This window comes from Calditrichota bacterium, assembly GCA_013112635.1.
In the GTDB taxonomy this organism is placed as follows: Bacteria; Calditrichota; Calditrichia; order Calditrichales; family J004; genus JABFGF01.
The window spans coordinates 749,729-807,399 of sequence record JABFGF010000001.1 but is presented as its reverse complement, the minus strand read 5'-3'; the positions used below and the strand labels follow the sequence as shown (position 1 = coordinate 807,399).

The window sequence follows — 57,671 nt, the reverse complement described above, 5'->3', positions numbered from 1 at the left end:
TTTAAGAAATCCACCGTGCCTGCTAACCATTTTTCCTATCGTATCAGGATTTGGATCATAAAGCTCGTCAATATCCCAACGTTCTTTTGGAACTTCGATTACAGAGTCAATACCATTTTTAAGATTGTCCCAAAACTGCTCAGGGTTATCAGCACCAGGAAAACGGCAACCCATTCCGATTACAGCAATAGGCTCATCTTTTTCATCTTTCGAAAGTTTTTTGCTTACAACCGGGGCAGGTACAACACCTTCACCGGCAAGATAAGCTGATAGGGTTGTGATTGAAGGGTAATCCCAGATAATAGTTGGGGAGAGCGGTTGTTCAATCCATTCTTCCAGATCACCAACCATGCCTATCGCCTGAGCAGAATCAAGTCCAAAACTGACAAAAGGCTTGTTGATATCAATCTCTAGTTTATCAACCCCAACTGATTCTGATAAATGATTTATTATCCAGTCTTCAATTTCTCGGGCATTTTGTTTTTGGGTTTCCGGTATTATATCTGATACAGGCTGTGGAGGTTTAATTTCTTCATCATGATCCAAATCCTGCTCGTAAGAAGAATCTGAAATGGTTGACGCCCCGTGCCATTCATGTAAAATTTTGAGTTCATTGTTTAAATAAGCATTTTTAACGGCATGGCGTTGTATTTTACCACTGGATGTTTTAGAAATTGATTTTGCCTTAATTAGTATTACACCATAAACGCGGATATCATTTGTTTCTGTAATAATGTGCCTTATTGCCGAGACAACCTCATCCATTTTAATGTTTTTCTTTTGACGTAGTTCGCAAACTACAACAAGATGCTCTTCGGAATCTTCTGTAATAGAAAATGCAGCGCTGCAGCCGGGTTTTACATCTTCATGTCCGGATTCAATCAAGAACTCAATATCCTGCGGATAATAGTTTCTACCACGGATGATGATTAAGTCTTTTACACGCCCCGTTATATAAAGCTCATTGTCACTAAGATATCCGAGATCTCCGGTGCTTAGATAAGGCCCGTCGTTCGTATTTTTGATGAAATTATTAAAAGTCTCATTTGATAATTCTTTTTTACCCCAATATCCCTGAGAAATATTTGGACCTTTAATCCATACTTCACCGGCCATATTATCAGAAACCTTTTCACCGGTTTTGGGATCAATAATTGCAATTGCCTGCTCAGGTTGAGCATATCCGCAACTTGTCATAATGGTTGCATCACTATGCGATGTTGGAACTTCTGCAATCTGATTTTTTTGGAGAGCTTTGCTGTCCAGGCTTAGTGTTTGTGGAGATTTTTCCGGGTGGACTCCGGTAACATATAAAGTTGCTTCAGCAAGGCCATAACAGGAAAGAAAGCTTTCTTTTTTAAACCCATTCTTATTGAATGTATCGTAAAATCTTTCAATAGTTTCCTGACGAACAGGTTCGGCGCCACTAAAAGCAACTTTCCAGTTACTAAGTTCCAGCGATTGAAGATGTTTTTCCGTTGCTTTTCGGGCACATAAATCATAACCAAAGTTTGGCCCACCACTGGCAATTCTGTATTCTTTCAAATCTGAGATTGTTTCAAGCCATCTTAATGGCCGTTGCAAAAAATGGATGGGTGATAAAACTGTAGTAGGTATACCTCTGTAAATAGGTTGAATGATTCCGCCAATTAAACCCATGTCATGGTACATTGGCAGCCACGAAACAACCCGGTCGATATCCTGCATACCAAATCCATTATATATATGCCCGGAATTTGTAATTAGGTTATCATGTGTTAGCATTACACCTTTAGGTGAACCGGTGGAGCCTGAGGTATACTGCAAAAAAGCGATTGAATCTTTATCAATCTCCGGCTTTTTCCATGAGTCAGCATAATGGTCTACAACATCATCAGAAGAAATCCATTGTAAATTTCCAAGTTCATTCGCACTAGCCAGGCCTGTTTGCTGAACAGAGAAATGGTTCATTGTTGTTTTAAATTTTCTCAAAAACGGAACTTTTGACATTGAATCAGAAAACTTAGAACCCAGCTTTAAAATTTTTATCATATACATGATCGAATCATTTGTCAGAGCCATTGTGGCTTGTGCATCTGAAACGATTGCCTGCAAACGAGGCAATGTACGGTTTAATCTATTTGGATCGGGTGGGTAAGCCGGAACGGCAATAACGCCAGCATACAAACATCCAAAAAAGGCAATTAAATAATCCAGTCCGGGTGGGTAAAGTAGTAAGGCTCTTTCTCCGGTCAACCCCTTTTTTTGGAGAACAGAGGCAAACGCACGTACTTTCCTATCCAAATCAGCATAAGTAAGTACAGTTTTCTTTTTATTGCCATCTGCCAAAAAAGAAAATGCTTCTTTATCTCCATATAATTCTGCGCGTGATCTTAAAAGGTCAACTAATGTATCAGGATTAATATTTGGTATATCATTTTTGGGGGACATTTTTATACCCTTTACAGACTTAGATTATTGTTACGGGTTAATACCTGCCAGGATTTTCCATGACGTGTTTTAAAAGATCGACTGAATGCTGATAAATTTTTATAATCTAACACCTGAAATACATTCCTTGGTTTCAGGTTTCTCTCAAACAGTAATATATCTTCATAGTGACATAGCAAGGTTTGTTTAAATTGCCTAAAATTGACTCCAAAATAGCTTTTGAATTCTTTACGAAAATGACTCTGAGACATCCGCAAATACTTAGCAATATGTTCTGTTGTAAAAAGCTTGATTGGCGTATTTTCTATATATCGTAAAATTCTTTTTCCGCGGGATGGAAGTAGTTCATAATCATAATCAAACAGTTCTTCCGGGATTTTTTTCCAACGTTCTGCAAATAGCTTTTTTAAAGCAATATTAAGATTGTTTTGTCTCTGTTCGCCAACAAAACAATATTTAATTCCAGCTTTATAAAGCTCAGCAAATTCTCCGTCTTTCAAAACAGGATTAAAGTAAATAATTGTTAATAATGGAAAGCGTTCATATAGCTGACATAAATCCATAACGATTTTTGAAGAAAAGACCTTGGTACAGATAAGAAAGTTGATTTCTTCATCAATTAGCTGAGTCGTTATGTCATTAACAGAGAATTGCCCGGAATCAAAATACTGAAAATCCCATCCATTTTGCCCACGAAGAACCATACTTAAATCATCGAGCTCTTCCTGATGCTCGTAATACACGATTAAAGCCGACAAATCTTCCTCCTTGATTTTGATGTCAGCATAATTGTTAAAAATGATAACATAAGATTACAAGAGTGAAAATTATGTAAGATATTTTTAACAAAAGCGATTTTTATGGACTGCTTAACCCCCATTTGGAAAAGCATGACAAATTTGATTTAAAACAGCTTTTGTCATTGTGATTTAAGTCACCTGAATTTTTTTAAAAATTTCTTTTTTCAAATTAAGAATTAATAAATAAAATTTTGTATATTAAAGACTGATTATTCAAAAGTACTATTTGAAATCATTTAAAACAGGTTTACATAGACTTTTTTATAAGAAAAATAATTTATGTTTAATAGAAAATTTTGGAGGCATTAAATGTCTGAAAAATATGTTTATTCATTTGGCGCAGGGAGCGCTGAAGGACAAGCGAATATGAAGTTATTGCTCGGTGGTAAGGGAGCAAATTTAGCTGAAATGTCCAATATTGGTGTTCCGGTTCCGGCAGGGTTTACAATATCAACAGAAGTTTGCAGTGATTATTATGAAAATGATGGCCAGTATTCTGAGCTTGTAAAAAAACAAGTACAAGAAGGTGTGAAAAAAGTTGAAGGTGTTATGGGAGCTGTTTTTGGAGATAAGCACAATCCTTTGCTCCTTTCTGTACGTTCAGGGGCACCAGCCTCCATGCCTGGTATGATGGATACTGTTTTGAATCTTGGATTAAATGATGAAACTGTACACGGTATTATTGAACAATCTGGCAATGAGCGTTTTGGATGGGATTCATATCGCCGGTTTGTGCAAATGTATGGTGATGTTGTTTTAGATTTGAAACCAAAAACAAAAGAAGAAGAAGATCCTTTTGAAGTAATTATTCATGAAATGAAAGAACGTAAAGGCGTTAAGCTGGATACCGATTTAACTGCAGAGGATTTGAAAGAACTCGTAAGTCTTTTTAAAGCAGAGATTAAAAAAGATACAGGTCACGATTTTCCAACAGATCCATGGACTCAGTTATGGGGTGCGGTAAGTGCTGTATTTGGATCATGGAATAATCAGAGAGCAGTTACATATAGAAAACTAAATAATATTCCTGCCGAATGGGGTACAGCAGTAAACGTGCAAGCCATGGTTTATGGAAACATGGGTGATGATTGTGCTACTGGCGTTGCTTTTACACGCGACCCGGCCACTGGCGAAAGAAAATTTTATGGTGAATATCTTGTAAATGCACAAGGTGAAGATGTTGTTGCCGGTGTAAGAACTCCAGAACCTGTTGATGATTCTACAAGAAGTGACGAATCTCAGGTTACTTTAGAAAAATTAATGCCTGGTCCATATTCTGAATTGGTTGCTACTTACAAAAAATTGGAAAACCATTATTCCGATATGCAAGATCTGGAATTTACAATTCAAAAAGGTAAACTTTGGATGCTGCAAACTCGCAATGGTAAAAGAACAGCAGCAGCAGCTGTAAGAATTGCTGTTGAGATGGTTGAAGAAGGCATGATCGATAAAGAAACAGCTGTCTTACGCGTTGAACCAGATCAGTTGGACCAGTTATTACATCCTACTTTTGATCCGGGTGCAGAAAAAGTTGTTATAACAAAAGGTTTACCTGCTTCTCCTGGCGCTGCAACAGGTAAAATAGTTTTCCATGCCGATGATGCGGAAGAATGGGTTGAACGTGGTGAAGATGTAATTCTTGTACGTATAGAAACCTCTCCGGAAGACATTGGTGGTATGAATGTGGCTAAAGGTATTCTGACAGCAAGAGGTGGAATGACTTCTCATGCAGCTGTTGTTGCCCGTGGAATGGGTACTTGTTGTGTAGCTGGTTGTGGAGAAATTAAAATCGATTACAAAGCCAAAGTAATGATTGTTGATGGCAAAGAATACAAAGAAGGCGATTGGCTTTCTCTTGATGGTTCCGAGGGTCTTGTTATTGCTGGTAAAGTAGCAACTGTAACTCCGGAACTCTCTGGAAATTTTGGTACTTTAATGTCTTGGGCCGATGAAATTCGCCGTTTAAAAGTTCGTACAAATTCTGATACACCGCATGATTCTGAAGTTGCCAGAAACTTTGGTGCGGAAGGTATTGGTTTATGCCGGACCGAGCACATGTTTTTTGAAGGCGATCGTATTAAGGCCGTCCGTGAAATGATTCTTGCAGAAGATGAAGCAGGCCGTAGAAGTGCACTAGATAAATTGCTTCCTTACCAACGGGATGATTTTTATGGTATCTTTAAAGCTATGCACGATTTGCCTGTAACAATCCGAACACTTGATCCTCCATTGCATGAGTTCTTGCCGCATGAAGAAGAAAATCAGCAGGAAATGGCAAAGGAAATGGGAATAACCCTTGAAGAGGTTAAAGAAAAAGTTGACTCATTACATGAGTTTAACCCAATGCTTGGCCACCGTGGATGCCGCTTAGGCGTTACGTATCCGGAGATTACCGAGATGCAAGCCAGGGCAATAATGGAAGCTGCCTGCCAGTTAAAATCTGAAGGTGTAAATGTACTACCAGAAATAATGATTCCATTAATTGGAACTAAGGCCGAACTTGCAAATCAGAAAGCTGTTGTTGTAGAAGTGGCAGAAAAAGTACAGGAAGAAAAAGGTATTAAAGTCGATTATCTTGTGGGAACAATGATTGAGATTCCAAGAGCTGCATTAACCGCAAACGAAGTTGCTGACGAAGCGCAGTTTTTCTCATTTGGAACAAATGATTTAACCCAGATGGCTTTTGGTTATAGCCGTGATGATGCAGGGAAATTCTTGAAAGAATATGATGAAAAAGGAATTTTACCCGATGATCCGTTTCAGACGCTGGACCAAACAGGCGTAGGTCAATTGGTTGAAATGGCAGTTCAAAAAGGGCGTAGTGTTAAACCTGATTTAAAAACTGGAATTTGTGGTGAACATGGTGGTGATCCCAGATCAGTTGAGTTTTGTCATAAAGTCGGTTTAAATTACGTAAGTTGTTCACCATTCAGAGTTCCAATTGCTCGCTTAGCAGCAGCGCATGCGGTTCTTAAAAACAAGTAATAAATGTTAATAAAACAAAAAAGCCGCTAAAAGCGGCTTTTTTTATATGGGGGACGTTCCAATGGCCTTTGGTACTTTTTTTATCCCCTCATAAATAGCATAACCCCGAATGAAAAAGAAAGATCAAATATAAATAACAAATTTTAAAAAAGTGTGACGATTTCCTCGAAAAAAGTATGAAAAAAATTCTTGTCTTACATACTGGTGGTACTTTTGGTATGATGCCAATGGAACCTGATCAAACTTTGACGCCGGGTAACTTACAACATGAGCTTCTGGAACGGGTGCCGGAAATAGCACAAATTGCTGAAATTAATGTACAAATCCCTTTTAATGAAGATAGCTCAGATCTTTCTATTAAAGAATGGGATGTTCTTGCAGAGATAATTAACAGCAATATGAATACTTATGATGGATTTGTAATAATCCATGGTACTGACACTATGGTCTTTACTGCCGCGGCTTTATCGTATAGCTTGCTTAACCTGAATAAACCTGTAATCTTAACAGGCGCGCAACGTCCCTTGTCAAAACTTCGTTCTGATGCCAGGCTGAACCTGATTGACGCCATTGAGGTTGCGACATATGATATCGGTGAAGTTGTGATTGTTTTTGGACAACATATATTACGGGGAAACAGATCACGAAAAACGAGCATTACAAGCTATGATGCTTTTTACAGCCCTAATTATCCTCCACTTGGGGAAATTGGTCTAAATGTAGAACCGAAAAAAAGTTTAATCAGGCAAAGTTCTAACAATTACCAGTTCAGCCCAGGTTTTGATTCATCTGTAATAAGCATCCATATTTTTCCAAATTGTGATCCAGGCTTTTACAGACATACAATTCTTGATAAAAATATTCGGGCCATTATGCTAATTGGGTTTGGAGCAGGTAATATTCCGATGAAGGAATCTGAATGGCTTGTGTTTATCAAAGATGCTGTTTCTGCTGGAAAAGCTGTTTTTATTAATAGTAGTTCATCACATGGCAAAGTAAATCTTCAAATATATGAAAGCGGGCAAAAAGTTATGGATGCCGGAGCAATTGGGTGTGTTGATATGACTATTGAAGCTTCTGTTGTAAAGATTATGAAATCATTAGCTTTATCATCTGATACTAAGGGTGTTAAAAACTATTTCTTAAAAAATATTGCCGGTGAGATTGAAGATTGATACGATATTTCAAAAAGCCAAAAGCGTATGTTGTTTTTTCTTCAGAATATTTAATTGGAGTATCAACCTATGGTTCGCATCATACATTTGATATCTTTAAATATAAAAGAATACGTGATAAGCTAATCGCACAGAAATTGTTAAAAGCTAAAAATATCTTGTACCCCAAACCATGTGAATATAGCGATATCAAAAAAATTCATAGCGCCATTTATATTCGCAAAATTCAAGATCCTATTTATGTAAACCAGGCCTTAAAAATTGAAATAAATACAATCTGGGATAATTCAGTTCTCGAGTATTATAAAGCTGTGTGTGGTGGTACAATCCATGCTGCATTTAAGGCCATTGAATTAAATAAGCCGATTTTTAATTTGGGTGGAGGGTTTCATCATGCCCAACCTGAAAAGGCAGAAGGCTTTTGTTTATTAAATGACATAGCAATTGCAGTTAAAAGGGTTCAGGAAGAAACAAAGATTAAGAGGGTCTTGATCGTTGACCTTGATTATCACCAAGGCAATGGCAATACTCTTATATTTAAGAATGATGCAAACGTATTTACCTTTTCAATCCATGCAGATAAATGGATAGAAGAAGAAGCTGTCTCAAATTTGGATTTATTGGTTGAATCGGGAATTTCAGAAAAAAAATATATGAAAACTGTTGAAGAAAAATTAGATTTAATACTTGAGCAGTTTAAACCGGAGTTTATTTTTTATGTAGCAGGATCGGATCCTTATGAACTTGATGAATTGGCTGACATGAATATCAGCCGTGAAATGATGTTAAAAAGAAACGTTTATATCTTGCAAATTGCCAGTAAATTGAATGTACCTGTAGTTATTTTGCCCGGCGGTGGATATGGTGAAAAAAGCTGGAAAATTTATTATGATTTTATCAGTACCGCTATGAAAGGGAATAAGCAGTATGTTTAAACTAAGTATCCACCTAAAAGAGCTGGCCAATAGAATGAGTAAGATAGAGTGGCCAACTCAAAACTTTGATTTTGATCTTAATGAAGACGATTTATTCAATGTAAATATTGGTAACCGTGGTGAAAATCTTTTTTTAGGTTATTACTCCCTTACAGGTTTAAAAATAATTCTTGAAAAATATAAAATAATTAAAAAGCTAAATAAATTAGGGTTTACCGATTTAAGTATCTCCATCGATACTTCTGATCCTTTTAAACACAAAGTAATCATTCAAAATAAAACAGATAAACTTGTTGAAACGCTAATAGAATTAGTTGTTCGCCGAGATTTTGTCAAGATAGATTTACCTTTTAAAACTGCATTGAATGGCAAAAAATATGAATGCCTTATTGTCGAATGGTTGAAGATGCAAAATCCACGTAAAGATTTTACTGATAACAGGCCGCAATTACCTGGCCAGGATAATCCTGGGCTTGGCATTGGCTCATTGGCCCTGGAACTTTTAGTAATGGCATCAAAAAGGCTTGGTTTACAGGGGATCATAAATATTCCTGATCATTTCCATAATGCTTTTTTCTACTCAAAAATTTTCTATTATGAAAATCCATTGGATCAAGCTAAATTATTAGCCATTATTAAAGAGAAGAAAAATAAAAAACTGCATGAAATGGCTTGGGCGATTGAAAATGGAAAACTAATTGATGTAGATGATGGGAAAATATTTAAATGGGATGGTAAAAGACAAGTTTTGCCACTCACAAAAGAATGGGCTCAATTATATCATTCCAGACCATACAAAAAATCTGTAGAAAATTATCTTAAGAAAAGAAAATATAAATTAATATGAACAAAGTGGAGAAGTAATGAAGATTAAGGCAACACAAATTCGCAAAGGTATGATTTTAATTTATAATAATGAACTACATGTTGTAACCGGCATGCAGCACTTTACACCAGGCAAAGGGCAAGCCGGTGTTCAAACAAAAATGAAAAATATTAAAACGGGTAATAATGCCGAAAACAGATTTCGGTCAGATGAAAATGTTGAAAAAGCTAATCTTGATACAAGGAAGATGGAATTTTTATATGATGATGGAGATAATTTCTATTTTATGGATCAGGAAACGTATGATCAAATTCCAATAAATAGTGAAATGATCGGAGATGCAAAGTATTATTTATTACCTAACACACAATGCGATATAAGTTTTTTTGAAGAAAACCCTTTAAGTGTAGAATTACCTGCAACAATGGATTTGAAAATAGTAGAAACAGCCCCACATTTAAAGACAGCAACCGTCACATCATCTTATAAGCCGGCCAAACTTGAAACAGGTCTCACTGTCCAGGTTCCTCAGTTTATCGGGGAAGATGAAGTAATTAGAATTGATACAAGAGATGGCAAATATCTGGAACGCGCAAAGTAGCCTATAGTTTTAGTAATCTGATAATTTGAATGAAATTACTTTTCTTTATAAAGCACTCTTCAATAAGGACAAAATTTTTCCTTTTCACACTTAGTATATTTGTCGCAGCAAATATTTTTGTGACATTGTACTATCCTATGTCTGTGCATGATAAAGAGTTAGCAGAACATAAACTATTATTCGAATATAAAATAAACAGCCTTCTATATAATATTTTAAGCAAAACAGATAACGATATACCTAAAGAAGATTTTATCAATTCGATCGTGTCCAGTATTGAAGGTTTGGATGAGGTTGAATATATAGGTACAAGCTATTTGGGGAATGATTATTATTTCCCTGGAGATAAATATAGTTTTGCTGAAATTGATTCATTCCCTGTAAATGAAGTGATCTTTAAGAATGATAAAAATATCTTAGCGTTATCAATCCCGGTAAAGGATAAAAAATGGGTTGGCGAAATAAACATAAAAGTTGGAATTGATGCCACGAAAATTGTTTTGTCAGAAAAAGCGGCCCGATACCAATCGTTTGTTTTACTTTTAATTTCTGCAATCTTAATCTACCTTTTTGTCTTTTTCTTTGACCGCGTTGTCTATATTCCATTTAAAAAGCTCATACATTTATCAAAACTTGTTTCAATTGGCCAGGAAAGCCTGGAAGAGCATTCCGGGATGTCAACAGAGTTTAACAGGGTTGTTGGATACCTGGAAGTTGCTGCAAAACGAATGGCAGAGCTGCGCCAGGATAATAAAATGATTCCGCTTAACCTGAGAAAATCTCAGCAGAAAGCAGAACAAATTCAGAAAAACCTTGATAAAGAACTTGAAGCAATGTCTAACCTGGTTATTTATATGCTGGAGCTTAGAAAGGAGAAAACTAAAAAAGGTATTTTTGATAATTTAGTAAAAGAGATTACTTCAAGTTTGGGTTATTCGGTTTCATTTCTCTTTAAATATGAAAATTCCAAATTGATATTCGATAGTTCCAGCTTGAAAGGACTTAGTGTTCTTGATGAAAAAATTAAGTTCGATTTAAAAAATTTTATTATTGCTGACCAAAATTATATTGTTCAAAAAATGCAAAGTCATTATCCCTTAATTCGCGAAGAATTACCTTTTAATGATATTATGTTAAAATATAATTTAGCCGGAAAATTTGCTTTAATACCAATTAATACGGCTTTCCATTTTTATGGAATGGTAATTATCGGGAACCTTGGCGAGAAAAAATCCATTGAACATAAAGATCTTGAAAAGTTAATGCTGCTTGCAAATACGGTGGCTTTACATCTTGAAAATATTGACAATGTTCAAAATCTGGAGCGAAGTGTAAAACAGCGTACGGAAGAGTTGGAAATAACAAATAAACTTCTTAGCGATTCGATAATTGAAAAAGATATTATGTTAAAACTGGTCTCACATGATTTAAATGCTCCTTTACGTAATGTGATTGGTTTGGTTGAATCAATTGAAAGAAAATACAAAGATGATTTAGATGGTGATTTAAATGACAGGTTGCTGAGAATACGCAAAAATGTTGAGAAAGAACTCAACATGATCGAGGAAATTCTTACTAATTTTAAATCCAGCAAAAATATCGGATTAAAAGAACCCGTAAATATTTCAGTGCTTATCTCTTCAATTCTTGATGAACTGACTTATGAGCTAAAAAGGAAAAATGTAAAGGTAGAAATCGATAAAAATTTACCAGTGTTACTTTCTAATGAAGCAGTTTTAAAACATATTTTTTTGAACCTGATTGACAATGCCTGTAAATATATGCCAATAAAAAAACGCAGTAATAAAATAAAGATACTATCAAATATTGAAGAGGAATTTTTGGTGTTCCAAGTAACTGATAATGGTCCGGGAATTCCACCAGAAAAACAGGTGAATGTTTTTGATTCTTACCAGAGAGGCAATAATTCTCCCGATCAAAGCGGAGGAAAAGGTCTTGGATTAGCTCTTGTCAAAAATATGGTCGGTAAAATTGGTGGAGAAATACATCTCCAAAGTAAAGTTGGCAAAGGTACTTCTTTCTTTATAAAGTTTAATAACTATCAGATTAATTAAAAGGCCCACATGGAAACCTTAAGAATTTTAATTGTCGAAGATGACGAAGACCATGCATTTTTGGAAGCGGATATCCTTAATGATGAGTTGGATTGCCTTGTAACTGTGGCAATTTCCAAGGCAGATTTGGAAAATGTTGATCTTTCAAAACAAGACATTGTTTTATTGGATTTTAATCTACCGGATGCAACGGGCAGTGAAATATTAGATTTAATCAGGGAAGAAACTGATATTCCCGTGATAATTATTACAGCACAAAAAGAGATGCAAATTGCCATTAATACACTAAAAGGCGGCGCAAATGATTTTCTTGAAAAATCTCCGCAGAACATTGCTATACTTCCAAAAACAGTAAAAAAAGTCTACAAAGATTATATCGAAAATAAAAAAACTCAGTCAAAAGAGTTAGAAGAAGAAATGCTGCAGATTCGGGTGGAAACTTTGCGGCAAATATTAACAACCCTCGCACATTATATAAATAATTCAACAACAACAATATCGGGTTATGCACAACTGGCAACTCAAAATCCTGAAGATATTCGCAGGGCTGTAAAACTTTCGCAGGTAAGTTTAAAAGAAACTCAGAAAATAACTTTGGTACTAAAAGAACTGGAAAGTTTTGTAAATAATATGGAAATAAAAACTACAAATTATGTTGATATTCCCAACGCCATGTTTGCCATTGAAGAGAATTTAAAGAAAAAAATGAAAGAAGTTGAGGAACCTGAAAGCGATCAGTGAATATAAATCCTTAACAAACAGCCATAATTGTGATGTAAAATATATACGCGTTTACGCTTCAATAATATTTTTACACCAATTAAATAAGTATACTTGCCCTAAGTAGGTTATACTTTTATATTTACCGCTCTTTTTTTATTAAAAATTTATGACCAGGAGGTATTGATGTTTAAGAAAATGATTCTATTAGCATTTATTACACTTTTAAGTAGTGGAATTGTTTTTGCTCAGAATGAAGATGTAAGAAGCCAGGCAGCCGGACAAGCTTATAACTCAGGAATGGATTTGTCCCGTCAAAAGAAATTTGATAAAGCGATACCAAAGTTTTTAGAAGCAATTAAGGAAGACAGCAATTTTCCAAAAGCAAATTATATGCTTGCATATGCTTATCAGAAAACCACAAAATATTCTGAAGCTGAAAATGCCTATAAAAATGCAATCAAATTGGATAGCAAATTTGAAAAAGCATACATTTCTCTTGCTAAGTTACAATCTAAAATAGACAAAACAAGTGAAGCAATTAATACTTATAAGGCAGTGTTGGCTTTTAATCCAACATCTTCGAAAGCCAATTTTGGTCTTGGGAAAATATACTACCAGCAAAAAGTCTGGGAAAAAGCCTTAAAGTTTTCTAATGCTTCTATTGAATCAAATGGCAAATATGCCCCTGCACATAATATACTTGGTCTAACATATGCAGGATTAAAGCGACATTCTAAAGCAGCTGAAGCATTTGAAAATGCCATAGCAAATACAAGCGCAAAGCAAAAACAGCTTAAAGGCACATACTATTATCGTTTGGGTGAGGCTTATGTTAATGCTAAGAATTATACAAAAGCAGAAGATGCATTAAAAAAGGCAATTAGCAGTACCCGTAGAAGCAATGTAAAAGCAGCATGTAACTTTAATTTGGGCATTGTTTATAAAAACAAAGGTCAGAGCCAAAAAGCATTGAAACATTTTCGTGAAGCTGCAAAAAACAGAAGCTGGAAACAATCTGCAGAATATGAGATCGATATTATTTTAAACCCAGATAAATATTCATATTAGTACTAGGAACAATTGTTCGATGAACCTTGAATCGCAAATTAAGAATGATATGACCGAGGCCTTAAAATCGGGTCAAAAAGAAAAATTAAACACCTTAAGAACAACATACTCACAAATTAAAGATGAACGTATTAAGCATAGAAAAGAACTCACGGATGAAGATGTAATATCTGTGCTTATGCGCGGTGTTAAAAGCCGAAAAGATTCAATTGAGATGTATAAAAAAGGCAGCCGGCAGGATCTGGTGGATAAAGAAACTGCCGAGCTTGAAATACTGCAAAGCTATTTGCCTGCCCAGATGTCTGAAGATGATGTAAAACAAATTGTCGCCGAAATAATTAAAACAAGTGGAGCCGCGGATTTAAAAGATATTGGAAAAGTAATGGGACCTGCCATGGCGAAGCTAAAAGGTAAAACGGACGGCAAACTCGTTCAACAAATTGTCCGTTCGCTTCTCTCGTAATTACCTTCAATGAACTATTTAGATTTATCCTTTCTTACTCTGATTGCATTTATTACTGTTCGTGGTCTCTTTAGAGGGCTAATTACAGAGCTGATGGTTCTGGTGGCCCTTTCTTTAGGTGTGATTACGGCAACAGTTCTTCATCCGCCATTGCAATTAAAAATTTTAGAATTTTTCCCAGATATTCCAATTGCAGTAGCGAAGGTAAGTGCCTTTGTTGTTATTTTCCTGGCCGTTAATATTTTTATACGGCTGTTATCAAAAACCCTAAATAAAATTGCAACATTCACATTTTTACAACCTGTCAATAAATTGGCAGGTGCATTGTTTGCATTTACAAAAATCACCTTAATTATCAGTATTGTCTTAAATGGAATTATTCTGTTTCCCGGCTCAGACTATTTTTTACAAAAAATGGGAAAAGATGATAGTTTGGTTTACGAACCAGTTCAAAAATTCGCACCTGTGTTAAAAAATCTATTCTTCCCGGGCGATGAGAGTTCAATTAAAGATATGATCCCATTCGATGAAATAAATCCTGATTCAACAGCATCTGATATTCTAAAACACCTTAAATAAAAATTATGTACGGATTTGAACAATCAAAAACAGCGCTCGGTTTAAACAATATTTTATCAATTATTGGCAATAAGTGTATTTCAGAACTTGGCCGGCAAAACATTTTAAACCTTGCTCCGCTCACTGAAAAAAACAAGCTGGTTGATAAATTAAAAAATGTTGAGGAAACCGGCCGGATTATAGAAAAAGAAGGACGTTTGCCTTTAGGGTCTTTCTTTGATATCAGGATTCTATTAAACAAAATTGAACCCCAAAACAGTTATCTGGAAACAAAAGAATGTCTTGAAATTCAAAATATTCTCGAAATTTGTCAGGAAATTAATACATTTTTTAAAATACAATCTTTGGCTGAAAGTCCGTTAAAACGCCTTACAAAAGATCTGTCCAATCAAAAAACATTATTAAGTCAGTTACAATTTACGATCGATCCCGCTGGTAATATTTTTGATAATGCCAGCAAAGAGTTAAAAACGATTCGTAAGAAAATTTACCAGCTTAGGGATGATGTCAACCGTAAGCTTGAGAATATTAGTTCAAAAAATTCTGAGCATTTACAGGAAGAATATGTAACGCTCCGAGATGGGCGTCTTGTGTTACCGGTCAGGGAATTCTCGGTTTCAAAAATATCTGGGATTGTACACGGGCAATCATCATCCGGTGCAACAAAATTTGTGGAACCAATGGCGGTTGTGCAAACCAACAATGAAATCCAGGAACTGCTCATTTCGGAAAAGCGGGAAGTAATAAAAATATTAACTCGTTTGTCCGTAATGATCCGCGAAGCTGGCGAAGAGTTGAGAAACGACTTGTCTGTTCTTGTTGAACTGGATAGCCTTCAGGCACGTGCCAGGTACGGATTACAGGTAGAAGCAGTTTTTCCTGAAATTGTTGATGACCATTATTGGCTGATAAACAATGGCCGGCATCCCGTTTTATTGGATCTGATAAAAAAGGAAACCGTTCCTTTAACGCTGGAAATTGGAGATCCATTTAATACGTTGGTTATATCCGGTCCTAACGCCGGCGGTAAAACGGTTGCGATGAAAACGGTTGGATTATTACAACTGATGCTTCAATGTTCAATACCTATTCCCGTGAGTGAAGGAAGCAAGTTTCCTATTTGTGATCGGATGTTTGTTTTGATTGGTGATAAACAATCCATAGAGAATGATTTAAGCACATTTTCATCACACATTACCGGGCTAAATGAGATTGTTGAAAATGTCAAAGAAAAATCCCTTGTTTTGATTGATGAAATTGGAATTGGAACAGAACCATCCGGTGGTGCTGCTTTGGCGATTGCAGTTTTGGAGCAACTGAACAGACCCGATGTTGTCTCCCTGGTTTCTACTCACCAAAATCAATTGAAACTATATGCTTCAGAAACCACCGGGGTCGAAAACGCCGCAATGCAATTTGATATTGAACATTTAAAGCCTCTTTTTATATTAGAAACGGGCATTCCCGGCAGCAGTTTTACCTTTGATATCTGCAAACGTTTCGGTATGTCCCAGGAGATTATTGACCGATCTCGGCAGCTTGAAGGTAACTCAAATCAGGATATGGCCAATCTGCTAAACGACATTTCGGAAAAGAGCAATTTTTATCAAAATGAAGTAAGGGAATTAAGTCTAAAACAAAGCAAGCTGGATGCATTGATAAAGTTGTATGAAAGTAATAGTACAGATCTGAAGAAAAATAAAAGAAAGCTTGAGAAAGAAGCCAAACAGCAGGCAAAAGATATAATTGAACACGCCAATAAAAAAATTGAGGCTACAATTCGTAGTATCAAAGAATCTTCTGCAGACAAAAATACTGTAAAAAATGCGCGGCGTGAGCTTAATAATTTTAAGACAAGTCTTGAGGAGCCTTCTGTTGATAATATCAAAAGTGATTTAACAATTGACCAGGTAAAAATCGGCCAAAAAGTTAGATCATTGGTTTACAATGTGGTTGGCAACATTAGCAAAATTTTTAAGAATAAAAATGCGATTGAGCTTGAACGGGAAGGCCTGAAGCTCACAGTGAATATTTCTGAAGTGGAACTGTTAAATAATGATGGGCAGGTAGTTGAAACTAAACCTGCTAAATCTGCAAGTACGGCCCATATTCCATCTACTGTTGCACACGAAGTTGATGTCCGTGGATGTGAAACACATGAAGCTTTGGAACGAGTTGATGCATATCTGGACAGCGCGGTACACAGCGAATGGAATGAAGTTACCATTATTCATGGCAAAGGCACCGGAGCTTTAAGAACAGCCGTTCAACAATTTTTAGCCAAGAATAAATCGATAAAAGAGTATCGTACCGGCCGCTATGGTGAAGGTGAAACCGGGGTTACCATTGTAAGCTTGAAATGAGTAGATTATGGAAACATGTCTGAATTGTGGGAAGAAATTTGAAGATTCTTTTTGCAATCACTGCGGCCAAAAGAAAATCACTGACAGAATCACGTTAAAATCAATCTATCTTGAATTCCTTCAAACAGTTTTCTTATTCGAATCCCATCTCTTTAGAACCGTTAAGGAACTGGTGATAAGTCCTGGAAACTATGTTAAAACTTATCTTAAAGGAAAACGCCGTCCTTTCATGGCCCCGATCCAGTTTTTTTTATTGCTGCTTACCCTTTATGTATTGGTTTTTAATTTATTTGGTGATAAATACTTCGAGTATATCACCCAAGTTACAAGGGTTGAAAATTCAGAAAAAATACAGAAATTTGACCTCAATATTCAAAATATTCAAACCCATGTAAAAAAGAATCTGGATATTTTTAATTTTATGATGCCCCCAATAATGGCATTATTCTTTTGGGCCCTTTTCAGAAAACAGGGTTTTAATTATGCAGAAAGTTTGGTTTTCTCATTTTACATCATTTCCATTGGATTTCTATTATCGATAATAATCATATTCTTTTCTTTGGTAGATATTAGGGTTGCCTTCCTAAAAAATATTTTGTTAATCATATATTTTTCATTCGCTATAATTCAGTTTTCTGGCATGAAAAAAACACCAGCCCTCTTCAAGAGTATTTTGACCATAATTTTTACCTATATGCTTTATGGTGTTGTTGTGGCTGGATTTACTATAATTTTTATTTTGCTTAAACCATAGATTTTCTCCATTGAGATTTATTCATAAATTGATGTTTACATCATTAGAACTAATTACATAGATTAGCCTCCCAGCTACTTATTAATCCGTAACGTACATTTTTATTTAATCCAAGGCCTGTCCATGTCTGAAAAACTATTTTTAATTGATGGCTCCGCATTGTATTACCGCAGCTATTTTGCTTTCATCCGAAATCCGCTTATTAACTCAAAAGGCGAAAATACATCTGCAACCTTTGGCTTCTTAAACACCATGATTAAGATTTTGGATGAAGAACGCCCGGAATATGTGGCCATCATTTTTGATACGAGTAAACCAACTTTCCGCCATGAAATTTATTCTGAGTACAAAGCCACCCGGGAGAAAATGCCCGATGATATGCGTGCCCAATATCCTCGAATGGTCGATACCTTAAAAAAATTAAATTTCATCCTAATTGATAAAGATGGTTATGAAGCGGATGATATAATCGGTATGCTCTCACATAAATATGGCAATAAGGACTTGGATGTTTTTATCGTTTCCGGTGATAAGGATATGGCCCAACTTGTAAATGATCATGTTTTCCTTTATGCCGTAGGTAAGGCAGGCGCGGCACCTGATATTATGAATGCTCAAAAGGTAATTGACAAATATGGTGTTAATCCAAGCCAGATTGTTGATTGGCTGGCTTTGATGGGTGATACATCAGATAATATTCCGGGTGTGCCAAAAGTGGGCGGTAAAACAGCCGCAAAATTATTAGGAGAATACGGCAGCATTCCTGGTATTTATGAAAATCTGGAAGGTATGAAGAAAAGTGCGTTGAAGGATAACCTTGCCAATAATAAGGAACAGGCTTTTATGTCGCAAAACCTTACAACCATTGATCTAAAAGTTCCGATGGATGTGATGTTGGATGATATAAAATTTAATGTTTGGGATATGGATGTTGTATCTAAGATTCTAAAGGAGTTGGAATTCCCCAGTTTGTTTAACCGCATGTTGGCCTTAACCGAAGCTGATTCTGATTTTATTCCAACAGACACTTCTCAATATGAAAAGGAAGCCGTCAATTATAAACTTGTTGATACAAAAGAGTCTTTTGATGGCTTTCTTAAAGAACTTAAAAGACAGAAAAAATTTGTTTTTGATTTGGAAACCGATTCGCTGGATAGTTTGACGGCAAATATTGCCGGGATCGCTTTTAGCTGGAAGGAACACCAAGGCTGGTATGTGCCAATCAACCATTTTGATATTAAGCTTTCTGAGAAAGAAATCCTAAGATCTTTAACTCCGGTTTTTACAAACCCCAAAATAAAAAAGTATGGCCAGAATCTGAAATATGATCATGCTGTTTTAAAGCAACATGGTGTAAATGTTCAAGGTATTTACTTTGATACAATGATTGCCTCCTATGTACTTGATCCTTCAAATCGGCAACATAATCTCGATAACCTGGCTGAAAAATATCTGGCTTATAAAATGATTCCGATTTCTGATTTAATTGGTAAAGGAAAAGATGAAAAGTTGATGACCGATTTGGCAGCAAATGAAGTTTTACCGTACGCTGCTGAAGACGCTGATATCAGTTTACGAGTTGCCAATATTCTGGAAGACAAATTAAAGGAACACGGTCTGGATGATTTGTTTTTTAACCTTGAAATGCCTTTGCTGGAAGTCCTGGAAATTACTGAAACGAATGGTATTAAGATTAATTTGGATTTACTTAGCAAACTGTCTGAAGATATTGCAAAAGAGCTGGCAAAGTTAGAAAAAGAGATATATGATTTTGCCGGTCAGGAATTTAATATCAGTTCGCCACAACAACTTGGTACAATTATGTTTGAAGAAAAGAAGATTCATGAAGAGCTGGATCTGAGAAAGCCAAAGAAAACAAAAACGGGGCAGTTCTCAACCTCAGAACAGACTTTGGAGCGCTTTTCTGAACATCCGGTGATTGATAAGATTTTAAATTTTAGAAAGTTGGCAAAACTTAAGAATACTTATGTAGATGCATTACCGGAAATGGTAAATTCCAAAACGGGTAAAATTCACACGTCATACAATCAAACAGTGGCTGCGACCGGACGGCTTTCCAGCATGAATCCCAATTTGCAGAATATCCCAATCCGAACCGAATTAGGTAAAGAAATCCGCCGGGCATTTATCCCCAGCAGGGAAGGCTACAGCATTTTGAGTGCGGATTATTCACAGATTGAATTGCGTGTTATGGCACACCTATCTGGCGATGAAACACTTATTAAGGGCTTTCAACAGGATAACACGGATATCCACGCAGTAACAGCGTCTCTAATTTTTGATATCAGCTTGGAAGAGGTTACAGCGGATCACAGACGAAAAGCCAAGGAAATCAATTTTGGCATAATGTATGGTATGAACAAATGGGGGCTTTCTAACCGGCTACATATATCACCGGACGAAGCTGAGTTGTTTATTGCCAACTATTTTGCGACATACCCGAACATCCAGTTGTTTATGCGTAAAGCGATAGAACAGGCCAATGAGCAAGGTTATGTTGAAACTATGATGAATCGCCGGCGATATCTTCCTGAAATTAAAAGCAAAAATCGTAATATCCGGGAATTTGCAGAGCGTATGGCTATTAACACTCCCATTCAGGGCTCTGCTGCTGATTTGATAAAAAAGGCGATGATCGACATGCAAAGATTTATAGATACGCAGGAAGACTGTCCGGCCTATATGTTGATGCAGGTGCATGATGAGTTGGTTTTTGAAGTGAAGGATAGCTACATAAAAGAATTCGCCGGGCATGTTGAAAGAATTATGGCCAACGCGATGCCGTTATCTGTGCCGGTCGTTGTAGAAAGTGCTTCAGGAGCAAATTGGTTGGAAGCACACGAATAACTCGGGTTTTCCTAAGATATCTCAATAGGTTTTTTGAGTATTTTCTCTATCTCATTTTGTGGCCAATTCTTCAGCTTGATGATTTTCGATATTTGCAAACCCTTCTGTTCGGATTGCCTTAAATACTTCATTTAATGTAACCATTTTTGTATTCTTCTTTGGTAGTATTTTTACTTTTGAAGATTTATCAAAATCTTTCAAACGCTTTGCTAAGTCGACAATCAAAACCGGTTTATCATTTAATATTACAGTCTCTGTATCAGTGATTGAAATAGTAATATCCACTATATTTGTTGTTGAAGTTTTTTCAACACATTGAATAGAAAACAGTCCAATAGCTAAAATAAGTAATAAGCTATATTGTCTTTTCTTCATGATTTTCTCCAGATAAATGAATATTTTATTGTTTATGTTATTTTCCTTACGATAATATATAAACCTAAAAAGGTCAAGAATTTTTATATCTTTTTTTGAATCCAACATTGGTTAAAAAAGGAGTTTGAAGCTACAAGTTATTAAGATTTCTGGTTGACCTCCGATAAATTCTAAATATATAGAAAAATATCTAGGACAGGCGAAATGGAAATACAAGGACGTATCCATAGTATTGCTGATTTACATTCTTCAAGTCAAACCCAGCATATCGAAACTCAAAACAATCAAAATCAATTATCCCCCGAAGAACAAGAAAAGGTTGCTGATTTAAAACAACGCGATCAGGAAGTACGACGCCATGAGCAAGCACACGTTAGTGCAGGTGGTGGCTTGACTAGCAGCCCGAAATATGAGTTTGAAACGGGTCCGGATGGCAGGCAATATGCTGTGGAAGGCTCTGTTGAAATTGATACCTCAAAAGAAGCTGATCCTGAAAAAACAGTAAAAAAAGCAAAGCAAATTCAGGAGGCTGCCTTAGCACCTGCAGATCCTTCAAGCGAAGACAGGTCAGTAGCTTCTAAAGCCCGTCAAATGGAACAGGATGCTCAAAGAGAAATCCAGGAGACAAAACAAAAAGAAAACCGCATTTACAACCAATCCGGTACAGGTGATAACTTAGCAGATATCCAATCTACAATTTCCCTAATCGCTTAAATCTTTTGATTTAATTTTCTGGCATGGAATAATTAAAATAGTTCAATTCAAATGAATATGCAGACTTCACTAATTGGATTGATTCCTCATCATAAAATTTGTTTATAGGAATAGTCTTTTTGCGGTAACCTGTTTTAAGTTTTGGAATTGTAGATGGTTCAAAAGGTAGCTCTAATTTCTTGCAAACATGGTTTATTCCTTCTTCAAGATTTTCATATTTGATAAAATAATCCATACAAATATTATCGCCGATAACATACCTGTCTCGATCCATAACCCGCCCACCATTTTTAAGCCAATTTCGGAACTGAAGAATTGTATCTTGATCTTCATTTTTTTCTTTATTAAAAAAGAAACCGGATAGAAGTTTATCAAACGGATTTCTGACAACACAGAATTTGAAATAATTATCCCAAATTGAGGCCCCGATTTTGTTCTTTATTTCTGCCGCCGATAAATGATTCCGCCATTCTTTGCTTGCTGCATTAGTACCACGAAAACCAATGATCCCGGTTGCGCTAATATATTCTTCTCTTCCATGTGAAAACTCCCATTCGCCTTCCGGCATACAAAATTTCTCAAAATAAGATTCAACAGATGTCCCCGCGGTTTTGGATGTCTTTGTATAAATGAACTTCTTTCTGTGGCTAATCAGCATGGGAAATTAAACTCCTTGTTATAACTTTTTTTTTGGATTAGCAGAAATACTCGTTCTTAATAGGTGGGTTTTTTAGTTTTTATTTCATTATTTAAAAAGCTCTTTTAGTTTGCTTTCTAAAGCTTTAGCACTAAAACTTTTGTCAATAATAATTCCTTCCGGATCTATTAAAAAAGTAGTGGGGTAGGCTTTAACATTATACAAATTTATAATTTCATGCGATTCATCCTGGAGAATTTGAGGCCAAAGAATATCTTCATCGCGAATATATTTATTTAAAGCCTCTAAATTATCCAGGGCTATTCCAAGCATTACAAAATTGTTGTTTTTATATTTGTCATATATTTCTTTTAACTTTGGAATTTCTTGGCGGCACGGGCCACACCAGGTTCCCCAAAAATCTAAAAAAACATATTTTCCTCTTAGATCATTTAGATTAACCCTTTCACCATTTATTGCGGTTGCTTCGAAGTTGATTGCCTTAAACCCAACCTGGCTTCCTCCTTTGACGTAAACATCGCTGTCTTTAATCAAAGTTAAATACTTTCCGTCCAAACTAACATTCGCAAATTTAAAATATTTAGCTCCAAGCTTTAGTAATTCCCCTAATCTAATGTTAGAACTTGTGTCGAACGGCCTTAGTCCTTGATTATTCTCTGTAATAAGTTTAAGAGTAGTGTATTTTCTATAAACAGCACGATCGTTTTGAATACCAACTTTATAACTTTCGCCATCTATTTTAAACTCAGCAATGCGGTGCTCAGCAATACCAATTGTTAATTCAACCGGCAAAGAATTTGATAATGAATCTGGAAGCATATATTGATTTACAGAATAATCGATATATAGCCATGTTTTAGATTTTTTAATTGATGATCCATCAAAATATTCAAATTCAACTTCAATCGGAACATCATCATTATATCGACCCCAGAATTTTTGCCCGGGTAATTTGGGAGGTAATATTAATTGGTAATCATCTCCTAAGTCGTAGTTATTATTTCTATCAACGTAAACAATTACATTGCCTTCTTTGTTTATACCGGCAGCTATTGCAACATTTACCTCAACAAAATTTTTTGTGTACTTGAGAGTATCCGGATCCCAATCCCATGATTTTTTTAAGTAATTGAACCGTTTATCTGAAATATTTCCTAGGTGATAATTTTGATAAGTGTGTTGTAAAAAGTCCATTTCTTCGGTGGCAAACATGAACCGATCCAAACTATCTGGAATATTTTTGATTTTGGGAATACATGAATACCAAATATTATCTTTTGCCAATGTTTTGAGTGAAGAAAAGCTAAGCCCCATTGGGCCAAAACCTTTAACTCTTTTTGTTTTAATGATGAGTGTGTCTAGAGTAGAGGCAAGTATAAAATTAAATAGGAAAACAAACAGTGCTAGTAGTTTGAATTTTTGCATTAAAGTTCTCAGATTAATTTTTGAAGTAGAAAATGTCTTACATTGTCCTAACTATAATAGTTATATCTCGAAAAATCAACTGATTAATTTCCCACCCTTATATCCACAATAAAAACTCTAGTAACCTGCCGTAATTGATGCTGTTTCCATGCAGGCATTAAACTGTGCTTCGCTTCTTTCGGACATGCAGTAAACAAGGTGTTCCGTTTTCATAAATTTGCCAATTTGTTCATCATCACCGGCGGAAATTGAATTTATTAACTGCTCTCGCATAAATCGGCTGAAAACGTCTTCAACTTTTCTGCGTTCAGGATTGTCTTTTAAATCTGAATCAAGACCGATATAATCAATTTTATATTCTGGGCCTAAAACCCAATCAAAGCAAAGTTTGCTGCGCTCCAAATGGAAATCGGAAGTGATTATTATGCACTCTTTTATATTGTTAGGAATCAAGCATTCCTGTTTAGAAAACCAGGCATTGCCAATGGTATCCAGAGATTTTTTCTCAAATAGGATTTTTGCAGCAAACTGGTTTTTAATAGTTTTAGAATTGGTCACAAAGTTTTGCAGTAAGTATTCTTTGCCAACTTCTGCTTCATTTTTTGGTCCGATGACGGAAGAATCAATGCCGACTCGTTTGGAGTAATTTCCTGTCGTGATAATAAAACCCACCTGGCCATCCAGATATAATTGCAGGGCTTTGCCCAGTCTGTCTTTTACCTGGTTTTCCGGCTCGTAGACACGTTTATGTTCAGGGTCTTTTGTAATTTTAATCCCGCCTCCCAAAACGATGGCAGCTTTTTTGTACTTTATTTTATTGATTCTCATATTATGATTCTTAGTTTTTTCCAACTTCCTACTTTTCCCGTCGGATATCTGCTCCAAGATTTTTTAATCTATCCACAATATTTTGATAACCCCTGTCAACGAGTTCGGCATTGGCAATTTCACTTTCTCCACGAGCTGATAGGGCAGCAATAACCAGCGCAATCCCTGCGCGAATATCCGGGCTACTTAAGTTTTGGCCACGAAGTTGTGTTGGACCCGAGACCAAAGCACGGTGCGGGTCGCATAAAGTAATATCCGCTCCCATGGCAATAAGTTTATCAACAAAAAACATTCGCGATTCAAACATCCAATCATGGCAAAGTGTTGTGCCTTCTGCCTGGGTTGCTAAAACTATCATCGGGCTCATCAGATCGGTTGGGAAGTTGGGCCATAATCCAACCTGTATTTTTTTCCCGGGGCTTTTTAACGGATTGGGTTTTACTGTCATACTTTTTTGGTCTGCCAAAAAATCAAGTTCAATGCCCATTTTATTGAACAAAAAACCGGTCATTTGCATGTGTTCCGGTTCAATATTATTTAAAGTTAAAACGCTATTTGTGCTTGCTGCCAAAATCGCAAAAGTTCCTGTTTCAATATAATCTGATGAAATACGATGCCTGACTCCTTTTAACTTTTTTACTCCCTGGATTTCCATCCGGTTAGATCCAATGCCATTTATAGAGACACCCATTTTTTGCAGCATCTTTGCCAAATCAGCAACATGCGGTTCACAAGCAGCATTTTCTATAATAGTTTTATTTGGAGATGTTGATGCAGCAAGCATTGCATTTTCCGTTGCAGTAACAGATGTTTCGTGTAAAAAAGTTGTGCTATCTTTTTGCTCAATTCTTTTACCAAAGTATGCATGTTCGCCAATTTCTATTTCCATGCCAAGATCTGTTAATGCCTCAAAATGTGGAGCAATGTGGCGTCGGCCAATCACACATCCTCCCGGTGGGGCAATTGATGCTTTCCCGGTTTTGGCCAGCAAGGCGCCTAAAAATAAAATCGATGCACGTAATTTCTGCACAAGTTCCGGGTTGGGGTGCGGATTTGAGGCAGTTCCGCTGATTTTATAAACTGAAGAATCTATTTGCTCAACATTTTTTCCGATATCCATGGCTATATCAAATATGGCTTGTACATCACGAATATCGGGTACATTTTCAAGAATGCAATCTTCATCGGTTAAGATGGTTGCTGCAATAATTGGTAAAGCAGCGTTTTTATTTCCGGCAACGGTTATTTCACCGGATAGTTTTTTACCGCCATTAATAACAAATTTTGACATAGTATTCCTATTTATATATTTCCATAGAGGCGCAATTAATCGTGCCTCTACCTAATGTGTTATCTGTTCTAAATTAATCGCGCCTCAACCAAATATAATTAGTTACGATCAACCACATTTTTATAATTAAAAGTCCCCGATAAATTCAATCTCAGGAATGAGTTTTAGTCCAATTTGTGACTCTGCTTTTTCTAAAATCATATTGTATAAAAAATAAACATCGTCTGAGCTGGCTAACCCTGTGTTTTCAATAAATGCCGCATGTTTTGCTGAAATAGTTGCTCCACCTTTTTGCATTCCTTTTAATCCTAAAACTTTATCTATTAAATAACCGATTGAGGATGTTGGCAGATTGAACTTTTCTTGCTCCATTTCTGTCAGGTTTCGAAAAACACACCCAACAGATTTTTGCGGTTGCAAAGATTTTCGCCGGGCCCAGTTTGTTGAGAGATCTTTGGCTTGATCAACATCACCCATAAACAAATTTAATTCAGCTTCAAGAATAATCTCATTTGTCTCGTGCAAAATGCTCCAGTCATAATCAAATTTAAAATATTCACGGTCAACCTGTTTTAGTTGCCTGCCATCAAACAATAGAGCAGAGTGGACAAAATCACCAAAAAAGTAATTGCCTCCGTGGATGTTCATGTAAATTGCGCCGCCAATGCTTGCGGGAATTCCGGAAAACCATTGCAACCCGGTAATTTTGTTTTGAAATAAAGTTTTAATAAATGGAATAAGCCGCATTCCTGAAGAAGTTTTTATTCTTATTTGGTCAGCCTTCTCGTCTGAATACTCCAATCCATCAGTTGAATAAAACTGGTCGCCAACCGTTGTAAGACGCGCTTTCGTTTTTGGACGTTTTTCATCAAACAGATCGTTTTTTAACACCGACCATTCAGAAAACCTATTGATGATTATTACTCCTCGATATCCTGAATCTGAAATTAAAACATTGCTCCCTCCACCCAGAATTTTTACTGGTATTTTAAATTCAGAGCATGTTTTGATTGTCTCGGTTATTTGCTGAATTGAAGAAGCAACCATTACAAAATCTGCCGGCCCGCCAATATTAAATGTGGTAAATTCTTTTAAAGGATAATTGGTTAGAAGGTCTTTATTAATTTCAAATAATCTGCTTTTTAATTTGTTGTCCATAGTGCACTTTTTTTATATCTGGGGTTTTGGATTGAATTAATTGTGTTAATTCAGAATATTTTTAATACACAAAATCCCTTTTTAAAGCTATTAATTTGGTACATCAACACAGTTTGACGCGCTCCAAAATAAAACTAATCGTCATCAGATCTGTAAGTTTTCAGATCCTCTAAATAATCTTTATTAAGTTTTTGTTTCTCTTTGTTCAGCTTTGCCAATTCAAATGTGTAATGCATGGCCGATTCTTCAGAGTCATCCATTTTTATATGTTGCTGTATATCGCGTTCTTGTTTTTCAAGGCTCCATTTTTTTAACTGAAAAATACACCCAACCGCATGTTTCATTTCATTGCTTAATGGATTTATGGTTAAGCGTGTTAAAATCAAATGCTGGTTTTTGTTCAATTCCTGATTTTCAAAAAGCTTCTGTACATCAACTGAGCCGTGCTCTTCAATATCGTGTATGATGTGATCATACAAACCAGAATAATCTTCATTTTCAAAAAGGTTAATGGAAACATGCTCAATTACATAGTTTTGGGTATCTGCCCCGGCGTTTAGCAGTAGTTCCAAAAGTCCCTCTTCTGCCTTGTGCGCACCTCGCTTTATCGATTGTTTTTCTTCCGGGATTTCATCAGTCGGCTCATCCGTTTTTTGCCTACCTTTATTAAAGCGGGCCTGTCGTTGTTTTAAACGATTTACTTCTGTAACAAGCATTGCTTCGCTTACCTGCATTCTGTCTGCTAAGTGGTGAATGTAGAGCCCGGCTTTGCTGGCGCTTTTAAATGAAACGAGCTCACCTAAAACCTGAGAAATAAAATTGTCTTTTTCTTCAAGCGAGGGATTAGGATTTAATTTTACATAATTATTCAGCTGAAATTCTATTGGTAAAGTTTTTTGTTTTAGCAGCTCATGAAATTTTTTTAGACCATGTTGCAAAACAAAATCATCCGGATCTTCGCCTTCGGGCATCGGTACAATGTAGGCATTTAATTCCTGGTTTTCTATGATCTGTGCATTGCGGATTGCGGCTTTTATCCCAGCAGCGTCACCATCGTAGGCGATATAAATATTTTTGGAGTAGCGTGCCATTAAGCGGGCTTGTTGGTCCGTAAGCGCCGTTCCACTACTGGCCACAACATTTTTTTGACCAGCTTCAACCAATCTTAAAAGATCAAAATATCCCTCTACTAAAATAATAAAATCTTGTTCACGGATACTTTGAATTGCATGATGCAGGCCGTAAAGGGTCAAACCTTTTTTATATATTTCACTCTCGGGAGAGTTTAAATATTTTGGCTGCTGCTCTTCATTTAACTTGCGTCCGCCAAATCCAATTATTTTTCCGGCAATATTAAAAAACGGAAACATCATACGATGCCGAAATTTTACATAGAATTCTTCACTATTTTGTTTTTTCTGTATCAGACCCAATTCTTCAGCAAGTTTCAGGTTTGCAGAATTCTCTTTGAAATATTTCAATAGTAAATCAAACGAATCCGGAGCATAGGAAAGCCTGAATTTTTTAATGGTTTTTTCAGATAGTTTTCGACCTAAAAAATATTCCAGCCGGGCTTTGTTTTGCGGGAGATGTAATTGATTTTCAAAAAAAGTACAGGTAAGGTGATTGATATCGTACAGGGCCTGGGTACGACTTATTTGTTCCGGACTTTTTTGCTCGGGTTTGGGTAAAACGATTCCTGCAAAGTCGGCGGCTTTAGTAATAGCATCAACAAAAGGCAGCTTTTCATAATCCATGATAAAGCTGAACAGATTGCCACCTTTGCCACACCCAAAACAATGGTAAAATTGTTTCTCCGGACTTACCACAAAAGAGGGTGTTTTTTCATGATGAAAAGGGCATAATCCTTTAAAGTTGCGTCCTTCTTTTTTCAGATTTATAAACTGCGTAATGTAGTGAACAATATTGATTGACGAACGGACTTCTTCTATTTTTTCTTGCGGGATTTTGTACATTTAAAGCGTTGCCTATTGTTGACTTAAAATAGCTGGTTGTCTAACTTCAACTCTAAAAACAAATGCCTGATACTCGATACCGGACGCTGGAAAATAGAGGTTTGAAGACACTCATTTAATTATAAGAGTCAAATTTCAATTTTCAATTTTTATTAGTTACAATATTATCCAGAATCAAGAGTCCTGTATCCAAAAGCAAGTATCAAGTCTCAAAATAAGGAGTAATATAAAAAAGATGGACGAAGGAATGAACCAAAAAAAAGATAAACAGATAAATATTGAACTTGGAGAAAAAGAGGCAGAAGGAACTTACAGCAATCTGGTCTTAATCAGTCATTCTCCTGCAGAATTTGTATTCGATTTTATTCGTGTGGTACCCGGCAGACCAAAAGCTAAAGTTTACTCCCGCATCATTATGGCACCTCAGCATGCCAAATCCCTTTTAGGCGCATTGCAGGATAATCTTGTTAAATATGAAAAACAATTCGGCGAGATAAAGTTACTTGGCGGACCGCCTCAAACTCCTCAGGGACCACAGTTTAAAAACTAAAAACATCACCATTATGAACCGAAAAGAAAATCTGGACTCAGTTCTCGAGAAAATTTCCCGGGCGGCTAATCGTTGTGGGAGAAATCCTCTGGAAATAAAACTGCTGGCTGTTAGCAAAGTTTTTCCTGTTGAAGATATTTTGGATGTATATAATCTCGGAATTCGAAGTTTTGGTGAAAGCAGAGCCCAGGAGTTAAGAGACAAAGCGCCTCAAATGCCCGAAAACATTGAATGGCATTTTATCGGTCCATTACAAATTAACAAAATAAAGTATGTTGTGCCCAATGCCGGGTTGATTCATGCCGTGGATTCACTTAAACTTGCGCAGGCTATAGCATCGTTTGGCGCCCGCAAAGAAATCGTGCCAAAAATTCTTGTTGAAATTAATACTAGTGATGAAGAAGCAAAACATGGGTTTAGCCAAAACAAGGCAATTGAAGCAGCACTTGAAATTAATGAGATAGAAAACTTGGATGTTCAAGGATTAATGACCATGGCAGCCAGAACAGAAGATCAAAAAGAAATACGTAGTTCATTTGCCAAACTAAAAAAAATTCAATTAGCTTTACAAAATCAATCGGAAAATTCTTTTAATGAGCTTTCGATGGGAATGTCTGGCGATTTTGAAATTGCAATTGAAGAAGGAAGCACGATTGTCCGTGTAGGAACAGGGATTTTTGGCCCCAGAAGGAGGCAGTAGTGAAATTAACACCGGTTGAGATAAAGAATCAGGAATTTAAAAAGACAATGCGCGGCTATGATACCGTAGAAGTGGACACTTTTATAGAGCTTGTTGCCGACAAATATCAACAACTGCTGGAAGAGAATGAGAAAATTGTAAAGCAAAATCTGGTTCTCGAAACTGAAATGGCAAATTTTAAAGATGTTGAAAAAACTTTAAAACAAACTTTAAAAAATGTCCAGGAAAACTCACAGATTTCAAAAGAGAATTCTGCTAAAGAGGCCAATTTGATCAAAAAAGAGGCTGAACTTGCTTCTGCTCAAATGTTGGAAAAAACAAGATTAAAAGTGCATCAGATGCGCGAAGAGCTTGTAAATCTGCAAAACCAGAAACACAGTTTAATTTCAAGATTGAAACATTTGCTTTCATCTCAAATGGAATTGCTGGAAGTTTTGGAAATAGATGATGTTGATTTGAAAAAGATTAAAAAACGGACAGTTCCTGCTGCTGCAGAGAGTGCTAAGCCGGTTGTACAAAAGAGGGAGCCGTTGAAAATGGACCCTAAAGTGGTAGAAAAACAAAAGCCGCAAAGTCCAGAAATCAAAGAAAACAAAGAAAAAACTCATGGTAAAGACCTATTTAACGATATCTTTGGAGAAAACCTGGATGTCGATGATTTTAATAAATAAGGAGTACTAAATGAGTTTGACCAAATTATCTGTTTCATTACTTATCTTTTCTTTGATAATGATTAGCTGTTCTGCCCAACAGGCTTTAATTACCGAAAAGCCTTATTCCCAGGCTTCGGTTGTTGTTCACTTAAAAAATGGTGAGCGAAAAGAGGGCATAGTTTTAAAAAGAGTTGGCAATGATCTGGTATATATCGATGCAAAATCTCACAAAAAAGAAAAAATTGATTACGCTCAAATTCGGAAACTAACCAAGGCAGATGTTGTTTATGACTTTGAAGCCAACCCAATCCCAAATTATGTTATTAAAGAAGAAAAAGGAAAGGGCAACACTTTGCTATACGGCTCTGGCGGGTTGGTTTTAGGCGCCGCTGTAGGGACTGGGGTTTCTGTAGCAATAATCTCGGCTAAAAGTGGTGATGTTGAACCATTTGTCAGTTTATCTCCTATTATTCTTGGCGCAATTTGCGGGGCATGGTATTTTGGAATGCTTGGTTCCGATTATGATTATGAAGATGCTGTTTTTAAAGTTAGGAAAAAACGCGCTGAAGCCAGCAAAGGCAAAAGAGACCGTGAGATTGAATTGGAAAAAGCAAAATTAGAAGAGCAAAAAAAGAAAAAAGAAGAACTATTAAAGAAGATCGATAAGAAAAAAAAGAAATAGATGAGTTTTGATTTAGACACCTACCGAAACAAAATTGCAGAAACAAAACGCTTTCTTAAAGAGCATCTGAAAACGTCTCCACAAGTTGGAATAATTTTAGGGTCCGGTCTCGGAGGTTTAGTTCAGGAAATTGATATAATCCAGGAGTTGAACTACGAGGATATTCCAAATTTTCCTGTGTCAACTGTTGAAAGCCACGATGGAAAACTAATTTTAGGTACTCTTAGCGGAAAAACAGTTTTGGCCATGCAGGGACGCTTTCATATATACGAAGGCTATTCCATGCAGGAAATAGTTTTTCCTATCCGTTTAATGCATGATCTGGGTATCAAAACTTTGATTATTTCTAACGCTGCCGGCGGTATGAATCCACAATTTAGTACCGGTGATATTATGGTAATCGAGGATCATATAAATCTTTTTGGTGATAATCCGCTGATAGGCCCGAACCTGGAAGAATATGGCCCGCGGTTTCCGGATATGTCTGAACCATATTCTAAAAAGCTAATCGCCATGGCAGAAAAAACAGCTCTTGAAAAAAAGATTGTTTTGCAAAAAGGCGTTTATGTGGCAGTTACAGGGCCAAATTTAGAAACAAGAGCAGAATATAGATTTCTGAGAACTATTGGAGCGGATGTTGTAGGTATGTCCACAATTCCCGAAAATATTGCCGCTGTGCATATGGGGATGGATGTATTGGCTTTTTCAGTTATTACCGATGAATGTTTTCCTGATGCTTTAAAAGCCGTTAACGTAGAAGAAATATTAGCAACAGCAAGAAGTGCAGAGCCCAAGCTTACCTTGATTATGAAAGAAGTTATCGGGCTGATATAAAACATTTTGAGCGATGCCATCACTTTCTTAAATTACCGAATTATTGTAAAATATTTCAGTAAGTGATGGCATCTTATTGTTTATGGACATGTCATTGACTTCTAAAAAAATATCAAATAGCAAAACTCAAAGAACAAACAAAAAGATAAATCTGAAATTTCAAACCAATATGTACATCGTACTTTGGATATTGTATTTTTAGTTTTGAGAATTATTTGTTTTTTGAATTTTGTCTTTTGTTCTTTTTATGAAATAGACACTTTTAACTAATATAGCAGGTTACGCAAAATGTTTCGCGAAGTATCTAATAAGTTAAGTTTAGCTGATCTTGAAAAGAAAATTTTAAAGAGCTGGCAAGAGAATAAAATATTTGAAAAAAGCCTGGAGCTTAGCAAAAATAAACCTCCGTATATTTTCTACGAAGGTCCGCCAACTGCAAATGGACGTCCCGGTATCCATCATGTTATGGCACGGACAATTAAAGATGTTGTTTGCCGTTATAAAGCAATGAAGGGTTTTCATGTTCCTCGTAAAGCCGGTTGGGATACGCATGGGCTGCCTGTTGAGATTGCTGTTGAAAAAGAGCTTGGCTTAACCCAGAAAAACCAGATTGAAGAATTTGGTATCGATAAATTTAACAATGCTTGCCGCGAGCTTGTAAATAAACACATCGATATGGATGACGGTTGGAGAACACTTACCGACAGAATGGGCTATTGGCTCGATCTGGATCATCCTTATATTACATACAAAAATGAATATATTGAATCTGTTTGGTGGGCCATTAAAGAAATCTATGAAAAAGGATTGGTATATAAAGGTTTTAAAATTGTACCGCAGTCACCAACAATTGAAACGCCGCTTAGTTCACATGAGCTTTCATTGGGGTACAAGGATGTAAAAGATCCGAATTGTTTTATTAAACTTAAAATTTTAGAAACAAAAAATCCGGAATTTGAAAACGCACAATTGATGGTTTGGACTACAACACCCTGGACACTAATCTCCAATGTTGCCGTAGCTGTTGGCGAAGAAATTGAATATGTTCTTGTGCATAATAAAAGACGGGTTAAATCCGGTGATAAAAAAATTGATAAAGAAGATAAACTGATTCTTGCAAAAGAGCGGCTTACAGTTCTGGATGGTGATTATGAAATATTGAAAACATTTCCTGGTCGGGATATCGTTGGAGCCGTTTATGAGCAGATTTTTGACTTTTGTAAAATTGATCGTGACAAGCAACCGAATGCATTAACTGTTCTGCCTGCAGATTTTGTTTCAACATCTGATGGTACAGGAATTGTGCATATGGCACCTGCATTTGGTGCAGATGATTATGAAATGTCCCGATTATTCGATTTACCGTTTTTACAACCTGTAACCCCCGGGGGACGATTTACTGAAGGTATTGGCGAGTTCTCCAACAGGCCGGTTAAAACATTTACTTATGGTGATGGACATACGGAGCAGGGCGTTGATAAAGATGTACTGTATTCTTTAAAACAAATGGATAAACTTTATCGCTCTACAACGGACTATTTACATAGTTATCCGCATTGCTGGCGAACAGAGAATCCTATTATTTATTATGCACGTTCATCCTGGTTTGTAAAATCTCCTGAATATAAAGATAAAATGTACAGCCTGAACAAAGAGATAAACTGGCAGCCTCCTGAAATTGGTGCAGGCCGTTTTGGAAATTGGCTTAAGGAAGCCAAGGAATGGTCTCTATCGCGTGATCGTTTTTGGGGGTCTCCATTACCAATTTGGGTTTCTGAGGATGGAGAAGACCATTTTGCGATCGGTTCGATTGAAGAGTTAAAGCAAGGTACATTTGTTAAAGAAGATGGTTCACATGTTCCGGTAAGTGAAATGGCCGATGAGATTGATCTGCACAGGCCATTTGTCGATAAAGTTATTTTTGAAAAGGAAGGAAAAGTATACCGGCGAACTCCGGAGATTGTTGATGTCTGGTTCGATTCAGGCTCGATGCCGTTTGCACAATTGCATTATCCTTTTGAAAACAAAGAACTTTTTGAGAAAAGTTTTCCGGCAGATTTTATCGCTGAAGGGGTTGATCAGACCCGTGGCTGGTTTTATACTTTGCACAATATTTCCACTGTTTTGTTTGGAAAACCGGCATTTAAAAATATTATAGTAAACGATCTTATTCTGGATAAACAGGGCCAAAAGATGAGCAAATCTAAAGGCAATGTTGTTTTTCCAAATGAGATGATGGATAAGTATGGCGCTGATGCGTTGCGTTGGTATTTTATGTCGGCCAGCCCGCCGTGGATTCCCAAGAAGTTTGATCCTGAAGGTGTTGCAGAAGTTCAGAGAAAATTTTTAAACACTTTGTTAAATACGTATTCATTCTTTGTACTTTACGCCAATATAGATCAATTTAATCCAGAGGATAAATTTATCCCCGTGGAGAATCGAGCAGAGATTGATCGCTGGATTCTTTCCAAATTATATTCTGTAACAAAAAAAGCAACAGCTTATTTGGATGAATATGACCTGACTAAGTCGGCTCGAATAATTTCTGATTATATGATCGATGACGTCTCAAATTGGTATGTCCGCCGCAATCGCCGGAGATTCTGGAAATCTGAATCTGGCAGTGATAAAATGGCCGCTTACCAAACTTTGTACGAAGTTTTGGTTACGGTGACAAAATTAATCGCTCCGTTTGCTCCATTTTTAAGTGATGAAATTTTTATGAACCTTAATAAGGATGATTCCGTAAAAAGTGTTCATCATGTTGATTACCCTGTTGTAGATTCAAAAAAAGAAAATCTGATAGATACTAATCTTGAAGAAAAAATGGCATTGGCCCAGGTTATTGTTTCAAATGCCCGTGCTTTGCGAAATGAAGCACAAATCAGGGTTAGACAGCCACTTGGCGAGTTGGCAATTTTCAGCTCAAATGATTCTGATTATAAATATGTTGAAGAGATGCAATCTATCATTACAGAAGAGCTGAATGTAAAGACAATTAAGCTGGTTAAAGAAAAAGAGGATATTGTTTCCTTACAAGCAAAACCTAATTTTAAACAATTGGGCGCCAGAGCCGGTAAAATGATGGGTAAACTTTCTGCCATTATAAAAGGCTTTTCACCAAGTGATGTTGGAGACTATATGAAAAAAGGTGAGTTGAGCGTGTTTATCGATGGTCATGAATTTTTGCTTCAGGAAAATGACGTTGAGATTATTGCCCAACCAAAAGAAGGTTTTGTAGCACAAAAAGACAAATCACTGATAATTGCTTTAAACACTGAGTTAAGCGAAGAATTATTAACTGAGGGATTTGCGAGGGAATTTGTAAACCGCATACAAAACTTAAGAAAAGAAGCGGGATTTGAAGTAATTGACCATATAATTATTGAAGTTGAAAAAACTGATGACGATATTCTTGAAAAACTAAATAATCAAAAAGAGTATATTTGTAACGAAACATTGGCAGATGAGCTAAAATTTGATAAATTAACATCACCTTTAAAACAAGAAATTGTTATAGATGATATAACAATGAAAATAGGTTTATTTAAGGTAAGCTAAACTGAAGGAGAAGAACATGGCAAAAATGAGCAAAAAGGATTTAGAATTCTTTAAAGAGCTGCTTTTAAAAAAGAAGAAAAAAGCCCAAAAGAACCTTGAATACCTGAAATCTACCGTCCTGGATTCTACAACAAAAGAAGCATCAGGTGATCATTCGTCTTATTCTTATCACATGGCGGACCAGGGCACAGATGCGATGGAACGTGAGAAATCGTTTATGTTTGCTGCGCGCGATGAAAAATTTATTAAGCAGATAGATGAGGCCTTGGAACGCATTGAAAATGAGACTTATGGTATTTGCAGGGTTACAGGTAATTTAATCCAGAAAGAAAGATTAATTGCTGTTCCTACTACAACTATTAGCGTGGATGCAAAAAAAGCGGACAAGAAATAAATGTTAGGAATGAAAAAGAATTTTACAATTTTTCACACAATAACAATCATTCTAACTCTTTTAGGTCTGGATCAGCTAACAAAGTACATAACAAAAACAAATATGATGCTTGGTGAGTCAATCCATATTATTGACAATTTTTTCAGACTTACCTATGTAGAAAATCCTGGTATGGCATTTGGCTTACGAATTGAGAATACAACCCTTTTTATGGGACTTTCTCTAATTGCAGCAGGCCTTGTATTCTATTATTTGTATATTTTAAGAAACGAAGTATGGCAGCTTCAGTTTGCCATTGCAATGATTGCATCCGGGGCTATTGGAAACCTTTCTGATCGATTTATTCGCGGTAGTGTAGTTGATTTTCTTGATTTTGAATTTTTTGATGTTGCAATCCCCGCATTTAATTTTTTAGGTTTCGAATTTTCCGGATATTATATGACCCGATGGCCCGTTTTTAATGTCGCGGATATGGCTGTTTCTGGCGGCATGATTTTGATATTTGGATATATTCTTTTAAAAGGGGATCCTTTGAACAAAAGTGTGAAAGAACCCACAGAAACTACTCCACATGCCGGATAAAAAAACAATAATAATTGGCAGTTCCGGAAATCAACAACGTTTAGATACATATCTCGCTTCAATTTTTCCAGATAAAACACGTTCTTATTTTACCCGGCATATAAAATCGGGTAATGTGTTGGTTAACAATCAAAAGGTGAAACCGGGTTATCTTTTGCAAATTGATGATCAGGTTGAAATGGATTTGATTGAGCCTGTTACAAACTTGGAAGCAGCAGATATCGATCTTGATATAATTTTTGAAGACAAAGATATAATTGTCATCAATAAACCTGCCGGTCTAACTGTTCATCCGGGAAAAGGAACCGCGGGTGATACGCTGGTGAATGCTCTACTTAATCACACTCAGCAACTTGCACTTAAGGGAGAAAGTGACCGACCGGGGATTGTCCACAGACTCGATAAATTTACATCGGGATTGTTGGTTGTTGCCAAAAACGATAAAGCGCATCTTGGACTGAGAAAACAGTTTGATACAAAAACCATAAAAAGAACTTATTGGTCTTTAATTTGGGGAATGCCAAAAGAAAACTCAGGAACAGTCCACACTTTTATAGATCGCAGCCGTAAAGATCCAACCAAAATGGCTGTTACCAAAACGGGGCGTGAAGCAATAACTCATTGGCAGCTACGCAAAGACTTCCGTTATTTTTCTTTGTTACAGCTTAATTTGGAAACCGGACGGACACACCAGATTAGATTGCATATGAATTGGCTGGGATGTCCTGTTGTGGGAGATAGTGATTATAATGGGCGCGATTCTCAGCTTGCCAGGTTACCTGCAAATTTACGAAAACGCGGCCAACATCTTTTATTAATGGTTCCAAATCAGTTTCTGCATGCAAAGGAATTATCGTTTATACATCCTACTTCAAATGAAACAGTTGTTTTTAAAAGTGCCCTGCCTTCAAACCTGCAAGAAGCGTTAAATAAGCTACCGGATTTATTTTTATTGGAAGACTAAATTTGTTGAAGGAAAAGAGTCCTCTAATCCTTTAAGGTCACTCATTCTGTTAATGATATGTAGATATAGCTGCTCAATGCCGCCACTGAAATCCCAAGCATAATACTGGAATAATTATCGAATTGCTTTGACCTGTCGTAGTAATTATTGATTTTCGATAAGTTTGATGCCGATCGGTAATTTTTATAATTATCATCTGCCTGACGTTTTAAATAAAAAGATAGCCAATTTGCGGCTATTGCAGATATTAACAAACCAGATTTCAATTTGGTTCGCTTCATTATTGGTGGTTGATAGCCATTTTCCGGATAGGAGGTTAACTTTGGTTTTTTTTGAATTAATTTGTTTTTAACTATTGATTTATCGGTACTTAAAACAAAAACAACTGTATCATATGGAATAACCTGAAGTGTATCTTCAATAAACAGGGCAGGCCAGCTGTAAGAAATTTGGGGCCTTGCATTGAACTTATAGGAACCTGCAGAAAGTTCATTAATAGTTCCAGACTGAATCAATGAATCATTAATTTCAATAACCCAGGTTTCATTTGCTTCAAAACGTACAAATCCAGGATCATTTTGGGCAAAAAGACCTGATGCAAAAAAGATAAATAGCAAACACAACTTATTCATCAATTTCTCCATTTGTGGAATACACTTCCAGGTAGTCCGGGCCATAAGCAAGATAGATTTTGTTATCGTAAAAAACAGGCTGAATTCTTGGACGCCCATCGAGGTTAAGCATTTGAATTATTTCGCCGTTCAATTTATTTATTCTATAAAACTTGCGTGATTCTGTTCCCACAAGCAGTTCCTTTGTACCCAATAAAGGTGTTGACGAAAATGGTCCGTTCAGTTGAATCCGCCATTTTTCTTGCAGGGTGGCTTTATCAAGTGAAACTAACTTTCCATCTGCAAGGGCAATATAAATATTTTCATTATCGATAACCGGAGATTGATATTGTTCTACATTGGCCTCGAAGCGCTTAATAATTTCACCATCATGTCTACTTATTTTAACAATTGATCCGCTGTATGTAGCGATATATACAAATTCCTTGGTAAGCACGGGTGAAGCATAAACCGCATCATTTAGGCTATTTGACCAGTTTAAAAACCCGCTCTCAATATCATAGCTGTTAATTTTACCATTTTGCCCAGCAGCTACTAGAGTATTCCCAAACTTTGAAAGATTGTTTTTAATGGCATCATTTAGTTCTACCTGCCAGGCGATGGTTCCATCCAAAAGATTATAGGCCAGGATTTGCCCATTAAGCGTTGCATGAATTACATGATTATTTGTAAGAACCGGTGAACTTTGAGAAAACTTCCCATTAATTGTCCATTTGGTTTCGGCTGATGTTATGTCGTATGCAATGAGCCCATATTCACCTTTGCTGATTGCCAGAAATAGTGTTTTTCCTTGAATGGAAGGTGCAGATAAAATACCATCAGCAATAGATATTTTTCTTTGGTCGTCAAAATCGTTTAGTGAAACAAAATAAAGATAGCCGTTATGAGTTGTAAAAATTAACTCTCCGGAATATTTCAAAAAAGATGAAAAGGGCAGACCTAAAATATCTTCATTAGAAATTAACTTTAGAGAATCTTTGATAATAAAATCTTGAAAACCGGTTCTTGAAAAGTTTTGGTTAGCCGTAATAATTGGATTTTCAGGTGATATAAAGTTTTGTATCATCGGTTTTTGGCATGAGAAAGTAAACGCAAATATAAATCCCCAAAGGAGTATTTTTTTTAACATATTTTTCCTGCTTCTTTTTTCACGCTTATAATTAAAAATCCCAACCAAAAAAGAACTGGGTAAAATAACCATCGGACACAGTTTTAAAATCCGTGGTTTTACCAAAATCCCAGCGTAAGGCTAAAAAGCCTAAAGGAACTCTTGTGCCAACTCCAAAACTTCCAAGAGGCGTACCAAAATCCTGGTTCCAGGCTTTGCCAACATCAAAGAACAATGCGCCGCGGATTTGGCTAAATCCAAGTGAGAAATACGGCAACCTGACGCCAATTAAATCGATTAAAGGAAAGCGAAACTCCTGGCTCAACAGAAAAATTCGTTTCCCGCGAAGAGACCATCTTCTATAGCCACGCAAATCCCAGCTGCCACCAAAAAAGAACTGTCGGGTTTCACGACCCTCGTTAAAGAGCGATAAAAGGCGTACGGCATAGGCTGTTCTCAGGCTTGTTCGGTAGTAATGCCTTAAATCTACAAGTCCCGTTAAATAGTTAACATTGGAATAAGCAAAATCAAAAGTGTTACCGATTGTTATATTTATTCGTGTGCCCTCGATTGGTCCTGTATTTGTCCAGATGGAATTATCATGAATATAAGAGATAAAAGATGAGTTAAGCCAGGCAAAGCGTCTTTGATCAAAAGACCAATCTTTATCTGAATAGCTGAAAGTCTGGTTAAACTCCAATCTCGAAAATTTTGAGAACGGATAGCTAATTGCAAATAAACCTCCAACTCTGTCTTCGAAGAAGAATGCATCTTGCGGGTTATAAAAATCCCCGGCAAAGCGAAAAAGACCGTAGGCATAATTTACCTGGTTGCCAAGAGATACTTTTGTAACTGCAAAATTTAAACTGCGTAATAAATCTGATGAACGACGGGCATTGTTAAACAACAATATGTTATAATGTTCATTTCCCATTAAATCAGTAAAGGCAATCTGAGCGCCGCCTGTTGTACCAAAAATAGGATTCTGTGATACTTGTGTTTGCACAATATCCAAATCGTATTCATTTACATAAGGTTTGTTAGAGTTGATATTTGAGGATTCAATTTGTTTATAGTTCCACAAATCGGCTAAAGGCTCGGATATGGTCTGAATCTTCGAGTTTAATGAATCAATCCTGTTAAAGACATCTTCCAGTAAGCGGATTTGAAAACTTCTCTGTTCAAAAGTCCCAAAAAGTAAATTGGCATCCTGGGTCCATTCCGGGTCAAATATTGTCCCTACAGATTTGGTTATTTTATTTACCGTAACCGGTTTACTTCTATTTTTTGCCAAAGGAGATTCAAGTAAGAATATATTAAATGTCCCATCACTATCTGAAGTATAAGCCAGGTACTTGCCATTTGGAGAAAAAACGGGAGATTCATCCGATTGATTGCCATAAGTTAAGTACTTTAATCCAGCGCCATCTTTACGCATTAAAAAAATATTACTCGTCCCGTTACTTCCATAAGTATTTCTGTCAGAAGAAAACACAATATGCTTTCCATCCGGAGACCAGGACGGGGCTTTATCATTATAGAAGTCATCCGTAAGCTGGCTTAATTGTTGTTTTTTAAAATTATAGATAAAAATATCTTTATAACCATTTTTTGATAGGCCACTAAAAACAATTTCATTTCCATCCGGTGCCCAAGATGGAGAATAGAGGCCAACAAGGTTTTCGAAATAGTGTTTTGAAACTATTTTTCGGGCCGGGATATCATATATATATAGGGCATCGGTTTCGCCGCTTTTTGATGTAAATGCTAACAGGCCTTCTTTGCTCACATCAATTTTAGAATCAAAAATATGGAAATTCTCAAAGTCTGATGAAGCTTGTCCTTTGATAAGAATTTCTACATCTTCTTCCATTTGTCCGGGTGTTGATTCCATACGTTTCATAAATATGGAAGAATAACCGGTGCGGTTGCCAACAAATAAAACATACTCACCATCTGGGGCGTTATAATAGGCGGGTTTTAGGTTAAATCCATCGCGAACAATTGTTTTTGCTATCTGGCTGTTAAAATCAGTATCTCCAAGCTGGGGATAGTAGTTTTTCTTTAGATAATATAAATATTCGTGATCAAATTCTGCATAATTCATGCCTGTAGCTTCTTTGAATGAATCTTCAAAACGATCGTATTTCCAGAGGTTTTCCATCATCATCAAAACTTTGTCATCACCATATTTTTCAGCGACATAGTCCAATACATTTTGCCCGGTTTTATACATGGTAAATGTACCACGGATCTGATAAATGTTTTGAAGACCAGTTTCATAATTGCTAAGTACCGCGTCTTTCAAAACCATTTCAGCCTGGGCATCCCATTTTGCGGACCAGTGCTCGGCTAGTCCTTCTGTAAACCATAATGGTGGGAAGGGACCATCCAGCCGGCTATGATTTTTAAGGACGTTGTAAACTTTACTATGCATAAAAACATGAACAAGTTCGTGCCGGATTACATGACGGAATTGATGCAGATTCCCATTACTTGGAATTACAACCCGGCCTTTTAAAAATTCAAAAAAGCCGCCAACACCTTCCGGGATAAAACCTGGAGTGATATTTGTCTGTTGAAAATGGAGATGAGAACTAAAGAAAATAAGCGGGATACGCCGGTTTACCGTATGATTGAATTTTGGTTCTAAAGCTTTAAAGCTTTCTTCGGCATAGTGAGCGCCTTGCCTTGCAATTTCCTCCATTTCAGGATAATAATAAATATCAAAATGATCGGTTTGCATTATCTGCCAATTAAAATCGGTATATTGGATTTTATTACGGCCAAACGCAAATCCCTGGGCAGAGATATGGGATGTAACTATAAATGCTGAAAGGACAAAAGAAAGACAAATATTCTTTTTAAAATTCATAAAATTTTATAATGATAAATATCAGATTTACTAACAATAATATCGTCCGGCAGTTCCAAACATACAGTTTTGGGAAGAATAATAAAACCACATTTGGTTCTAAATTGATAAAATATCTATAAAATCAAACAGTAATTGAGTAACCGGTTTGTTTTCATTTGTGGTTGGCAGAAAATAATCATTGAAAAATGTATCAATCATAAATGAAATTAATCAAAGAATAATGATAAGATTATTGACATAAAATATCTTGGTTTAATATTTATTATTTTATAGCTTTAATCGTTACCAAAAAAGCAGAGCAAACATGTTGTCATTAAGAAAAAGGTTGGAATCCAATAAAAAGCTATTTGTTACAATAGTAGCTTTGTTTACGGTGGTTGTTGGATTTTCCGGTTTTTTCCACAACCATGAACCGGGTGTTGAATCTTTTGAATGTCCTGTATTTATCCTTCAGAATGGATTCAGCTCAGAAGTTGCTATTGGCATACTTTTTACTTTCATTCTTTTTGTAACATCTTTCTTTAGCCTCACTTCAAGTTTAAGTACCCCACAACTTATTTTTATTTCGATCGAAAAACGTGGCCCTCCATTTATTTCCTAATCATAAAAGACTAATTGTTTAAATATGTCCTGGTTGGTGATGGCTCAAAAACCATGTGCAATTAGGTATTATTATATAGTTTATTATTTTGATTCAGGAGATTAAAATGAAAAATATAATTAAGGCTTTATTAGTTTTCAGTTCCCTTATTTTAATTACTTTTTGCTCTGATAATTCAGTAAGCAATTCCGACGAGCATACCGACGCTGTTGGTATGAGGATAGTTTCCAGCGGCCAGACGATTGTTTCTTATATCCGTGATGACTCAACTCACGGAGAAATTGAAGTGGATTTGGATGAATTATCCGCTGCCATGTTTGTTGAACTTTATGATGATGAGGAAGATGAGTGGTTTACACCGGATGTTGACCATTTTACTTTGACAGCAGAAATTACGGATACAACTATTGCCCAATTTTGGCAGCATGATGGTGAAGAGGGAAGTTTTGAGTTTCATATCATAGGTAAAAAAATAAACACTACCAACATAGTGTTCTCAGTAATTCATGATGGGCACGCGGATTTTGTTTCACGGGAAATTGAAATTGAAGTTGAATAAAATGGTTAAAATCTGCTTTTTAATTTTATTCTTGGTTAGTCACCTCTTTGGCGAGCCAATCCTTCCCAAGAGTTCTATTGAAGGCATTGTATTAAATGAAAAAACCAAAGAGCCTGTTGCCTGGGTTGATATTTACATCCATGAAATAAACAGAGGTGCAGCCACAAATAAAAATGGGCAGTTCTTTATTCCAAATATTCCTGCAGGTGAATATAGTGTTCATTTTACCAGAATTGGCTATAATGAACTGCACAAGCATATCATCGTATTGGAAAATGATACTACTATTTTAAATATCAAGCTTTTGCCAAATTCATTCGAAAGCGAAGCAATTGTAATCGAAGATCACAGTGAGCATTCACATCTCCAAGAACCCGATCTTGAAATAAATAACCGTGAGATGGGCCGCAAGCTTGGTACAACATTAGCTGAAACAATTAAAGATTTACCAGGATTAGAACAACAAACAAATGGGCCTGCTCCTGCCAGGCCCGTTTTACGCGGGCTTTCCGGCGATCGTTTACTTTTGCTGGAAAATGGAAAACGCCCCGGTGATCTTTCCACAACTGCTGCTGATCATGCTGTTACAATTGAGCCTGTGACTGCGGAACGGCTTGAAGTAATACGCGGGCCGCTGGCTTTAGCTTATGGAACAAATACTACTGCCGGGGTGATAAATGTTGTCCGCAATGTTTCGTCAAAAACTAATCACCAAATAAATGGAGCTTTTAGCGCAGGTGCAGAATCTGTAAATTCCGGAATAGTTTCATCACTTAACCTAAATGTTCCATTAAATGATTTTTACTTTTACGGCGATGGCAGTTTTCGTAAAGCGGCGAATGTTAATACTCCTTCAGGCGCGCTAAAAAATACTTCGGTAGAAACGGGTTCTGGTAAAGCTGAATTAAGTTGGCAACCCTTATGGGGATTGTTAAAATCCAGTTTTGCATACTATCAATCTGATTATGGGATTCCACCATCTATCCCGGAGCTTGGACATCCAAATGGAATTGATATTAGCCTCAATAAAAATACAATTCAGCTTGAAGGTTTAGTACATAAACCAATAAAAGGATTAAATGATCTTCAAATTGAATATGACCTGACGAATTATTTTCATGAAGAATTTACATCTACGGGAAGAAACGATGCGGCTTTCAGTTTAACCAGTCAGCATTTATCCTTTAAAACTTCATTTGAAGGGTTCTCTATATTTCAGGGTATTAAGGTTGGATCATGGTTTGAGCATAGAGATTATAAATCAGGAGGTTTAACAAATACTGTAAATAGTATTGAAACGTCAATGGCCGGTTGGATTTATCAGGAAAATGATTTTGGTCCCTTAAAAACAAGCGCCGCATTAAGACTTGAGAATAAAACTATTTTACCGGAAGAAGAAAAAGTAGATCTGCGGGTTGGAAATATTCGTAAAAGATCCTTTACAGATTATGCCGCATCCTTAAAAGCCCAGTTTGCACTTTCACAAAGTTGGCTTGTACAAACTACACTGTTGAAAGCTTTTAGGGCTCCAGGTATTGAAGAACTTTTCTCTGATGGCCCACACTTAGCCTCGTATGCGTATGAGGTAGGTAATGCTGATCTAAATCCTGAAAAAACATATGGCGCTGAGATTGGAATCTCATATGATGACAATCTGCTTTATTTCAATTTAACAGGTTATTTCAATAGAATTGATGGCTATTTGTTCTCTCAAAATACCGGCGAGCGCAGCTGGAAACGAAACGACCTTTTCCGCTATAAAATGGTAGGGTTGGATTCTGAAATTAAGGGTGTTGAAGCAATTACAAAAATTGATATCAGCGGCGCTTTAAATGTTTCAGTTAGCGCAAGTTTTATTGAAGGTAATCTTTTAGAGAACTTTTCAGAAAATGACAAAATAATAAAAGTAAATGAGCCATTGCCATTTATGCCACCTTTTAAAGGCTCCTTAGATATAACTTATAAATGGAACCCGTTTTCTATAATTTATTCAGCCAATTATGCTGCTGATCAAGATCGGCCCGGAAGATTTGAAAAACCGACAAAAGAATATCTAATCCACGGTTTAAATATTGATTTTTTTATTCCGGGAGAGAGTCTGTTGCATACGTTTTCTTTTACTGTACAAAATGCCACAGATGAAACCTATCGCCGGCATTTGAACAGAATTAAGGACATCTTTCCTGAAGCAGGGCGAAATTTTAAACTATTCTATAAATTGTATTTTTAGTCTGGAACACGTAATATTATCATCAATTTTGATTTTACATTTATAGAAAACCTGCAGAATATTTTAGAATATGTCAATTACAAAACACGCCTGTAAAAATCATCCACAAAAATTTACTGCAAAACGCTGTTATAACTGCAAAGCACACATTTGCCAGGAATGTCATAAAAAGCATTTCCACCATATCTTTTGTTCGCTAAAATGCGTGGTAATCTGGCGTGCAAAAACTTTGCTTGATATGCTCAAACTCAGCAGGGAATTTACCTGGTTTGTTGTTGTGGTACTTCTGTCAAACATAATCATGTTTAATCTCTTCATAAATCGAATAAATTCTAACCTGGAAATGGAACCTGAAAAGATTGCAAACGATTCCACGGCTGTATTTCCTGTGCCGGAAGGTTTTTTAATTGATTCGGTACGACAGGCAGTAAAAGGATCATTTGAAATTAAAATTGCAGGGCGGGAGAACAGGGTACATACACTTAATCAAAATGGAAAATTTGTCGAAGCTCTTTTGCCAAAGGAATCCGACTTTTCGTTTGAATCAGTTTCTCTGGAAAAAGGAAATAACCGTTTTGCCATTTGGGCACTAACAGCGGAAGGCCAAAGCATTTTAGTAGATTCATTTAGTGTTAAATATTCATCACCACGGTTGGATTATTTAATGAATCCGGTCTATCGTGTAAAAACAGGTGAGAAGAAACTTGCACTGACTTTTGATGGTGGATCGAGCAATAAAGGAACCCAGCAGATTTTAGATATTCTTTATAAAAAGAAAATTAAATGCACCATGTTTTTAACGGGCAGGTTTATTGAAAATTTTCCGGACCTTGTAAACCAAATTATTGATGCCGGGCATGAAATTGGCAATCATTCATTAACACACCCACATTTTACTACTATTGAAGAAAATGGAAAAAATGATACCCGTAAAAAAGTTACCTACGATTATTTCAGAAAGCAGTTAAATATCACTGATAGCATTTATTTTGCTTTGAGAAAAAAGCATTTAATTCCTTTTTGGCGAGCACCATTTGGTGAAATAAATAGAGAAATATTGATGTGGGCCGGCGAACTTGGCTACCGGCACATTGGCTGGTCTTACAAATGTGATTCCTGGGATTGGGTTGCAGATAAAAGCTCAAACCTTTACAGGACCTCAGAGCAAATAAAGGAACATTTTTTGAATCTTGAGCAAGATAAAGGTTTGAGTGGCAAAATTCTTTTAATGCATTTGGGCAGCGAACGAAAGGATGATTTTCCATATCAAAACCTGGCGTCTTTAATTGATGAACTGGAAACCCGAGGTTATGAATTTATAAAAGTAAGCGAATTACTAAAATTGACAAAATGATTGAGCACAAAGTATGAACGACTATTAACAACTAACGCGGATTTGGAAATCAAATGAGAAAGACAATCATACTCTTATTATTTATAGCTACACAATCAGTTCTGGGCCAAAGCAATGAATATTTAATTTTAATTTCCTGGGATGGTTGTCGGTGGGATTATTTAAACCGCGATTTAACTCCAAATGTACAAAAATTAATTGATAACGGAGTCAGGGCAAAATCGTTAAAACCGTCATTTCCATCAAAAACTTTCCCCAACCATTATACGATTGTCACCGGTCTATATCCTAAAAACCATGGTATAATTTTTAACCGATTTACAAATATGCAATCGGGGAACTCGTACCGGATTGAACGTGATAGTTCAATTCACCAGGATAAATGGTACAAGGGTGAAACGCTTTGGGTAACAGCAAAAAAGCATGGGATTAAAAGCGGGGTTGTATTTTGGCCGGGTTCTGAGACAAATCTAAAACATCCCGATTATTTTTTAAATTATGACCATAATTTGTCTCATGAAAAACGGGTAGACCAATTGATGGAATGGATCACTTACCCAGAAGAAAAACGCCCTCATCTTTTATTGCTTTATTTCCCTGATACCGATGATTATGGCCATGAATACGGTCCTGATTCTGAAGAACTTAACGATGTAGTAAAAACACTTGATAATACATTAGGGGATTTAATAAAACGCTTAAAAAATGCAGGCATATATGAACAAACAAATATTGTTTTAACATCAGACCATGGTATGACTAATTTATACAGGGAAAATAGTATCGATATTGATTCAATGTTGACCGGGTTTGATTATACCACAAATGGAAATGATCCAAACCTTACATTTTTTGCTGACAGTTCCCAGCTTAATCAAATGTTTGAAATCTTAAAAAAAAATGAAAAAGGATACACCGTTTCCTGGCAAAATGAAATCCCGGTTGAGTTAAATTATTTTGGCAACCAGCATCTTGGTAAATTTAGCATAATGGCAAAACCAGGTTACTATTTAAAAAACAAATCATGGGGGCCTTCTAAAGGTTCTCATGGGTTTGATAACAGAATAAAAGATATGCATGGCGTTTTTGTTGCCCATGGCCCTGCATTTAAAAATGGTGCTGAGATAGAAGTGTTGCAAAATATTGATATTTACCCGCTTTTATGCAAAGCCCTTAAAATTGAAGCCAACTCCAAAATTGATGGAAAGCTAAACAGGGTAAAGCATCTTTTAAAATAATGAAAAATTCAGGAATACATTATACCGGAGTTGATTTTGACCGGGCAGCAACATTACGCAAAGACCAGGATTGGGTTGATAAACAATTTCAAAACCCCAAATGTTTATTTATTCCTATTTGGCAAAATAAAAACCTTGTTACAGGACAAAATGATACTTCGGATCCGGGGATAATTTATCTATCAAAAGGGCAATATTCTGGATTTGAGAAATTGGTTTCAGAAAGTGTTTTTTTAGGATTTGACGATGACCGGCCAATTTTTGCTTTGGATATTTCGGGAATTAAAGAAGAGATCTTGAAAACCCATTTCAATCAAGGGGAATTTATCAACCTGAGGTTAATTGGGCAGCTACTGAAAGCACGCGATGCAGCTCGGTTGGCTTATGCACGTGGCATAATTCATTGGCATAATACCCATCAGTTTTGTTCCAAATGCGGTTCAAAATCTATTAACAAAAGCGGTGGCCACTTGCGTTTATGCAGCAATATGGAGTGTGGAAAAGAAACTTTTCCGCGTACGGATCCTGCAGTAATAATGCTTGTTGAATATAGATTAGAATCCGGTGAAAAGAAGTGTCTTCTTGGCCGTCATACAAAATCGCCCGAAGGAATGTTTTCAACTTTAGCAGGGTTTGTTGACCCCGGTGAAAGCCTGGAAGAAGCTGTTGTGCGTGAAGTATTTGAAGAAGCAGGGATTAGGGTCGGTCAGGTTACTTATCAAGGCTCACAACCCTGGCCATTTCCAGCTTCAATTATGCTTGGTTTCAGGGCGCAAGCCGAGACAATAAACATAAATGTAGATCCTCAGGAGTTGGCTGAAGCCAAATGGTTTTCAGCTGATGAACTTATAAATGCAGGAGAGTGGGGTGATAAAAACCCCGGCTTAAAAATTTCGAGAAAAGATTCAATTGCCCGACATTTAATAGATTCCTGGATTAACGAACAACTTTAATTCTTTTAAACTTTATGTCTTTCCTTTTTTAGCGATTTTTAATTTATTCCTGAAATATTTTTCCAAACTAATGATATATTGATATAAAAAATGTATATTGTCAGCGTTTTTGAAAATGGGTTAATTTTCGTACCTGAAAGCAGATAATAAAACGAAAAATTTTAAAAAAATACAATGATGGGAGTTAGAAATGGGCTTAAATATTCCAGCCGGAGTTCTTACCGGAGATCAGGTTCAACAAGTATTTAAACATGCAAAAGAAAACAAATATGCGCTACCTGCAATTAATGTAATTGGCACCAATACAGTCAATGCAGTTATGGAAACAGCAGTTGCAGCAAATGGACCTGTTATTATACAGTTCTCGAATGGTGGAGCAGTTTTTTTTGCAGGGAAAAGTTTAAATAATGAAAATCAAAAAGCTGCTGTAGCTGGAGCGGTTTCAGGTGCTCAGCATATCCATCACATGGCTGAAAAATATGGTGCACGTGTAATTCTTCATACGGATCATGCGGCTAAAAAATTGCTTCCATGGATTGATGGAATGCTTGATGCGGGAGAAGAATTCTATAAAAAACATGGTAAGCCTCTGTACAGTTCACACATGATTGATCTATCAGAAGAACCAATCGAAGAAAATATAGCAATTTGTAAAAAATACCTGGAGCGCATGAGCAAAATTGATATGACACTCGAGATTGAACTTGGTGTTACCGGTGGCGAAGAAGACGGTGTCGATAATACAGATGTTGACAGCTCTAAACTTTATACCCAGCCTGAAGAAGTTGCTTATGCCTATGAAGAACTATTAAAAGTCAGCCCTCGTTTTACAATAGCAGCTGCTTTTGGAAATGTTCATGGTGTTTATAAACCAGGCAATGTTGTTTTAACACCAAAAATCCTTGATAATTCTCAAAAGCATATTCAGGAAAAATATAAAACTGATGAGAAACCGGTTGATTTTGTTTTCCATGGCGGATCTGGGTCAAGTGTTGAAGAAATTAGGGAAGCAATAGGTTACGGTGCTATAAAAATGAATATCGATACAGATACTCAGTGGGCTTTTTGGGATGGTATCCGTGGGTATTATGAAGAGTTTAAAGGTTATTTACAAGGCCAGATAGGTAACCCTGAAGGTGATGATAAACCAAACAAGAAAAAATATGATCCACGTGTTTGGTTGCGTAAAGCCGAAGATAGTTTTGTAGCCCGTGCCAGGCAGGCTTTTGAAGATTTGAATAATATTAACACTCTTTCCTAAAATAACTGCTTTTTAAAACCCCGCTTTTAGCGGGGTTTTTTATTAAAAGATTATATATTTCGGTTGTATAAAATAAACTATCAGCTAAAATGCCGAGAATAAAAAAAGCAACTTATATAAGTATTTCTCCTTAATAAAGAAATCTCCATGTTAAAAAGTGTTTTTAAAATCGGTCTCTACTCTCAAGAGGAAAAAGATTTTACATTATTTGGAAATCTCAGCCAAAGTATATCGAATTTAAATATTACTTTTCGTCTGCTGCTTCCCGGCAAAATAATTTCTGTTGAAGAAAAGTTTTCTGAAATACCAATTTATGTTATTCATTCATCACTTTTTGAAGACCCTGCATTCGAGTCAACTTTAAAAGAAATTGGCAAGTCGACTGCCCCGGTTTTATGTGTACTGGATAACAGTTCATTGGGCCAAACACAAAAAGCCTTAGATTATCCTTGTGATTTCTGGTTGTTTAGAGACTCTGTAAATGAAGCCATATTAGAATCAATCTTAAAAAGAGCAGAACAAATTTACCGTTTGAAAGAGCAGGCCTTTTATTTACGTAAAAAGTTTCATGAGAGTGAAAAAAGATTTATCAGTGTATTCAGGTCAAAATCAGAAGCAGTAATTGTACTTAGTTCAAATAATTTAATCCGTTTCATTAATCCGGCTTGTGATAAACAATTTGGCATAAAGAGAAGCCTAATCGGCCAGCAATTTCCTTATTCGCTTAAGGCTGGCAATATAACTGAAATTGATTTAAAACCATTGTCCGGAAAAAAACAAATCGTAGAAGTTGTTGTAAGCGAACTAATTTGGGAAGATGAACTTTGTCTTACGGTAACCTTATCTGATATCAGTGAGAAAAAACGTGTTGAAGACGAGATGATTACTTTCAGGCATGTAATCCATCTCAGCCCATTACCTATCATGATTACAAATAGTAAGGGCAATATTTTATACATAAATGAGCAATTTGAAAAATCTACCGGTTATACTTCTGAAGATATTATTGGCAAAACACCAAACATTTTAAAATCCGGTAAACATGATAATCAGTTTTATAAACATTTATGGGGTACGATTAATAGCAATAACACCTGGCGTGGACAAATTTGCAACAAAGCAAAAAATGGAAAATTATATTGGGAAAAGCAGCTTATTTCTCCGGTAAATGATAAAAACGGGAATATCAACTTTTTTGTATCAATTCGTATTGATGACCTTGAAAAAAGGAAAAAAGAACAAAAAATGCATGAAGCTAAAACCTTGCAAAGCGTTCAAGAATTGGCAGGCGGCATAGCTCATGAATTTTCGCAACCATTACAGGTTCTCTCGATAAGTATGGCCTTAATGGAAAAGGATATGGGTGATTCGGAATACTTTTTAAAAGCCAATAAAATGATTAAGCGGATTATTTTGCTGGTTGATAACCTGAAAAGTATTACGGCTCTTAGACAACAGGATTATCTATCTTCAAAAATCCTTGATATAAAAGCCTCTTCAGAGAAGACAATGACCAATAATATGAAACCGCGTATTCTGGTAATTGATGATGAGATTGAAGTTTTAAATTCATTGATTGATTTATTAACGCTTTCGGGTTACACATGTGATGGAGTAACAAATGGTCCTGAGGCATTGGATCGCCTGGGAAGGAACCCATATCGATTAATCATTTCAGATATCGATATGCCAGGAATGGGTGGAACTGAATTACTGAAACGAATTAAAGAAACAGACTACGATGGCTATTTTGTTTTTATGACAGGATATGAAATTGATGATGACCTGGAAGAAGACATCAAAATGGCTGATGCTTTTCTCACCAAACCATTTGAACTAAAAAATTTAAAAGATCTTGTTGATAAAATTTTCAAAGAAAACCAGATAACACAATAATTATTTCAGAACTTCAAATTATTCAGGGTTCGAAGGATATCCTGCATTTTTTGTTGCCTCAATCATTTGTTTAGGTGTTACTTTTAAAGGGTCGTATTTTACTACAGCCTTTTTATTTTCCAAAGTTGCCTTAGCTGAAACAACCCCATCTAATTTTTTTAAACTTTTTTGTACGGTAAAAGGACAAGACGCACAATTCATTCCCGGGACATCTAAAGTTACCTCTTTTAATTTAACCGATTTATATGGCCCATCTGCAATAGTATTTTCACCTGAAATAAATCCTTCAACAATATATGGTGATGATAATAATCCAAATACAAATATTGTACTGATCCATAATGTAACTTTATTTATTTTTTCTGATTTTGGATTAGCACAATAACTTCCTGGTTCACAATTTTCAGCATTTGGCCTACTATAAGTTTTATAAAATACATAGCCCAAAATACTTAGAGTAACAATTATTAAATAGGGCCTTAATGGTTCAAATGCGGTAAGATTCCCCACCCATGCACCGCCTATTCCAAAACATAGAAGTATCAGCGGGCCAACACAACAAACAGAAGCCATAATTGCGGTGAAAATGACTCCTAATATTGTATGCCTTTCTTTTTTAGTATTATCAGTCTGTGTATTCATTTTTTATTCTCCAAGCGAAAATGTGTTTTGAATACTTACACTTTCTGGAGTATGGTTAAGGGTTTCAAATTAGTTTTCAAGAATTCGTAAAACCGGGCAAGGTTCTGTTGGTTGATGGCGTGAACATTGGCTGATTAGTGTCTTCAAAACAATTCTTATCTTTTCTAATTCTCCAAGTTTTTGTTCTACAAATTGTAATTTTTCCTTTGCCATTTTATGGACCGGTTCGCAGGGCTCGTCTTCTTCAATTTTTAAAGTTAATAGTTCTTTAATATCCTTTAATGTAAACCCCATATTTTTTGCTTTTTTTATAAAGAGAAACCGTTTGAAATCTTCATTAGTAAAAATGCGATATCCTGTTTTAGAACGATCAACATTCTCAATCAGTCCCATTTTTTCATAATAACGGATTGTGTCTATCGAAAACCCGGTTTTATTTGAGATAGCTCTAATATCCATTTTATTTCCATTTTTATTCTAATTTATTTGACTGGAGTATAGTCCAGTCAATTATTTTTGTCAAAATTAAACTTTTAAGGATTAATGATGAAAACTGTAATTTTTATTTTATTATTCTTGATAAGCATTTCTTGCAGTAAGCAAAACAAAGAGGAGCAAACAATGAATGTTGAATTATATTATTTCGAAGGATGTCCTTCATATATTGAAACGGAAGAAAATCTTAAAATGACTTTGGCTGAACTTGGCTTAACAGAAAAATATAAAATGATTGAAGTGAGTAACTCGGAAGATGCGATAGCAAAAAAGTTCTTGGGATCTCCAACCATTAAAATAAATGGGATCGATTTGGAACACAAAGATGGAAACTATGTTTTTGGATGTCGAGTTTATACAATTGATGGAAAAATGCAAGGCACCCCGAGTATTGAATTTATAAAGAAAAATCTTAAATCATTTTTATAATTCTAAAATGGCTGAACAATTATTTTGTTTAAAAAAAGATAATTAGCTGTTTTTATTATTTGATTTTAACCGTGCTTTTTTGCAACTTCAACTCCCGATATGCAAACGGTAAAATTGAAAATAAATCAGAAAAATTTAAGGCATTATTCCTTCATTAGGGTAGTGCCTTTTTTTTATGTATAAATATGAAAAATACTTTATTTCTTAAAAATGGCCAGTTCCCGGATGGCTCTGTTAAAAATCTTTTAATTGAAGACGACCGGATTATTTATATTGGCGACAAATCCTTTTCAAATGTAGAACAAATTGATTGTACCGGAAAACTAATTCTTCCCGGAATAATTGATGTACATACACATATCCGTGATATGGGGCTGAGTTATAAAGAAGACTGGCTCAGTGCATCAAAAGCAGCGGCAAGCGGCGGAATCACCACAATGTTTGATATGCCGAATACAAAACCTGCCACGTTTGATATGGACAGTTTAACGGAAAAAAGGAAAGCAGCTTCAAAATCCCTTGTAAATTTTGGTTATAATTTTGGCGTCACGGAATTTAATTCAGAACAGTTTCGAAAGGCCGCACCAATAGCTTCAATAAAAATGTTTATGGCAGAATCAAGTTCCGGGTATGTTGTAGAGCGGGAAGAAATTGTCCGCCAGGTTTTTAAGTTGGCCAGGGAAATTGATAAACCAGTAATGATCCATGCAGAGCTTCAATCTTGTGTTGAAGAGCATGAAATGAAATATGCTGCAACAATTCAAAATCACAATAAAATACGAAACCCGATTTGTGCAATCAAAGCCACAGAACTTCTAATCCGCCTTGCTGAAGAGACCGGAGCAAAAGTCTATTTGGCCCATATTTCCTTAAAAGAGGAAATTGATATGATTAGAGCGGCAAAAAATAGAGGATTGAAAAATATATTTTGTGAAATTACACCACACCATCTTTTTATAAATGAAACGATTTTGGAACAGGCCGGCAATTATGGCAAAGTAAATCCTCCATTAAGAACAGAAGCTGATAACAAAGCCATTGAACAGGCAATAATTGATGGAACTGTTGATACAATTGGGACAGACCACGCACCACATGGACTTGATGAAAAAAATAAAGAATACAATTTGGCACCATCCGGTTTTCCCGGTTTGGAAACCAGTTTAGGATTGATGATGAAGTTGGTTCAATCGGGCAAAATATCTATACAAAAACTTAATGAATTGATGTCATCAAATCCGGCTGAAATTTATAAAATTAAAGATCGTGGCTCTTTGCAAATCAACAATTATGCGGATATTTGCATTGTAAATCCTGGCACAAAATGGATTGTTAATCCTGAAAATTTTTATACAAAAGCAAAATATTCACCATATGCCGGAATGAGTTTAACAGGTAAAGTTGAAACAACAATTATTAATGGCAAAACAATCTGGCACAATAATCAAATAACCGAATCAAGGGGAAAAGAAGTTGAATTCTCTTAAAAGAAAACTAATCCTTTCATTACATGAAATTGGGGCTATTAAATTTGGCTCTTTTAAACTTAAGTCGGGTCTGACTTCTCCATTTTATGTTGATCTAAGGCTGATTGTATCCTTTCCTAAAATTACAGATTTAATTATCCGCTTATTGCAGGATGCTGTTGAAGATTTACGCTTTGATTTGATAACAGGTATTCCTTACACAGCTTTGCCTGTAACTTCAATTTTATCTTCCAAATTAAATGTTCCTTTGGTATATCAACGAAAAGAACCAAAGGCATACGGCACTGGTAAAAGTATTGAAGGTGTTTACAAAAAAGGCGATACCTGCCTGGTGATTGATGATGTGATGACTACAGGAGAAAGCAAAATTGAAATTGCAGATGCCCTGATGGATGCCGGCATGATTGTAAAAGATTTTGTAATAATTGTTGACAGGAGTTTTGAAGGACAGGCGTTTTTGAAGAAGCATAACTATAATCTTCATGCCCTTGTAACAATCCAGGAAATAATTGAAACCCTGTTTGAGGAATCCTTTTTAACTGCCCAGCAAAAAAGTGCTGTGGAAAACTTTATTGCCAAGGATCATGGGGTTCAACAAGTTAACAGTCTTGATTCAATTTCAGATGTTACATCGAACAAAGCGACAAGCCGGTTAATCCGCAAAATGATTGAAAAAAAATCCAATCTTATTATTTCACTTGATGTAGACAACCAGAAATCATTTTTTGACATTCTTGAGAAAGTGGCTGATGAAATTGTTATGGTTAAAACCCATGTGGATATATTAAATGATTTCGATCCGGGTTTTGTTAAGCGCCTACAAGATTTGGCTCTCGAAAAGAATTTCTTAATTTTTGAAGATCGTAAATTTGCTGATATTGGCAGTACAGTACGTAAACAATTTTTTGAGGGAGTTTACAAAATCGCAGATTGGGCGGATTTTGTAACTGTACATTCTTTGCCGGGTGAAGGTATTGTAAAAGGTTTGTTTAAAGATACCAATACAAATTGTAGCTCGTTTTTGTTAGCGGCAATGTCTGCCAAAGGCAATTTAATTAGCGATACCTATACAAGGACTACAATCGCTATGGGTGCAGATAATAAGGATTGTGTTTCAGGATTTATCGGGTTTGCCAAAAATGTAGAAGATCTAAAAAAGCTTAAGGCTAAAATTCCGCAGGATATGCTGTTATTAATGCCCGGTGTTAATCTCGATTCAAGTGGGGATAATCTGGGGCAGCAATACGTATCTGTCAAACAGGCTATTTCCGGTGGTGCAGACGCCATTATTGTCGGACGTGGAATAATCAGCAGCACCAATCCCAAGAAAGAAGCTGCCCGTTATAGAAAAGAAGCCTGGGATGCAATGGAAGAATGCGGCAGAATTGTTTAGAATATCCTATTATTCTTTTTTTACCACGGATAAACACAGAAAAACAAGGATAAAAAAATCAAAAATATTATAAGATTAAAAGAGTTTTTTGAGGTGATTCACTTTTTTAATTTTATAAAACTTTTTGCTTTATGAAATGTTTGTCGATGGAAGTTTTCAAAATAATTTTAACGTTTAAGATCGGTGCTAATCTGTGTGAAACCGTGGCTAATATTATTTACAAGGTGGACAAAATATGAATAGTTTAATATCCATGCGCGATTTGGATAAAAACCAAATACTGGATTTAATTGAGAAGGCAGGAAAAATTGAAAATAAGGAAATTTGGCCGGAACTGAAGGGGCAGGTTATGGCTTCACTTTTTTTTGAGCCCTCAACCAGGACGCAACTTTCTTTTGACTCCGCAATGAAAAAACTTGGTGGTGAAGTAATCCTGATGTCCGGGACAAAAGGCACTTCTGTTGAAAAAGGAGAAACATTATCGGACACAGTTAAGGTTGTTAACCAATATTCAGATATTATTGT

48 protein-coding genes and 1 pseudogene (2 of these 49 running past the window's edge) are annotated in these 57,671 nt (G+C 36.1%); 35 read left to right on the top strand and 14 right to left on the bottom strand.

The genetic code is table 11. The features are described 5' to 3' along the window. Positions 1 to 2,430, bottom strand: the 5' end (the start) of a protein-coding gene (locus HND50_03495; protein ID NOG44265.1) for an SDR family NAD(P)-dependent oxidoreductase. It extends 6,348 nt beyond the left edge of the window; 2,430 of the gene's 8,778 nt are visible here — the first part of the coding sequence; it begins with the start codon at positions 2,428 to 2,430; its stop codon lies beyond the left edge, outside the window. A gap of 11 nt (positions 2,431 to 2,441) precedes the next feature. Next, positions 2,442 to 3,188: a helix-turn-helix transcriptional regulator gene (locus HND50_03490; GenBank protein NOG44264.1), complete on the bottom strand. Its 747-nt coding sequence runs from the start codon at positions 3,186 to 3,188 to the stop codon at positions 2,442 to 2,444. Between the two features lie 351 nt (positions 3,189 to 3,539). Here HND50_03490 and HND50_03485 point away from each other — a divergent pair, with 351 nt between their 5' ends. The 13 genes from HND50_03485 (at position 3,540) to polA (ending at position 20,645) form a co-directional block, all read left to right on the top strand. Next, entirely contained in the window at positions 3,540 to 6,215 is a 2,676-nt protein-coding gene (locus HND50_03485; protein NOG44263.1) for a pyruvate, phosphate dikinase, read from the top strand. A gap of 176 nt (positions 6,216 to 6,391) precedes the next feature. Beyond that, complete coding sequence (locus tag HND50_03480; protein NOG44262.1) at positions 6,392 to 7,390, top strand: asparaginase; 999 nt, start codon at positions 6,392 to 6,394, stop codon at positions 7,388 to 7,390. Next, entirely contained in the window at positions 7,387 to 8,325 is a 939-nt protein-coding gene (locus HND50_03475) for a histone deacetylase (GenBank protein ID NOG44261.1), read from the top strand. Before HND50_03480 ends, HND50_03475 begins: the two co-directional genes overlap by 4 nt. Then, complete coding sequence (locus HND50_03470; protein NOG44260.1) at positions 8,318 to 9,172, top strand: hypothetical protein; 855 nt, start codon at positions 8,318 to 8,320, stop codon at positions 9,170 to 9,172. Before HND50_03475 ends, HND50_03470 begins: the two co-directional genes overlap by 8 nt. A 16-nt stretch (positions 9,173 to 9,188) precedes the next feature. Continuing rightward, complete coding sequence (gene efp / locus HND50_03465; GenBank protein ID NOG44259.1) at positions 9,189 to 9,752, top strand: elongation factor P; 564 nt, start codon at positions 9,189 to 9,191, stop codon at positions 9,750 to 9,752. A gap of 119 nt (positions 9,753 to 9,871) precedes the next feature. After that, entirely contained in the window at positions 9,872 to 11,827 is a 1,956-nt protein-coding gene (locus tag HND50_03460; protein ID NOG44258.1) for a HAMP domain-containing histidine kinase, read from the top strand. A 9-nt stretch (positions 11,828 to 11,836) separates the two neighbouring features. Further along, positions 11,837 to 12,568: a response regulator gene (locus HND50_03455; GenBank protein NOG44257.1), complete on the top strand. Its 732-nt coding sequence runs from the start codon at positions 11,837 to 11,839 to the stop codon at positions 12,566 to 12,568. 165 nt (positions 12,569 to 12,733) lie between these two features. Continuing rightward, entirely contained in the window at positions 12,734 to 13,618 is an 885-nt protein-coding gene (locus HND50_03450) for a tetratricopeptide repeat protein (protein ID NOG44256.1), read from the top strand. Between the two features lie 19 nt (positions 13,619 to 13,637). Further along, the gene (locus HND50_03445) at positions 13,638 to 14,081 is read left to right on the top strand and encodes a GatB/YqeY domain-containing protein (GenBank protein ID NOG44255.1); all 444 of its coding nucleotides are present in this window, start codon (positions 13,638 to 13,640) and stop codon (positions 14,079 to 14,081) included. Between the two features lie 9 nt (positions 14,082 to 14,090). Then, positions 14,091 to 14,660: a CvpA family protein gene (locus tag HND50_03440; protein NOG44254.1), complete on the top strand. Its 570-nt coding sequence runs from the start codon at positions 14,091 to 14,093 to the stop codon at positions 14,658 to 14,660. Positions 14,661 to 14,665: 5 nt separating this feature from the next. Next, positions 14,666 to 17,023, top strand: a complete 2,358-nt coding sequence (locus HND50_03435) for an endonuclease MutS2 (protein NOG44253.1) — start codon at positions 14,666 to 14,668, stop codon at positions 17,021 to 17,023. A gap of 7 nt (positions 17,024 to 17,030) precedes the next feature. Then, entirely contained in the window at positions 17,031 to 17,777 is a 747-nt protein-coding gene (locus tag HND50_03430; GenBank protein NOG44252.1) for a DUF3667 domain-containing protein, read from the top strand. A 123-nt stretch (positions 17,778 to 17,900) separates the two neighbouring features. Further along, complete coding sequence (polA, locus tag HND50_03425; protein ID NOG44251.1) at positions 17,901 to 20,645, top strand: DNA polymerase I; 2,745 nt, start codon at positions 17,901 to 17,903, stop codon at positions 20,643 to 20,645. Between the two features lie 51 nt (positions 20,646 to 20,696). Here polA and HND50_03420 read toward each other — a convergent pair whose 3' ends face one another. After that, complete coding sequence (locus HND50_03420) at positions 20,697 to 21,020, bottom strand: hypothetical protein (GenBank protein NOG44250.1); 324 nt, start codon at positions 21,018 to 21,020, stop codon at positions 20,697 to 20,699. A gap of 204 nt (positions 21,021 to 21,224) precedes the next feature. Here HND50_03420 and HND50_03415 point away from each other — a divergent pair, with 204 nt between their 5' ends. After that, a complete protein-coding gene (locus HND50_03415; protein NOG44249.1) occupies positions 21,225 to 21,734 on the top strand; it encodes a hypothetical protein in 510 nt (169 codons plus the stop codon). A 10-nt stretch (positions 21,735 to 21,744) separates the two neighbouring features. Here HND50_03415 and HND50_03410 read toward each other — a convergent pair whose 3' ends face one another. The 6 genes from HND50_03410 to HND50_03385 form a co-directional block, all read right to left on the bottom strand. Then, entirely contained in the window at positions 21,745 to 22,392 is a 648-nt protein-coding gene (locus HND50_03410; protein ID NOG44248.1) for a sulfotransferase family 2 domain-containing protein, read from the bottom strand. An 87-nt stretch (positions 22,393 to 22,479) separates the two neighbouring features. Then, positions 22,480 to 23,817, bottom strand: coding sequence for a TlpA family protein disulfide reductase (locus HND50_03405; GenBank protein ID NOG44247.1), 1,338 nt, complete (start codon positions 23,815 to 23,817; stop codon positions 22,480 to 22,482). A gap of 117 nt (positions 23,818 to 23,934) precedes the next feature. Next, positions 23,935 to 24,645: a YdcF family protein gene (locus tag HND50_03400; GenBank protein NOG44246.1), complete on the bottom strand. Its 711-nt coding sequence runs from the start codon at positions 24,643 to 24,645 to the stop codon at positions 23,935 to 23,937. A 28-nt stretch (positions 24,646 to 24,673) separates the two neighbouring features. Continuing rightward, positions 24,674 to 25,936, bottom strand: coding sequence for a UDP-N-acetylglucosamine 1-carboxyvinyltransferase (gene murA / locus HND50_03395; protein NOG44245.1), 1,263 nt, complete (start codon positions 25,934 to 25,936; stop codon positions 24,674 to 24,676). A 126-nt stretch (positions 25,937 to 26,062) separates the two neighbouring features. Next, on the bottom strand, positions 26,063 to 27,094 hold the full coding sequence (locus tag HND50_03390; protein ID NOG44244.1) for an FAD-binding protein: 1,032 nt from the start codon (positions 27,092 to 27,094) through the stop codon (positions 26,063 to 26,065). A 134-nt stretch (positions 27,095 to 27,228) separates the two neighbouring features. Continuing rightward, positions 27,229 to 29,070: a DNA primase gene (locus HND50_03385; protein NOG44243.1), complete on the bottom strand. Its 1,842-nt coding sequence runs from the start codon at positions 29,068 to 29,070 to the stop codon at positions 27,229 to 27,231. A gap of 235 nt (positions 29,071 to 29,305) precedes the next feature. Between HND50_03385 and HND50_03380 the strand changes: the two genes are divergently transcribed. From HND50_03380 to HND50_03340, 9 genes are all read left to right on the top strand, one after another. Continuing rightward, the gene (locus HND50_03380) at positions 29,306 to 29,620 is read left to right on the top strand and encodes a DUF3467 domain-containing protein (protein ID NOG44242.1); all 315 of its coding nucleotides are present in this window, start codon (positions 29,306 to 29,308) and stop codon (positions 29,618 to 29,620) included. Between the two features lie 13 nt (positions 29,621 to 29,633). Further along, positions 29,634 to 30,320 (top strand): YggS family pyridoxal phosphate-dependent enzyme, encoded by a 687-nt coding sequence (locus HND50_03375; GenBank protein NOG44241.1) that lies wholly within the window; start codon positions 29,634 to 29,636, stop codon positions 30,318 to 30,320. Continuing rightward, complete coding sequence (locus HND50_03370) at positions 30,320 to 30,991, top strand: DivIVA domain-containing protein (protein NOG44240.1); 672 nt, start codon at positions 30,320 to 30,322, stop codon at positions 30,989 to 30,991. Before HND50_03375 ends, HND50_03370 begins: the two co-directional genes overlap by 1 nt. 10 nt (positions 30,992 to 31,001) lie before the next feature. After that, positions 31,002 to 31,655, top strand: coding sequence for a hypothetical protein (locus tag HND50_03365; GenBank protein NOG44239.1), 654 nt, complete (start codon positions 31,002 to 31,004; stop codon positions 31,653 to 31,655). Next, positions 31,656 to 32,489, top strand: coding sequence for a purine-nucleoside phosphorylase (locus tag HND50_03360; protein NOG44238.1), 834 nt, complete (start codon positions 31,656 to 31,658; stop codon positions 32,487 to 32,489). It begins immediately after the preceding gene. Between the two features lie 288 nt (positions 32,490 to 32,777). Then, positions 32,778 to 36,050 carry an isoleucine--tRNA ligase gene (locus HND50_03355; GenBank protein NOG44237.1) on the top strand — a complete coding sequence of 1,091 codons (3,273 nt, stop codon included), beginning with the start codon at positions 32,778 to 32,780 and terminating at the stop codon, positions 36,048 to 36,050. A gap of 25 nt (positions 36,051 to 36,075) precedes the next feature. Further along, positions 36,076 to 36,444, top strand: a complete 369-nt coding sequence (locus HND50_03350) for a TraR/DksA family transcriptional regulator (protein NOG44236.1) — start codon at positions 36,076 to 36,078, stop codon at positions 36,442 to 36,444. Between the two features lie 9 nt (positions 36,445 to 36,453). Then, the gene (gene lspA, locus HND50_03345; protein ID NOG44235.1) at positions 36,454 to 37,026 is read left to right on the top strand and encodes a signal peptidase II; all 573 of its coding nucleotides are present in this window, start codon (positions 36,454 to 36,456) and stop codon (positions 37,024 to 37,026) included. After that, complete coding sequence (locus HND50_03340; protein NOG44234.1) at positions 37,016 to 37,990, top strand: RluA family pseudouridine synthase; 975 nt, start codon at positions 37,016 to 37,018, stop codon at positions 37,988 to 37,990. Before lspA ends, HND50_03340 begins: the two co-directional genes overlap by 11 nt. Positions 37,991 to 38,031: 41 nt before the next feature. Here HND50_03340 and HND50_03335 read toward each other — a convergent pair whose 3' ends face one another. The 3 genes from HND50_03335 to HND50_03325 are packed head-to-tail and all read right to left on the bottom strand — an operon-like array spanning position 38,032 to position 42,605. After that, the gene (locus tag HND50_03335; GenBank protein ID NOG44233.1) at positions 38,032 to 38,622 is read right to left on the bottom strand and encodes a hypothetical protein; all 591 of its coding nucleotides are present in this window, start codon (positions 38,620 to 38,622) and stop codon (positions 38,032 to 38,034) included. Continuing rightward, positions 38,615 to 39,751: a PQQ-binding-like beta-propeller repeat protein gene (locus HND50_03330; GenBank protein NOG44232.1), complete on the bottom strand. Its 1,137-nt coding sequence runs from the start codon at positions 39,749 to 39,751 to the stop codon at positions 38,615 to 38,617. Before HND50_03330 ends, HND50_03335 begins: the two co-directional genes overlap by 8 nt. Positions 39,752 to 39,782: 31 nt before the next feature. Continuing rightward, complete coding sequence (locus HND50_03325; GenBank protein ID NOG44231.1) at positions 39,783 to 42,605, bottom strand: hypothetical protein; 2,823 nt, start codon at positions 42,603 to 42,605, stop codon at positions 39,783 to 39,785. A gap of 307 nt (positions 42,606 to 42,912) precedes the next feature. Between HND50_03325 and HND50_03320 the strand changes: the two genes are divergently transcribed. The 8 genes from HND50_03320 (at position 42,913) to HND50_03285 (ending at position 52,700) form a co-directional block, all read left to right on the top strand. Continuing rightward, entirely contained in the window at positions 42,913 to 43,209 is a 297-nt protein-coding gene (locus HND50_03320; GenBank protein ID NOG44230.1) for a hypothetical protein, read from the top strand. A gap of 106 nt (positions 43,210 to 43,315) precedes the next feature. Next, entirely contained in the window at positions 43,316 to 43,768 is a 453-nt protein-coding gene (locus HND50_03315; GenBank protein ID NOG44229.1) for a hypothetical protein, read from the top strand. Further along, positions 43,755 to 45,998, top strand: coding sequence for a TonB-dependent receptor (locus HND50_03310; GenBank protein NOG44228.1), 2,244 nt, complete (start codon positions 43,755 to 43,757; stop codon positions 45,996 to 45,998). The genes HND50_03315 and HND50_03310 overlap by 14 nt, the downstream gene beginning before the upstream one ends. A gap of 70 nt (positions 45,999 to 46,068) precedes the next feature. Further along, positions 46,069 to 47,352: a polysaccharide deacetylase family protein gene (locus HND50_03305; protein ID NOG44227.1), complete on the top strand. Its 1,284-nt coding sequence runs from the start codon at positions 46,069 to 46,071 to the stop codon at positions 47,350 to 47,352. A 53-nt stretch (positions 47,353 to 47,405) separates the two neighbouring features. Next, the gene (locus HND50_03300; protein ID NOG44226.1) at positions 47,406 to 48,590 is read left to right on the top strand and encodes an alkaline phosphatase family protein; all 1,185 of its coding nucleotides are present in this window, start codon (positions 47,406 to 47,408) and stop codon (positions 48,588 to 48,590) included. Next, positions 48,590 to 49,543 carry an NAD(+) diphosphatase gene (nudC, locus tag HND50_03295; GenBank protein NOG44225.1) on the top strand — a complete coding sequence of 318 codons (954 nt, stop codon included), beginning with the start codon at positions 48,590 to 48,592 and terminating at the stop codon, positions 49,541 to 49,543. The genes HND50_03300 and nudC overlap by 1 nt, the downstream gene beginning before the upstream one ends. A 190-nt stretch (positions 49,544 to 49,733) precedes the next feature. After that, positions 49,734 to 50,804 (top strand): class II fructose-bisphosphate aldolase, encoded by a 1,071-nt coding sequence (fbaA, locus tag HND50_03290; GenBank protein NOG44224.1) that lies wholly within the window; start codon positions 49,734 to 49,736, stop codon positions 50,802 to 50,804. 147 nt (positions 50,805 to 50,951) lie between these two features. Then, entirely contained in the window at positions 50,952 to 52,700 is a 1,749-nt protein-coding gene (locus HND50_03285) for a PAS domain S-box protein (GenBank protein NOG44223.1), read from the top strand. Positions 52,701 to 52,718: 18 nt separating this feature from the next. Here HND50_03285 and HND50_03280 read toward each other — a convergent pair whose 3' ends face one another. Next, the gene (locus HND50_03280) at positions 52,719 to 53,342 is read right to left on the bottom strand and encodes a hypothetical protein (GenBank protein ID NOG44222.1); all 624 of its coding nucleotides are present in this window, start codon (positions 53,340 to 53,342) and stop codon (positions 52,719 to 52,721) included. A 69-nt stretch (positions 53,343 to 53,411) separates the two neighbouring features. After that, positions 53,412 to 53,801: a MerR family transcriptional regulator gene (locus HND50_03275; protein NOG44221.1), complete on the bottom strand. Its 390-nt coding sequence runs from the start codon at positions 53,799 to 53,801 to the stop codon at positions 53,412 to 53,414. Between the two features lie 162 nt (positions 53,802 to 53,963). Between HND50_03275 and HND50_03270 the strand changes: the two genes are divergently transcribed. From HND50_03270 to pyrB, 4 genes and pseudogenes are all read left to right on the top strand, one after another. Beyond that, on the top strand, positions 53,964 to 54,266 hold the full coding sequence (locus HND50_03270) for a hypothetical protein (GenBank protein ID NOG44220.1): 303 nt from the start codon (positions 53,964 to 53,966) through the stop codon (positions 54,264 to 54,266). A gap of 185 nt (positions 54,267 to 54,451) precedes the next feature. Continuing rightward, on the top strand, positions 54,452 to 55,753 hold the full coding sequence (locus HND50_03265) for a dihydroorotase family protein (protein NOG44219.1): 1,302 nt from the start codon (positions 54,452 to 54,454) through the stop codon (positions 55,751 to 55,753). Further along, complete coding sequence (gene pyrF, locus HND50_03260; protein NOG44218.1) at positions 55,740 to 57,146, top strand: orotidine-5'-phosphate decarboxylase; 1,407 nt, start codon at positions 55,740 to 55,742, stop codon at positions 57,144 to 57,146. The genes HND50_03265 and pyrF overlap by 14 nt, the downstream gene beginning before the upstream one ends. A 235-nt stretch (positions 57,147 to 57,381) precedes the next feature. Then, positions 57,382 to 57,671 (top strand): annotated as a pseudogene (pyrB, locus tag HND50_03255) (aspartate carbamoyltransferase) (it continues 1,060 nt past the right edge of the window).

What these genes read in the sequence shown, in the direction of transcription:
- HND50_03485 (NOG44263.1), top strand. Translation starts at nt 3,540, where the DNA reads ATGTCTGAAAAATATGTTTATTCATTTGGCGCAGGGAGCGCTGAAGGA.
- HND50_03480 (NOG44262.1), top strand. Translation starts at nt 6,392, where the DNA reads ATGAAAAAAATTCTTGTCTTACATACTGGTGGTACTTTTGGTATGATG.
- HND50_03470 (NOG44260.1), top strand. Translation starts at nt 8,318, where the DNA reads ATGTTTAAACTAAGTATCCACCTAAAAGAGCTGGCCAATAGAATGAGT.
- efp (NOG44259.1), top strand. Translation starts at nt 9,189, where the DNA reads ATGAAGATTAAGGCAACACAAATTCGCAAAGGTATGATTTTAATTTAT.
- HND50_03455 (NOG44257.1), top strand. Translation starts at nt 11,837, where the DNA reads ATGGAAACCTTAAGAATTTTAATTGTCGAAGATGACGAAGACCATGCA.
- HND50_03450 (NOG44256.1), top strand. Translation starts at nt 12,734, where the DNA reads ATGTTTAAGAAAATGATTCTATTAGCATTTATTACACTTTTAAGTAGT.
- HND50_03445 (NOG44255.1), top strand. Translation starts at nt 13,638, where the DNA reads ATGAACCTTGAATCGCAAATTAAGAATGATATGACCGAGGCCTTAAAA.
- HND50_03440 (NOG44254.1), top strand. Translation starts at nt 14,091, where the DNA reads ATGAACTATTTAGATTTATCCTTTCTTACTCTGATTGCATTTATTACT.
- HND50_03435 (NOG44253.1), top strand. Translation starts at nt 14,666, where the DNA reads ATGTACGGATTTGAACAATCAAAAACAGCGCTCGGTTTAAACAATATT.
- HND50_03430 (NOG44252.1), top strand. Translation starts at nt 17,031, where the DNA reads ATGGAAACATGTCTGAATTGTGGGAAGAAATTTGAAGATTCTTTTTGC.
- polA (NOG44251.1), top strand. Translation starts at nt 17,901, where the DNA reads ATGTCTGAAAAACTATTTTTAATTGATGGCTCCGCATTGTATTACCGC.
- HND50_03420 (NOG44250.1), bottom strand. Translation starts at nt 21,020, where the DNA reads ATGAAGAAAAGACAATATAGCTTATTACTTATTTTAGCTATTGGACTG.
- HND50_03415 (NOG44249.1), top strand. Translation starts at nt 21,225, where the DNA reads ATGGAAATACAAGGACGTATCCATAGTATTGCTGATTTACATTCTTCA.
- HND50_03410 (NOG44248.1), bottom strand. Translation starts at nt 22,392, where the DNA reads ATGCTGATTAGCCACAGAAAGAAGTTCATTTATACAAAGACATCCAAA.
- HND50_03405 (NOG44247.1), bottom strand. Translation starts at nt 23,817, where the DNA reads ATGCAAAAATTCAAACTACTAGCACTGTTTGTTTTCCTATTTAATTTT.
- HND50_03400 (NOG44246.1), bottom strand. Translation starts at nt 24,645, where the DNA reads ATGAGAATCAATAAAATAAAGTACAAAAAAGCTGCCATCGTTTTGGGA.
- murA (NOG44245.1), bottom strand. Translation starts at nt 25,936, where the DNA reads ATGTCAAAATTTGTTATTAATGGCGGTAAAAAACTATCCGGTGAAATA.
- HND50_03390 (NOG44244.1), bottom strand. Translation starts at nt 27,094, where the DNA reads ATGGACAACAAATTAAAAAGCAGATTATTTGAAATTAATAAAGACCTT.
- HND50_03385 (NOG44243.1), bottom strand. Translation starts at nt 29,070, where the DNA reads ATGTACAAAATCCCGCAAGAAAAAATAGAAGAAGTCCGTTCGTCAATC.
- HND50_03380 (NOG44242.1), top strand. Translation starts at nt 29,306, where the DNA reads ATGGACGAAGGAATGAACCAAAAAAAAGATAAACAGATAAATATTGAA.
- HND50_03375 (NOG44241.1), top strand. Translation starts at nt 29,634, where the DNA reads ATGAACCGAAAAGAAAATCTGGACTCAGTTCTCGAGAAAATTTCCCGG.
- HND50_03365 (NOG44239.1), top strand. Translation starts at nt 31,002, where the DNA reads ATGAGTTTGACCAAATTATCTGTTTCATTACTTATCTTTTCTTTGATA.
- HND50_03360 (NOG44238.1), top strand. Translation starts at nt 31,656, where the DNA reads ATGAGTTTTGATTTAGACACCTACCGAAACAAAATTGCAGAAACAAAA.
- HND50_03355 (NOG44237.1), top strand. Translation starts at nt 32,778, where the DNA reads ATGTTTCGCGAAGTATCTAATAAGTTAAGTTTAGCTGATCTTGAAAAG.
- HND50_03350 (NOG44236.1), top strand. Translation starts at nt 36,076, where the DNA reads ATGAGCAAAAAGGATTTAGAATTCTTTAAAGAGCTGCTTTTAAAAAAG.
- lspA (NOG44235.1), top strand. Translation starts at nt 36,454, where the DNA reads ATGAAAAAGAATTTTACAATTTTTCACACAATAACAATCATTCTAACT.
- HND50_03340 (NOG44234.1), top strand. Translation starts at nt 37,016, where the DNA reads ATGCCGGATAAAAAAACAATAATAATTGGCAGTTCCGGAAATCAACAA.
- HND50_03335 (NOG44233.1), bottom strand. Translation starts at nt 38,622, where the DNA reads ATGAATAAGTTGTGTTTGCTATTTATCTTTTTTGCATCAGGTCTTTTT.
- HND50_03330 (NOG44232.1), bottom strand. Translation starts at nt 39,751, where the DNA reads ATGTTAAAAAAAATACTCCTTTGGGGATTTATATTTGCGTTTACTTTC.
- HND50_03325 (NOG44231.1), bottom strand. Translation starts at nt 42,605, where the DNA reads ATGAATTTTAAAAAGAATATTTGTCTTTCTTTTGTCCTTTCAGCATTT.
- HND50_03320 (NOG44230.1), top strand. Translation starts at nt 42,913, where the DNA reads ATGTTGTCATTAAGAAAAAGGTTGGAATCCAATAAAAAGCTATTTGTT.
- HND50_03315 (NOG44229.1), top strand. Translation starts at nt 43,316, where the DNA reads ATGAAAAATATAATTAAGGCTTTATTAGTTTTCAGTTCCCTTATTTTA.
- HND50_03305 (NOG44227.1), top strand. Translation starts at nt 46,069, where the DNA reads ATGTCAATTACAAAACACGCCTGTAAAAATCATCCACAAAAATTTACT.
- HND50_03300 (NOG44226.1), top strand. Translation starts at nt 47,406, where the DNA reads ATGAGAAAGACAATCATACTCTTATTATTTATAGCTACACAATCAGTT.
- nudC (NOG44225.1), top strand. Translation starts at nt 48,590, where the DNA reads ATGAAAAATTCAGGAATACATTATACCGGAGTTGATTTTGACCGGGCA.
- fbaA (NOG44224.1), top strand. Translation starts at nt 49,734, where the DNA reads ATGGGCTTAAATATTCCAGCCGGAGTTCTTACCGGAGATCAGGTTCAA.
- HND50_03285 (NOG44223.1), top strand. Translation starts at nt 50,952, where the DNA reads ATGTTAAAAAGTGTTTTTAAAATCGGTCTCTACTCTCAAGAGGAAAAA.
- HND50_03280 (NOG44222.1), bottom strand. Translation starts at nt 53,342, where the DNA reads ATGAATACACAGACTGATAATACTAAAAAAGAAAGGCATACAATATTA.
- HND50_03275 (NOG44221.1), bottom strand. Translation starts at nt 53,801, where the DNA reads ATGGATATTAGAGCTATCTCAAATAAAACCGGGTTTTCGATAGACACA.
- HND50_03270 (NOG44220.1), top strand. Translation starts at nt 53,964, where the DNA reads ATGAATGTTGAATTATATTATTTCGAAGGATGTCCTTCATATATTGAA.
- HND50_03265 (NOG44219.1), top strand. Translation starts at nt 54,452, where the DNA reads ATGAAAAATACTTTATTTCTTAAAAATGGCCAGTTCCCGGATGGCTCT.